Below are 56298 nucleotides of genomic sequence, written 5' to 3' on the forward strand. Positions count from 1 at the left end.
CGGTATTCGTCGACCATGACCTGGCCTTCGCCGGCGGGCAGGGTGCCTTCGGCTTCCAGCCGCGCGGCGTACAGCTCGCGGGTGGTCTTGTGCTTGCGGATCACCTGGTACATCACCGGCTGGGTCGCCGCCGGCTCGTCGGCCTCGTTGTGGCCGTGGCGGCGGTAGCAGACCAGGTCGATGACCACGTCCTTCTTGAAGGTCTGGCGGAATTCGTAGGCCAGGTTGGCGCAGAACACCACCGCCTCGGGGTCGTCGCCGTTGACGTGCAGGATCGGCGCACTGACCATCTTGGCCACGTCGGTGCAGTACAGGGTGGAGCGGGCGTCGTCGCGGGCGCTGGTGGTGAAGCCGATCTGGTTGTTGATGACGATGTGCACGGTGCCGCCGACGGCGAAACCGCGCGCCTGCGACATCTGCAGCAGTTCCATGTTGACGCCCTGGCCGGCGAAGGCGGCGTCGCCGTGGATCAGCACCGGCAGCACCTGCTGGCGTTCGACGTCGCCGCGGCGTTCCTGGCGCGAGCGCACGCTACCGGCGACCACCGGGTTGACGATTTCCAGATGCGAGGGATTGAACGCCAGCGCCAGGTGCACGGCGGTGCCTTCGGTGGCAAGGTCGGCCGAGAAGCCCATGTGGTACTTCACGTCGCCGGTATGGGCACGGTCGTCCTCGGCGTGGTCGAACTTGCCTTCGAATTCGTCGAACAGCTTGCGCGGGTTCTTGCCCAGCGTGTTGACCAGCACGTTGAGGCGGCCGCGATGGGCCATGCCGGCGACGATGTCCTTGATGTGGTCGCGCCCGGCGCGGCGCACCAGCACGTCCATCAGCGGGATCAGCGAATCGCCGCCTTCCAGCGAGAAGCGCTTCTGGCCGACGTACTTGGTGTGCAGGTAGCGCTCCAGGCCCTCGGCAGCGGTGATCCGCTCCAGGGTGCGGCGCTTGGCCGCCGCGTCCAGCCCGTAGTTGCCGCCGGCCAGTTCCAGCCGCTGGTACAGCCAGTGGCGCTGCTCGACCTCGGGGATGTGCATGAACTCGGCGCCGATCGGCCCGGTGTAGGTCGCCTTCAGCAGGGCCAGCAGTTCGCGCAGCTTCATCGCCGGCTTGCCGGCCACGCCGCCGGTGCTGAACTCGCGGTCGAGGTCGGCGTCGGACAGGCTGTGGAAGGACAGGTCCAGGTCGGGCGGGTTGACCGGCGGGGTCAGGTTCAGCGGGTCGAGGTTGGCGCCGAGGTGGCCGCGCGAACGGTAGGCGGTGATCAGCCGGCCGACATTGCGGCCATGTTCGTCACTGCCGACCGGCGCGCTGGCGTAGCCGTTGTTGGCGGCGTGACGGGCGGCCTCGGCCACCTGGGCGATGATCGCCGAATGCGGCACATCGCCGGCCTCGCGGCCCTTGAACGCGTCGAAATAGGTCTTCCACCTGGGGTCTACGCTGTCGGGGGAAACCAGGTACTGCTCGTAGAGGTCCTCGACATAGGAGGCGCTGCCTCCGTTGAGCTGCGAAGACTGCGCAAACTGCTTGAGTAGATTGTCCACGGTGGCGTGATGGCGTCGGTGGGGGTGCCAAATGGCTGATGCGGAAGGAGTTTGTGCAAATTCCGCGCGGGAGGCATGGAGCCGTTGCAAAGCGGGGAAATTATACCTGCATGCGGACGGCGGGGTGCACCCCATTAAGACCAAAGCGGTACCCGGGACGCTGTGTTCACAATCCCAGCGCGCGCAATTCGCTGCACGGACGCGAACGCTCCCAGACCTGGATGAAGCTGTCGCGCAACTGGCGCGCACGGCCCGGATTGTCCAGTTCCGCCTCGCCGTCGTAGTGATGGCCGAGCGGGCGGAAGTAGTAACCGCCGGCGTCGTTGGCCAGATACGCGGAGGCATAGGGCAGGTCGACCGGATCCTGCACTTCGCGGAAGGCGAATACACTGGGCAGGCGCTGGGCCAGCGGCAGCAGCGGCGTCAGTGCCCGCTGCGGGGAGGCGGCATCCTGCAGCAGGATCTGCACTTGTGCGCCGTCCGAGCTGGTGGCGAAGCGGCGCAGCGCCTCCAGCACGGCCGGGGCGTCGAGCAGGCCGGGGTCGAGTTCGCGGCTGTAGATGACCAGCCCGCGTCGGGCCTGTCCGACGATGGCCGCGGTAATGGCGATGGCCGCGTCGCGGCGCGAGATCGCGGTGGCCCCGCGTAGGGCCCTGCGCATGCCCTGGTGCTCGATGCCGGCCTCGATGAAGCGCTCGCCCTCGGGCACGAAGCCGTGGCACGCGTAGAAGGCTTCGGCGCTGACCTGGGCGTGCAGGCTGACCTCGGTCCAGCCGGCATCGCGGGCCTGTTGCAGCAGGGCCAGCAGCAGGGCTTCGCCGACCCCGCGGCCGCGCCATTCGGTCAGCACGGCCATGCGCCCGATCCTGTGTTCCGGGGTCAGCCGGCCGGTGCCGATCGGCCGGCCGGCGTCGTCGTAGGCGACGACATGGTGGCTGAGCGGGTCCAACGCGTCCCACTCCAGTTCCAGCGGCACTTGCTGTTCCTGCACAAACACCGTTTCCCGCACCCGGCGCAGGTCGTCCAGGCGCGTGGCGTAGTCGACGGTCTCGATCCGGAACGGCGCGGTCGCGTTCATCCGACCGGCTCCCCGTCCGGGCCGAGCAACTGGTAGTGGCCGGCCGCCAGCAGTTCGATTAGTGCGTGGCGTCCCGGTTCGCCCAGCGCGGCATAGCCGGCCGCATCGATGCGCTCGGTTGCGGCCAGCCGGCGCGCATCGGCGACCGCTAGCGGAAACTGCAGGCCGCTGCAGAACAGGGTGGCGCCGCGGCGGGCGCGACGCCAGGCCGGCCGGGCGAACGGGTGCCGCTGCAGGGTTACGCCTTGCTGCAGCAGGAACTCGGTTTCCGCGCGGGCGGGCGCCGCCGCGGGTGCGACAATCTCGCCGGCCGCCCGGTAGGTGGTGATGAAGCGGCCGAACCAGTCGCCCAACTGGTCCGGATCGTTCATCCGCAGCGCGTTCAGCGCCTCGACCACGCGGCCCATGGCGGCGGCATCGATCTCCCAGCCGTCGCGTGGCGGCTGCAAGTCGCCGTCGTGGTAGCGGATGCGGTCGTCGGCATCGGCGATCACGGTGTCCAGCCAGTCGCCGATCAGCTCGGCCGCGGACGGCGCGCGCATGCCCAGCGAGAAGGTCAGGCAGGGATTCACCGCGACTCCGTGGTGCGGCACGTTCGGCGGCAGGTACAGCATGTCACCCGGATCCAGCACCCAGTCGTGGGTTGGGGTGAATTCGCGCAGCAGCTTGATTTCTGCGTCGTCGCGGAAGTCGAGCGGCGGATTGGGGCCGGCATCGATCATCCAGCGGCGCTGGCCCTGCGCCTGCAGCAGGAACACGTCGTACTGGTCGACGTGGGCGCCGACCGAACCGCCGGTGGCGGCGAAGCTGATCATGATGTCGTCGATCCGCCAGCGTGGCAGGAACGGGAAGTGCTCGATCAGCGCGGCGACGTCGGCGTCCCACTTGTCCACGTCCTGCACCAGCAGGGTCCAGTCGTGGTCGGGCATGCCGGGGAATTCTTCTTCGGCGAACGGCCCGGTACGCAGGGTCCAGCGGTCGCGCGCTCGGTCGTGGCTGACGATCCGCGACAGTGCGGCTTCCTCGCAGGCCAGGCCGGCCAGGTCTTCCGGTTGCAGCGGGGTGACGAAGCCGGGGAAGGCATTGCGGATCAGCAGCGGCTTCTTCTGCCAGTAGTCGCGCAGGAAGTCGGCGGGCTTCATCCCCAGCGGCAGGTGCTTGCGGGCGTCGATCTCGATCATGGGGTGTCCTGGTGTTGCGCTTCGTCGGCCAACCGCCGTTGCAATCCGTCGCGGCCGCGTTCGGCATAACGACGGCAGGCGCCGGGGTCGACCAGTTCGGCGTGTCCATCCATCCGCGCGAACAGGTTGCTGGCCAGCGGATGCGGGGTGATCAGCACGTCGCAGGGCAGGGTGGCCAGTGCCTCGATGCCGCGCCGGAACGCGTCCAGGTAGCCCGGATGCGCGTCATCGTCGCCATAGCGGTATTCGTCGTCGGAAATCGCGGTCAGGCTGTCGGCGTAGACCATGTCCAGGCAACGTTCGCCCTCGCAGCTGCGCCAGCTCCAGCTGGTGCCGCCGGGCGCGTGGCCGGGGGTGGCGTGCGCGGTCAGCGCCAGTTCGCCGATGCGGACGGTCTCGCCGTCGGCCAGCGGCACGATCCGGGCCACCGGCGGGAACGACGCCAGTGCCCGCATCTGCGGGTCGTCGCGACTGCTGCGGCCACTGCCCAGGGTGGTGATGCCGGGCATGCGCGCCAGCAGCGGCGCGCCGGTGACGGCCTGCAGGTAGGCCAGGCCGGCCACGTGGTCGTGGTGCTCGTGCGAGTCCAGCAGGTATTTCACGTCCTTCGGGTCGAAGCCGAGGGCGCGGATGTTGGCTTCGATCAGCGGGCCCGCCGCCTCGGTCGCGCCGTCGATCAGCACGTGGCCCTGCGGCGAAGTGGCCAGGATCGAGGCCAGTCCGCAGGTGCCGACGTACCAGGTGTTGCCGAAGATCCGTTGCGGCGGCGCACGGTCGTTCCAGCCGTCCATCGCCGAGGCATTGCTCGGGCAGGGTGGAATAGTCCCGATCGGTGCGTCGCGTGTCGCGCCGGGCTTGCCGCAGGCGGCCAGGGCGGCGATGACGAGCGAGGCGATGGCGGGACGCAGTGACATGGGCGGGTTGGCTGGCGAGGGTTCAGATGTCCCGCGCCAGCGTTTCGGCTAGGCCGGTATAGCCGGCCGGGGTCATCTCCAGCAGGCGCTGCTTCGCCTCCGGCGGCAGTTCCAGCGTCGCGATGAAGGCGCGCATCGATTCGGCGGTGATGCCCTGGCCGCGGGTCAGCGCCTTCAGCTGTTCGTAGGGGTTCGGCAGGCCGTGGCGACGCATCACCGTCTGCACCGCTTCGGCCAGCACCTCCCAGGCGGCGTCCAGGTCGGCGTCGATCCGCTGTGGATTGACTTCCAGCTTGCCCAGGCCCTTGGTCAGCGAGTCCAGCGCGACCAGGGTGTGGCCGAAGGCGGTACCGAGCGCGCGCAGCACGGTGGAGTCGGTCAGGTCGCGCTGCCAGCGGCTGATCGGCAGCTTGGCGCTGAAATGCTCGAACAGCGCATTGGCGACGCCGAAGTTGCCTTCCGCGTTCTCGAAGTCGATCGGGTTGACCTTGTGCGGCATGGTCGAGCTGCCGACCTCGCCTTCCTTCAGTTTCTGCCTGAAGTAGCCCAGCGAGATGTAGCCCCAGACGTCGCGTGCCAGATCGATCAATACGGTGTTGGCGCGACGCGCGGCATCGCCGATTTCGGCGACGTTGTCGTGCGGCTCGATCTGGGTGGTGTACGGGTTGAACGTCAGGCCCAGGCCTTCGACGAAACGCCGCGCGAACGCGGGCCAGTCGACGTCGGGATAGCTGGCGAGATGGGCGTTGTAGTTGCCGACCGCGCCGTTGATCTTGCCGCTCAGCTCGACCGCTGCGATCTGCGCGCGCTGGCGCTGCAGGCGGGCGACCACGTTGGCCAGTTCCTTGCCCAGCGTGGTCGGCGAGGCGGTCTGGCCGTGGGTGCGCGACAGCATCGGCTGCGCGGCCTGCGCATGGGCCAGGGTGCGCAGGGTCGCAGTCACGCCGTCCAGCGCCGGCAACAGCACCTCGCGCCGGGCCTGTTCCAGCATCAGGCCATAGGACAGGTTGTTGATGTCCTCGCTGGTGCAGGCGAAGTGGACGAATTCCAGTGCCGGACCCAGTTCCGCATCGTCCTTCAGCCGTTCCTTGATGAAGTACTCGACCGCTTTGACGTCGTGGTTGGTGGTGCGCTCGATGTCCTTGACGCGAGCGGCGTCCTGCACCGAGAAACCGTCGGCCAGTGCGCGCAGCCGGGTTTCGGCGGCGGCGGAGAAGGGCGCCAGTTCGACGATGCCCGGTTCGGTGGACAGCGCCAGCAGCCATTCGATTTCCACCTTCACCCGTGCACGGATCAGCCCGTACTCGGAGAAGATCGGGCGCAGCGCGTCGACCTTGGCGGCGTAGCGGCCATCGAGCGGGGACAGGGCGAGCAGGGCGGATTCGGACATGGGCGGCGGACCCGGCGGCAGGGAGCTTCGCAGTTTACCGCGACGCCGGCGTCGGGTGTCCGGCGTATCCTGTCGTCGGAGCCAGCCGCCGCGCACATACGCCGGTGCGCAAGCCGACCCATCCATTCCGGAGACGGCGATGAGCAGCAGCAAGAACACGCGAGCGGCCGCAGGCGGCGTTCGCATCGAACACGACAGCATGGGCGAACTGCAGGTGCCCGCCGAGGCGCTGTGGGGTGCGCAGACCCAGCGCGCGGTACAGAACTTCCCGATTTCCGGCCGGCCGATGCCGCGTGGCTTCATCCGTGCGCTGGGCTTGGTCAAGGCGGCCGCGGCCGAGGTCAATGCCGGACTGGGGCTGCTGCCCAAGGGCGTGTCGCGGGCGGTGCGCGCTGCGGCGCTGGAGGTGGCCGCAGGCGAGCACGACGCGCATTTCCCGATCGATATCTACCAGACCGGGTCCGGGACTTCATCCAACATGAATGCCAACGAGGTCATTGCCACGTTGAGCAACCGCAGTGGCAAGGCCGGCAAGGCCCGCGTGCATCCCAACGACCACGTCAATCTGGGCCAGAGCTCCAATGATGTGGTGCCGACGGCGATTCGGGTTTCGACGCAGTTGGCGGTGGTCGAAGACCTGCTGCCGGCGCTGAAGTACCTGCGCCGGACTATCGATCGCCGCGGCCGTTCGCTGGGCCGGGTGGTCAAGACCGGGCGTACCCATTTGATGGACGCGATGCCACTGACCTTCGCCCAGGAGTTCTCGGCCTGGTCGGCGCAATTGAAGTCCGCCGAAGAACGCCTCGCCGACAGCCTGAAGCGCCTGCGCCGGTTGCCGCTGGGCGGGACCGCCATCGGCACCGGCATCAATGCAGACCCGCGTTTCGGCGCGCGGGTGGCACGCGAGCTGTCGCGGCTGACGAAGACAAAGTTCGACAGCGCGGGCAACAAGTTCGAAGGCCTGGCCGCGCAGGACGACGCGGTGGAGTTGTCAGGCCAGCTCAATGCGCTGGCGGTGGCGCTGATCAAGATCGCCAACGACTTGCGCTGGATGAATTCCGGTCCGCTGGCGGGACTGGGCGAGATCGAATTGCCGGCGCTGCAGCCGGGCAGCTCGATCATGCCCGGCAAGGTCAACCCGGTGATCCCGGAGGCCGTGGTGATGGTCTGCGCCCAGGTCATCGGCCACCACACTGCGGTGACGGTGGCCGGACAGACCGGCAATTTCCAGTTGAACGTGACCCTGCCGCTGATCGCCGCCAACCTGCTGGAATCGATCCAGTTGCTGGCCAATGTCTCGCGGTTGCTGGCCGACGACGCCATCGCCGGACTGAAGGTGCGGCACGAGCGGGTCAGGGAAGCACTGGAGCGCAATCCGATCCTGGTCACCGCGCTGAACCCGGTGATCGGCTACGAGCAGGGCGCCGCCATCGCCAAGCAGGCCTACCGCGAAGGGCGGCCGGTGCTGGAGGTGGCGATGGAAGTCACCGGGATGGACGCGAAGACATTGAAGCCGTTGCTGGACCCGGCCGCGCTGGCCAGAGGCGGTATCCACGGCTGAGTCGGTCGCCGCCGCATGACGCAGCGGAAGCGTGTCAGTTGCCCGCGGGTGCCTTATCGTCGAGCGCTTCGGTGGCGGCTTCCGTACCGGCCTGCACGCCTTCGCGCACGCCGCTCTGGATCGCTTCTCGGATGTCCTGCTGAAGCTTGGCGCGCTCTTCATCGCTCATCGACGCGTCCGAGTCGTGGATATCGGCCTTGCAGTCGCTGATATCGTCCATCTCCATCGTGGCGTAGGGGACGAAGGCGGGCAGGGCAGCAGCCAGCGCCTGCTGCGAGTCGTACAGCGCCGGCAGCGTGTCGCACAGCACTTCGGCTTCGACTTTGAGTTTCTCGGCCTCGGCCTCGATCTTTTTCTCGATCTCGTCGGTCTTGCCGCTGAATACGCCCTTCAGCGCCAAACCGGCCGCCTTCACGCCGAGGTCGGCGCCCTTGGCGCCTAGGTCCATGCCGGTGGCGGCGACGGCGATCAGGTTCTTGCGGTAGTCCAGCAGCAGCGCGCGCTGGGTGTCGTCGATCGGTACCGCCTGGCCGTCGATCAGCAGATCGCCGTCCGGGGTGATCTGGCCGATCGGTCGCGAGGGGTCGTCGTTGTTGCCGAACTTGACGCCGTTGATATGGAGATTGTTGCCGCCGAGGACAAGATTCTGGGTCTCGAGTTCGGTCTTGGCCTTGTCCAGAGCCTTCTTCACCGTGGCGCCGATCGCGGTCATGCCGTCATCGGCCTTTGCGGCCGTCTGCGCGGGGTCGGGCGATTTGCCGCCGCAGGCAGACAGCCACAGCATCGCGAGCAAGCCGGTCGAAATCAGTCGGGTCGGGGTCATGGGACGAATCTCCGGACGGGAGTGGCGGGGCGGAATGGACGAATGCGGTGTCGGTTGCGAAAGGCTGTCGGAGCGGCTCGATCAGCGCAGGGCCAGCTCGTCGCGGACTTCCTTTTCACAATCGACGGCGTCATCCGGTTCCAGTGTGGCGTAGGGTTCGAATTGCGGCAGGCTGGCGGACAGTCGCTGCTGCGAATCGTATACCTTCGGCAGCTGTCGGCAGATATCGCGCACCATCGGCTCGATTTCCTGCTTGACCGTACGCTCGATCTTGCGCTCCAGGCTGCCGGTCAGACCACCAAAGATCAGGCTGAACAGCGACACGTCGGTGGCTTCCAGCGCGGCGTAGGCCACGCGCTCGCCGGCGTCGATGCCGGACTTGGCGATGTCGATCACCAGTCCGCGGTAGGTCAGCAACTGCCGGCGTTGTGAGGCGGTGATGGCGACGGCCTTGCCGTCGAGCAGGAAATCGCCTTCCGGGGTGATTTCGGCGGTGGGCAGGTCCACGTCCGGGTCGTGGGCGGCATCGTGGCGGCCGAAATGCAGGCCGTTGCCGACATCCAGGTTTTCCGTATCGAGTTCGCGTTTGGCGTTGGCGAGCTCTTCGCGGACTTCCTTGCGCGCATCGGCCATCTCCTGGCGGATCTCGGCGCGGATGCCGGACGGGGTTTCCTGGGCCTGAGCCGTCAGCGGCAACAGGGCGGCAAGGGCGAAGGCGAGGTGCTTGCGATTCATGGATTCACTCCGGAATGGCGGTATTGATCGCGCCGGTGGCGCGGATGGGTACGGGTTTGCGAGAGGAATCAGCGACGTGGCAGGTTGATCGGTCCGGTGACATCGTGCAGGCCGACGTCGCCGCTGCCGATCGAATCGACCGTGACGCCGCCGCGGGAGCCGCTGACGTCCAGGTCGCCGGACCCGATCGAGCGAACATGGACAAGCCCGTCGGCGCCGGAGACCTCCGCATCGCCCGAGCCGATCGAACCGATGTCCACGCTGCCGGCCACCTGTTGCAGGGTCAGGTCGCCGGAACCGATGCTGCCGACTTCGACATTCCCGCGCAGGCTTTTGGCCTCCAGATCGCCGGAACCGATCGACAGCACGTGCAGCGGGCCGACGTCGTCAAGCTCCAGGTCGCCGGAACCGATCTTGGCGGTGACCAGGCCGCGGATGCGGCTGGCCTGCACGTCGCCGGAACCCAGGTCCACGCTCAGCGAGGCCGGGCCACTGACCGAGGCATCGCCGGAGCCGACCTGCAACTGCACCATCAGTTCGCGCGGAACCCCCGCCTGCAGTTGCAGGTAGGCGTAGTTGTTGCGCAGGAACACCCCCGAGGACTTGCCTTCGCGGTGCGCGCTGACGATCAGCTTGTCGCCTTGTCTGCGCTGTTCGACTACCAGTTGATCCAGATACGCCGGATCGGAGGCGTAGGCGCGGCCGCCGACGCGGTTGCCGCCATCGGCCACCAGCTTCAGCTCATGGTTGGCGATTTCGAAGCGGACGGTCTTCACCCCGTCCAGGTCGAGGCGCAGGTCCAGCGGCCGCGAGTGCTGGCACTCGTCGGCCAGCGCGACGCCGGGAAGCAGCAGCAGGGACAGCAGGATCGAACGATGCATGATGAGGTCTCCGGTGAGGCGAAGGCGGGTTCAGCCTTCGTCGCGCCAGCGGCGCAGGTAGATGGCGGCGACGATCAGGGCGATGCCCACGGCCGCGCCGATCCAGATGTCGGCATGGGCGAACACCTCCCAGCTGCGGGTCAGGTCGACCGCCTTGGCCAGTTCGTCCGGGGTGTTGATCTCCACGCTCGGATTCAGCGTGCCGTTGGACAGGGTCGGAACCCAGGTGCCCGGCGCCACGCTCAGCAGGCCGCGATAGGCCACCACGTACCAGATGGTGTCGTGCGGGATGCGCACATTCGGCAGGATGCCCATCATGCTGACGGTGACGCAGCCCAGCAGCGGCACCAGCACTGCCCACAGGAACGGCTTGCTGCGTGCCCAGGCCGAACAGAACATCAGCCAGCCGACGGTCGGCAGCGCCCACAGCACGTAGACCGGCAGGCAGGCCAGCGCGCCGCCGACGATCCGCAACGGGTGCGAGTGGGTGAATACCGCCGTACTCGCGGGCAAACCATTGACGGTCAGGGTCAGCGCGGTCACCACCCACAGCGCCAGGCCGATCAGGATGCCGATGCCGATGGCGATCACCGGCGCCAGCAGCAGCGCCCAGGCCGCCTTGGACAGCACCATGTCGCGGTCGGACAGCGGCAGCGACTTCCAGAACAGGATGCTGCGGTCGCGGCGGTCGTCGTACAGGCTGCCCAGCGCGTAGAAGAACACCACGAAGGCCAGTACCGCGCAGGCCAGCATCACCCCGGCGAGCAGCACGCCATCGCCGAAGCCGCCGATCGCCAGGTTGATCTTGTCCGGCGCATCGTCGATGACGAAGCCGCTGTCGCCGGCGGCGCGGCGGCCGGCGATGCTGCCGATGATCGCCAGCAAAGTGAACAGGGCGGTGATGATGATGCCGGTGATGGCCGGGGCCCACAGGAAGCCGCCGCGGTTCTCCCAGAACTCGCGCTTCAGCAGCCATTTCATCGTTTGCGTCTTGTGCGGAGTGGTGACGGCGTTCATGCGTAGGTTCCTTTCATGATGGCCACGAACAGGTCGGCCAGGCCGGGGGCGCGGGTTTCGCCGAGCGCGGCGAGGCGTTCGCGCGGCACGCCGTCGAACAGCAGCACGGTCTTGCCGAACGGCAGGGCGCGCTCGTCGATCGGCTGCAGGCTGCGCGCCTCGGCGACGGTGTCGGGCGAGACCAGCACTTCGGTGTAGCGGTCGGCGACTTCGTCCATCTGCGCGGTCAGGGCGATCTTGCCGTCGCGGATGAACATCACGTCGGTGAGGATGTGCTCGATCTCCTCGACCTGGTGGGTGGTGACCAGGATGGTCTTGTTCTCGTCGAAGTAGTCCTCCAGCAGGCGCTGGTAGAACTGCTTGCGGTACAGGATGTCCAGGCCCAGGGTCGGTTCGTCCAGCACCAGCAGACGCGCGTCGATGGCCATCACCAGCGCCAGGTGCAGCTGCACGATCATGCCCTTGGACATCTCGCGCACGCGCAGGTTGGGGCCCAGCTGGGTGCCGGCGAGGAAGCGTTCGCACTTGGCGCGGTCGAAACGCGGGTGCACGCCCTCGACGAAGTCGATCGCCTCCTTGACCCGCATCCAGCGCGGCAGCACGGCGACATCGGCGATGAAGCAGACCTGCTCCATCAACTCGTCGCGCTGGCTGCGCGGGTCCAGGCCCAGCACCTTCAGCTCGCCTTCGAACGGGATCAGGCCGAGGATGGCTTTCAGCGCGGTGGTCTTGCCGGCGCCGTTGGGGCCGATCAGGCCGACGATGCGGCCGCTGTCGATGCCGAAGGCGGTATCGTCCAGCGCCAGCTTGTTCTTGTAGTGCTTGCGCAGGCCGCGGGCGGAAACCACCTGCGCGGCGTCTTGATTGGTGACGGCGTTCACTTGTCGTTCCCCTTGATCAGGTCTTCTGCGGAAAGGCCGAGGCGCTGGATGCGTTCGGCCACGGCGGGCCATTCTTCGGTCAGGAAGCGCTCGCGCTCGTTGGCCAGCAGCTTCTTCGAGGCTTCTTCGGTGACGAACATGCCCAAGCCGCGGCGCTTCTCGACCAGGGCCTCGTCGGCCAGTTCCTGGTAGGCGCGCGATACGGTGATCGGGTTGAGCTGGTATTCGGCGGCCACCTGGCGGACCGAAGGCAGGGCGTCGCCCGGCTTCAGCAGACCGTCCAGCATCATCGCGATCACGCGATCCTTCAGCTGGCGGTAGATCGGAGCGCCATCGCTCCACTGGATGGAAGTCAGGGTCATCATGGTCAACCCCTGGGGCGCAGCGACTGCGCGAACGAGAAGTACGGCATGGCCAGCGAGCCGCGACGGTGGCGGCGCGGACGGGCGTCCTTCGGTGCCGGTTCGCCGGCGTCGGCATCCGGAAACTGTATGCCGGACGTCGAGGACCGCGCTTCGACATTCGATCCGTCGATAGCGGCTACCATGCCCAGAACGGTCAGCGCGATGGCCGCGCCGAAGACCGGTAGCCGGTGGAGATATCCTGACTTCTTCATTGGGCTCCCCCCTGAGGGTGAGTGGTGTTGTATTCAACTATAACACCAGAACACATGAAGTCAACACGTCGATGACGGATTCGTGACCCAACTGAAGACATAGATGATCCGGGCCAGACAGGAAGACACATAATAATGTTCAAGTTGTTGAAAACAATCGGGTTTGTTCTGATGGTCGGGGCCGCAACCACGGCGACGGCCGGGGATCTGCTGGACCTGGAGTACCGGCCGCTGGCCGGAAACACCCCGGTCAACCTGAAGCAGGCCTATGCCGGGCAGGTGCTGCTGGTGGTCAACACGGCCAGCAAGTGCGGATACACGCCTCAATACGAGGGGCTGGAGGCACTGCATCAGCACTATGCGCCGCAGGGATTTGCCGTGCTCGGCTTCCCGTCGAACGACTTCAAGGGGCAGGAGCCCGGCAGCGAGGATCAGATCCGCGAATTCTGCACACTGACCTACGGGGTCAAGTTCCCGATGTTCGAGAAGGTGCATGTGACCGGGGCGGAGGCGACTCCGCTGTACCGGGAATTGAAGGCGACCACGGGCGTCGAGCCGGGCTGGAATTTTCACAAGTACCTGATCGGTCGCGACGGCAAGGTGGTGGCCCAGTTCCCGAGCAAGGTCAAACCGGATGCGCCGGAATTGGTGAATGCGATCGAACGCGAGCTGAAAGCCGCGCGGCCGTAGCGTGGCGGTGGCTGCAGGCAGGGGCGTCCATGCGACAATGACGGCTTCGCGCCGGCCCCGGCGCATCAGCAGAGAGACAAGGCAATGAAGCAGTGGGTACGCAGCGCCGCGCTGGCCGCCGTCTGGGCGACGACGCTGGCGGCTACGGGCGCGATGGCGCAGGACAAGATCAGCCTGGACAGCGAGCGCGACCAGGTCAGCTATGCGATGGGCATGGACGTGGCCAATTCGTTCCAGCCGGTCGCGCCGTTCCTGGACCTGGCGGCGTTCGAACGTGGGTTGAAGCAGATCTTCGCCGGCGGCAAACCGACCCTGCCCGAAGCCGAGGTCAAGGCGGTGGATGCCGCCCTGCGCGAGAACATCGCCGCCAGCCAGGGCGTGCCGATGCCCGGCAAGCCGCCCGGCAGCCAGCCCGCGGCGGTCGACAAGACCAAGGTCGGCCTGATGCTGGCCGAACGGGTGGTGGCGCCGTCGTTGGCGCCGCTGAAGGACGACATCGACTTGCCGGTGCTGATCCAGGCCATGCGCAGCAGTTTCGCCAAGCAGCCGATGCTGCTGACCCCGGTGCAGGCGCAAGCCGCGATGGAAGCCTACACGACCCGCAAGCACAGCGAGCTTGGCGCGAAGAATCGCAGCGAGGGCGCGGCCTTCCTGTCCGAGAACAAGAACCGCAAGGGCGTGATCACCACGCCGTCGGGCCTGCAGTACATGGTGCTGCGCCAGGGCAACGGTCCGCGTCCGACCGCCGGCAGCAAGGTGCGGGTCAACTACGAAGGCAAGCTGCTGGACGGAAGCGTGTTCGACAGTTCGTACGCGCGCGGGACGCCGGCCGACTTTCCGCTGAATTCGGTGATCGCCGGCTGGACCGAAGGCCTGCAGTTGATGCCGGTCGGCGCCAAGTACCGCTTCTGGATTCCATCCAGCCTGGCCTATGGCGAGAACGGCAATCCCGGCATCGGTCCCGATGCGATGCTGACCTTCGACGTCGAGCTGATCAACATCCTCTGACCGTCCGCGCCGACGGCTCCGGGCGTCGTCCCGGCCGTCGGGGCCGCTGCCGGTTCCCTTGCAAGACATTCCTTCCGGAGTCCCAGACTTTGAACATCATTCCCCTGCATGCGGCCCGCACCGCGGCGCTTTCCCTCGCGCTGCTGGGCCTGCTGGCCTGCCAGCCCGCTTCCGGCGACAAGTCCGCGGCCGCGCCCGTCACCATCGACGACCTGAAGACCGACAAGGACAAGGCCAGCTACCTGATCGGCCGCGAGATCGGCGAATCACTGAAACTGGCCGGCGACGAGATCGATCTGGATACCGTGTTCCGCGCCGCCCGCGAAAGCGTGGACGGCAAGGAATCCGTCATCGACGAGGCGCAGACTGCACAGGTGATGCAGGCATTCGGCGAGCGTTTGCAGGCCCGGCACCTGGCCGAGGCCGAGGCGACCAAGGGCAAGAACGCCGAGGAAGGCCGTGCCTTCCTGGCCGCCAACGGCAGCAAGCCCGGCGTGGTGACCACGGCTTCGGGCCTGCAGTACCAGGTGCTGAGCGAAGGCAAGGGTGCCAAGCCCAAGGCCGGCGACAACGTGCGCGTGCACTATGCCGGCACCCTGCTGGACGGCAGCACCTTCGACAGTTCGTATGATCGCGGCGCGCCGGTGGAATTCGCCTTGTCGCAGGTCGTGCCGGGTTGGCAGGAAGGCCTGCAACTGATGCCGGTGGGCAGCAAGTACCGCCTGTGGATCCCCGGCGAGCTCGGTTACGGCGAAGAAGGCACGCCGGGCGGCCCGATCGGTCCGAACCAGACCCTGGTGTTCGACGTCGAGCTGCTCGATATCGTGAAGTGATGCAGGAAGCCTGAGGAGAATCGGATGCGCGTTGCGATCTTCGGTACCGGTTATGTGGGACTGGTGACCGGCACCTGCCTGGCCGAGGTCGGCCATGACGTGGTCTGCGTGGACGTGGACCAGGACAAGATCGACGGGCTGAACCGCGGTATTGTCCCGATCTACGAGCCCGGCCTGGAGTCGATGGTCAAGGCCAATCACGCGGCCGGGCGGTTGGCTTTCACTACCGACGCCGCAGCGGCGATCGCGCACGGCGAGGTCGTGTTCATCGCCGTCGGCACGCCGCCGGACGAGGACGGCAGCGCCGACCTGCAGTACGTGCTGGCGGTGGCGCGGACCATCGGCCGGCACCTGACGCGGCCGGCGGTGGTGGTCGACAAGTCCACCGTGCCGGTCGGCACCGCCGACAAGGTCCGCGGGGCGATCGCCGCCGAACTGGCGGCGCGCGGCAGCGACATCGTTTTCGACGTGGTATCCAATCCGGAATTCCTCAAGGAAGGCGCGGCGGTCGAGGACTGCATGCGCCCGGACCGCATCGTCATCGGCACCGACAATGCGGCGTCGGTCGAGAAGCTCAAGCGCCTGTACGCGCCGTTCAACCGCAACCACGACCGCATCGTGGCGATGGACGTGCGTTCGGCGGAACTGACCAAGTACGCCGCCAATGCGATGCTGGCGACCAAGATCAGCTTCATGAACGAGGTCGCCAACATCGCCGAGAAGGTCGGGGCCGACATCGAGAAGGTCCGCCAGGGCATCGGTTCGGACCCGCGCATCGGCTGGCACTTCATCTATCCCGGTGCCGGCTACGGCGGTTCGTGCTTCCCCAAGGACGTACAGGCGCTGGCGCGCACCTCGGCCCAGCACGGCCACTCGCCGCTGCTGCTGCAGGCGGTGGAGCAGGTCAACGAGCGGCAGAAGGGACACCTGTTCGAGCTGATCGAGCGCCACTACGGCGGTGCCGCGGCGCTGCGCGGCAAGACCTTCGCGGTGTGGGGGCTGGCGTTCAAGCCCAATACCGACGACATGCGCGAGGCGTCCAGCCGGCGCCTGCTGGCGCAATTGTGGGAAGCCGGTGCGCGGGTGCGCGCTTACGACCCGGAAGCGCGGCAGGAAGCGGCGCGGATCTTCGGCCAGCGCGATGACCTGCTCCTGTGCGAAAGCGTCGGCGACACCCTGTCCGGCGCCGATGCGCTGGTGGTGGTCACCGAGTGGAAGCAGTTCCGCAGCCCCGATTTCGCGCGTCTGGCCGAAAGCCTGGCGGACAAGGCGATCTTCGACGGGCGCAATCTGTACGAACCGGACGAGGTCGAGGCCGGCGGGCTGGCCTACTACGGCATCGGGCGGGGGCGGTCGATCCATGCAGCATGAAGCGCCCTCGCGCGAGCGCTCGCTGGAACAGCGCCTGATCGAACTGGAAACCCGCCTGGCCTTCCAGGAACAGGCCATGCTTGAACTCAGCGAGGTGCTGGCCGAGGCCCGTGCCGAAAGCGGCCGCAACAGCGAGACGCTGCGGCACCTGCTGGCTGACCTGCGCAAGGTGCGCAGCGAGTTGTACGCTTCGCCGCAGGACGAGCCGCCGCCACCGCATTACTGATCGACGATCCTTCCGTCAGCCATGAGCAACTCGCTTCGCGACCAGTTGATGGGTCTGGGCTTCAAGCCCGCGCCCAAACCCGAGCGGCCCGCCCACGGCAAGGGCAAGCCGGCGCAGACGCGCAAGGCTGGCGACAAGGCATCCGCAAAGGTTTCCGGCAAGAAGGGACCGCCGGCCCGGAAAGGCAGCGAGATCGATCTGGCCAAGGCCTACGCGATCCGCGCGCAGAAGGAAAAGGACGAGCGGATCGAGGCCGAGCGACTGAAGCAGGAAGAGGCGCGGCTGCGCCGCGAAGCGCGGGCGAAGCTGGCCGAGTTGCTTCAGGGCAGGGCGCTGAACGACGAATCTGCCGAAATCGCGCGGCATTTCGAGTACGGCGGCAAGATCAAGCGCATCTATGTCACCGCCGATCAGTTGAAAGCGCTCAATGCCGGCGAACTGGGCGTGGTGCAGCAGAACGGCCGCTACCTGCTGGTCGACGCCGAAGTGCTGATCCAAGCCGAAGAAGTGTTCGCGCCATCGGTGGCGTTGAAGATCGACCCTTCGGCACCGGCCGAAGCGGATCCGTACGCCGACCCGCAATACCAGGTACCCGACGACCTGGTCTGGTAACGCGTTGGTCCGGCCGGACGCGATCCCGTCGAAAACGGCGCGTGAAGCGAGTGCGGAGACGTCTCTCCGCACTCGATCAATCCCGATTCAGGGCTTGTTTACACCTTCCGGAACGGCGGGCTGGGCCTGGGTATCGAGTGCCTCTCTGTTGCGTGCGCGGTTATCGAGGCCGCCCGCCGCCGGCAGTGCCGAGTTCGCGCCGAGCGCACGCAGATCCTTGGGCTTGGGCTTCGGTTCCGGCGGCGGTGGCTTGTCCTTGTCCATCGCCGTTTGCGACACCAGTGACGGTGACGCCAGCACGCCGACGTTCTTCGGAATCGGTTTCGGCTCCGGTTTGTCCGGCTTGTAGTCGGCCATGGCCTCGCCGCGGGACACCGGCAGCGTCGCTGCCTGCATGTCTTTCGGCTTCGGGCCGGGATCCTTGTGCGGCAGCTTCTCGTTGCCGGCAATGTTCTGGGTTGCTGCCTTGACCGGCGGCTTCACGACACTGGTCTGCGCCAGCGCGCAGAACGGCAGGGTCAGCCCCAGCCCCAGTGACAGCACGGCCAGGCGGTGGATCGCGGTTGCGTTCATCGGCTTTCTCCGTAGTCGGTGGCCGAAGCGATGCCCACGGCGCGCTCGCCGCAAGGGTCGCTTCAATCGGGCATTCGAAGGGCGCCGGAAATACGGGCCATCGGGTATCAGCAGCAGTTCAGCGACGGCGGACCAGCCAGTACCAGGCGATCGCCGCCGCTAGCAGGGCGATGCCTCCGGACACTGCAAAAGCCATGCCGCCGCCGAACCGCCACAGTTGCCCGGCCAGCAGGGCCCCGGCCACGCCGCCGACACCCGAAGACAGGCCGTAGAACACGCCCTGGCCGTGGCCGTTCATGCGCCCGGGGAAGTAGCGCGCCAGCAGTTGCATCGCCGCGGCGAAGAAGGCGCCGAAGCTCAGCGCATGGGTGGTCTGCGCCAGCACCATCACCCACACGTTGTCGGGCCAGAGCGCGATCGCCCACCAGCGCAGCGCCGCGCTGAGCAGCGACAGCAGCAACACCTGGTCGGCGCTCCAGCGGGCGAAGATGCGTGCGGCGAAGAAGAACACGCCGATCTCGACCAGTACCCCGGTCGCCCACAGCAAACCCTGCGCGGTTGGCGAATAGCCGTTGCCTTCCAGGTAGATCGAAAAGAAGGTGTAGTAGGGACCGAACGAGACCTGCAGCAGGAAGGCGCAGCCCAGGAAGGCGATCACCTGCGGCCGGCGCAGGCGGGCGCGGAAACCGGCATCGTCGTCCAGCGCGTGGGTTTCCGGCTGCCGTGCATAGCTGTTGGCGAAGGCGAAGCCGACCATCGCGGCGAACAGCGGCAGCATCAGCGCCGGCAGCACGGCCACGCCCAAGTGGTCGATCAGCCGCCCGTACAACACGACCACGACGATGAAGCCGATCGAGCCCCAGACCCGGATCGCGCCGTAGCCTTCGCTACGCGCGCCCAGGTGCGAGAGCGTGATCGATTCGAACTGCGGCATGATCGCGTTGTAGAAGAAGCAGAACGCGACCATGGCGACGAACAGCCCGGCCAGCTGCAGGGGCAGCAAAAAGCCGACGAATGTCGTCAGGGTCAGCACGCTGCCGATCTGCAGCCAGCGGATCGGTTGCGGCGAGCGCGCGGCCAGCGTGGTCCAGGTGCTGGGGGCGACGATCCGGGTGGCATACCACAGGCTCATCAGCACGCTGATCGCGGTGGCGCCCAGCCCCTTGGATTGCAGGTACAGGCTCCAGTACGGAGTGAATGCGCCCAGCGCCGCGTAATAGGTCAGGTAGAAGCCGGCCAGGCGGAAGCGGGGCACGGCGGGCGGGTTCATTCGGGGTCGTAGTCCAGGTTGGAGGCCAGCAGGCGTTCGGCCTGCGCCAGCGTCAGCCCCTTGCGGCGGGCGTAATCGGCGACCTGCTCCTTCGACAACCGGCCGACCACGAAATACTGGCTGCGCGGATGGCTGAAGTAATACCCGCAGACGGCGGCGGTCGGCAACATGGCGAAGCTTTCGGTCAGCGACATGCCGGCGTTGCCCGGCGCATCCAGCAATTCGAACAGCGTGGCCTTCTCGCTGTGTTCCGGGCAGGCCGGGTAGCCAGGGGCGGGGCGGATGCCGCGGTAGCGTTCGGCGATCAGTGCTTCGTTGTCCAGCGCCTCGTCGGTGGCATAGCCCCAGAATTCGGTGCGAACGCGCTGATGCAGGCGCTCGGCCAGCGCCTCGGCGAGGCGGTCGGCCAGCGCCTTCAGCAGAATCGCGTTGTAGTCGTCGTGCGCGGCCTCGAAGCGGGCCACGTGGGCGTCGATGCCGATGCCGGCGGTGACCGCGAAGGCGCCGATCCCGTCCTGCCTGCCGCTTTCCCGCGGAGCGATGAAGTCGGCCAGGCAGAAGTCCGGGCGCTCGACCGGCTTGTCGACCTGCTGGCGCAGGAAGTGCAGGGTGGTTTCGCCGGCACCGGTTTGCAGCACCACGTCGTCGCCAACGCTGTTGGCCGGCCACAGTCCGAACACCGCCTTCGCCGTCAGCCACTTCTCGCGAATGATCGTTTCCAGCATCGCCTGCGCATCGCGGAACAGCTCGCGGGCCTGCGCGCCGACCACCTCGTCGTCGAGGATCGCCGGGTACTTGCCGGCCAGTTCCCAGGCCTGGAAGAACGGGGTCCAGTCGATGCAGCCGACCAGCTCGTCCAGCGGATAGTCGTCGAACACGTGCAGGCCGGGTTGCTTCGGCGCAGGCGGCAGATAGTCGTCCCAGCCGCCGTCGAACTTCTGCGCCCGCGCCTTGTCCAGCGTCACCAGCCGCTTGCCGTCGCCGCGATTGCGGTGGCGCTGGCGGATTTCGGCGTAGTCGGCATCGTTGGCGGCGACGAACTTGCCGCGCAGTTCCGCGCTCAGCAGCGATTGCGCCACGCCGACCGCGCGCGAGGCATCCTTCACCCACACCGTCGGCGCACCGTAGTGCGGATCGATCTTCAGTGCGGTGTGCGCGCGCGAGGTGGTGGCGCCGCCGATCAGCAGCGGAATGGCGAAGTCCTGCCGCTGCATCTCGCGGGCGACGTGGCTCATTTCCTCCAGCGACGGCGTGATCAGCCCGGACAGGCCGACGATATCGGCCTGCACCTCGCGCGCCTTGTCGAGGATGGTCTGCGCCGGCACCATCACGCCCAGGTCGATCACTTCGAAGTTGTTGCAGGCCAGCACCACGCCGACGATGTTCTTGCCGATGTCGTGCACGTCGCCCTTGACCGTGGCCATGACGATGCGGCCGTTGGACCTTGTGGCACTGCCGCTTTCGGCTTTTTCGGCCTCGATGAACGGCAACAGGTAGGCCACCGCCTTCTTCATCACCCGCGCCGACTTCACCACCTGCGGCAGGAACATCTTGCCGGCGCCGAACAGGTCGCCGACCACGTTCATGCCGTCCATCAGCGGACCTTCGATCACTTCCAGCGGACGCGCGGCCTGCTGCCGGGCTTCTTCGGTGTCCTGATCCACGAACGCATCGATGCCGTGCACCAGCGCATGCGCCAGCCGCTCGCGCACCGGCTTCTCGCGCCAGGCCAGGTCCTCGGTCTTCTTTTCGCCCTTCTTGCCCTTGAAGCGCTCGGCGATCTCCAGCAATCGTTCGGTGGCATCGCTGCGGCGGTTGAGCACCACGTCCTCGACCCGTTCGCGCAGGTCCGGCTCCAGATCGTCGTAGATCGGCATGGCGCCGGCGTTGACGATGCCCATGTCCATCCCGGCGGCGATGGCGTGGTACAGGAACACCGAATGGATGGCTTGACGCACCGGTTCGTTGCCGCGGAAGGAAAAACTGACGTTGGACACGCCGCCGGAGACATGGCAGTGCGGCAGCGTGCGACGGATGATGCGGGTCGCCTCGATGAAGTCGACCGCGTAGTTGTCGTGCTCCTCGATGCCGGTGGCGATGGCGAAGATGTTGGGGTCGAAGATGATGTCTTCCGGCGGGAAACCGACGTCCTCGGTCAGTATCCTGTATGCACGAGTGCAGATCTCGACCTTGCGCGCGCAGGTGTCGGCCTGGCCCTGTTCGTCGAATGCCATCACCACTGCGGCAGCGCCGTAGCGCAACACCTTGCGTGCGTGCTCGACGAAGGCCGCTTCGCCTTCCTTCAGCGAGATCGAATTGACCACGCTCTTGCCCTGAAGGCACTTCAACCCGGCTTCGATCACGCTCCACTTCGACGAATCCACCATCACCGGAATGCGGGCGATGTCCGGTTCGGCGGCGATCAGGTTGAGGAAGCGGGTCATCGCCCGCTCGGAGTCGATCAGGCCCTCGTCCATGTTGACGTCGAGGATCTGCGCGCCACTGTCGACTTGCTGGCGCGCCACCTCGACCGCCTCGGCGTAGCGCTCTTCCTTGACCAGTTTGCGGAATTTCGCGCTGCCGGTGACGTTGGTGCGCTCGCCGATGTTGACGAACAGCAGATCCGGAGTGATGACCAGCGGCTCCAGCCCGGACAGGCGGGTGTGGCGGGGAAGAGTGGATGGAGCGGTTGTCATCGTGGGTTCCCGGGGTCGAGAAGCGAGTGGAGAGTGGAGAGGAATGAGAAGTGAGTGAAAGCAAGAGCTCACTCCTCACTGCTGACTACTCGCTACTCGTTTCTCTCTACTCGTTCCTCGCTTCTCCGTGGCGGCAGGCCGCGCACGGCGTCGGCGATGGCGCGGATGTGGTCCGGACTGGTGCCGCAACAGCCGCCGACCAGGTTGAGCAGGCCGGCGCTGGCGAATTCCTTCAGCACGGTGGCCATGTCTTCCGGGGTTTCGTCATAGCCGCCGAAGGCGTTGGGCAGTCCGGCGTTCGGGTGCGCGCTGATGTAGCAGTCGGCCACTTGCGCCAGCGTCTCCACGTGCGGGCGCAGATCGCGTGCGCCGAGCGCGCAGTTCAGGCCGACCGACAGCGGACGCACGTGGGCGATCGAGGCATGGAACGCTTCGGCGGTCTGTCCGGACAGGGTGCGCCCGGACGCGTCGGTGATGGTGCCGGAAATCATCACCGGCACACGCCCGCCACGGGCGTCGAACACTTCCTCGATGGCGTACAGCGCGGCCTTGGCGTTCAGGGTGTCGAACACGGTTTCCACCATCAGGGTGTCGGCGCCGCCTTCGATCAGCGCGTCGGCGGCTTCGAAGTACAGCATGCGCAGCGCGTCGAAGCTGGTGTTGCGATAGCCGGGATCGTTGACGTCGGGGCTGATCGAGGCGGTACGGCTGGTCGGGCCCAGCACACCGATCACGAAGCGTGGCTTGTCCGGTGTCTGCGCCTCGACCGCGTCGCAGCAGGCGCGTGCCAGCCGTGCGCCTTCCAGGTTCAGCTCGGCGGCCAGATGGCTGAGACCGTAGTCAGATTGGCTGGCGCTGTTGGCATTGAAGGTATTGGTTTCGACCAGGTCGGCGCCGGCCTGCAGATATTCGGTGTGGATGCCGCCGATGATGTCCGGCCGGGTCAGGGTCAGCAGGTCGTTGTTGCCCTTCAGGTCGTGCGGCACCTGTGCGTCTGGCCCGGCCTGCGTGTCGAAGCCGTCGGCGAAGCGCGTGCCGCGGAAGTCGGCTTCCTCCAGCGCATGGCGCTGGATCATCGTGCCCATGGCGCCGTCGATGATCAGGATGCGCTCGCGCAGCGCCTGTTGCAGCAAGGCGACGCGTTGCGGGTGCAGCCAGGGCAGGGTGGGGGCGCTCATGGTTTCCTTGCGATCATCGAGATGACTTCGAAATGCGGCGGGCGCTTCTCGCGGGTCACGGTTTCGGCATTGGTCAGTTCCAGCCCGGCCTTGCCGACGAAGCGGCGCAGTTCCTTCTCGCTGAAGCCCAGGTTGGTGTGGCCGTAGGCTTCGACCACCGCCTGGTGGCCGTGGCTGGCCAGGCTGGACAGCAGCAGGCGGCCGCCGGGGCGCAGCACCCGCGCCGCTTCGGCTACCGCCTGCGCGGGCTTGCCGGCGTAGGTCAGCGCATGCATCAGCACCACCAGATCGAAGCTGGCTTCGGCGAACGGCAGCGCGTGCATGTCGCCTTCCCGTACTTCGACGTTGCGGAAGCGGCGCAGGCGCTCGCTGGCGGCGGCGACCACCCGCTTGCTGGCGTCCACGCAGACGTAGCGGTGCGAATGCGGGGCCAGCAGCTCGGCCAGCACGCCGTCGCCGGAGGCGATGTCCAGCACGTCGCCGGGTGCCAGCAGCGGCAGGGCGCTGCGCGCCATCGCTTCCCAGGTGCGGCCGGGCGAATAGTGGCGCTCCATGTCGCCGGCGACGCTGTCGGCCCAGTTCTGGTCGGCGGCGCGGGTAGCCAGCACGCTGGCCACGCGCTCGGCGTCCTGACGCAGCAGCGGATCGTCGCTGCCGGTGCTCAGCGCCTGCCACAGCACGCGCTGGGCCGGGTCCAGGGCATCGGCATCGAAGCGGTAATAGGCCGAGACGCCGGCGCGGCGGTCGCGGACCAGGCCGGCTTCCTTCAGCTTGGCCAGATGGGTCGATACCCGCGGCTGCGCCAGCCGGGTGATCGCGGACAACTCGGCCACGGTCAATTCCTCGCCTTCCAGCAGGGCGAGCAGGCGCACGCGGGTGGGGTCGGCCAGCACCTTCAACCGGCTGGACCAGGCTTCCAGATCCATGGCGTCCTCCGTTATATCTTGATATCGCGATGAAGAGATATTTTCCGTTGCCGGCCGGGTCGAGGTCAAGCGCGGCGTAGAGACGCGACCGGCGGCCGATACAATGCGCGCTTCCGCATCGAGGGGATTGCCGTGGATTTCGCCTTTACCGAAGAACAGTTGATGATCCAGGACGCGGCGCGCCGGATCGCACGCGAGAAGATCGCGCCCAGCGCCGCCCACCACGACCACACGGGCGAGTTCCCGCGCGAGAACATGCGCCTGCTGGGCGAAAGCGGGTTGATGGGGGTCGAGGTGCCGGTCGAATACGGCGGTGCCGGCATGGATCCGATCGCCTACGTGCTGGCGATGATCGAGGTCGCTGCCGCCGACGCGGCGCACGCCACCATCATGTCGGTCAACAACTCGCTGTTCTGCAACGCGATCCTGCAGCACGGCGGCGAGGCGCAGAAGCAGACCCAGTTGCGCGCCATCGCCGAAGGCCACGAGATCGGCGCCTTTGCCCTGACCGAGCCGCAGTCGGGCTCGGATGCCACCGCGATGCGGTGCCGGGCGGTGCAGCAGGCCGATGGCGGCTACGTCATCAACGGCAAGAAGAGCTGGATCACCTCCGGTCCGGTGGCGCGTCACGTGCTGCTGTTCGCGCTGACCGAACCCGAGCAAGGCGCGCGCGGGGTGACCGCCTTCCTGATCGATGCCGAACGCGAAGGCTACCGCCGCGGCAAGGCCGAGCCGAAGCTGGGCATCCGCGCCTCGGCCACCTGCGAGATCGAATTCGACGGCTACCACGCCCGCGCCGACGAGGTGCTCGGCGAGCCGGGCCAGGGCTTCCGCATCGCGATGGGGGTACTGGATGCGGGCCGGATCGGCATCGCCTCGCAGGCGGTCGGCATCGCCCGCGCCGCCTACGAAGCCAGCGTCGATTACGTCAAGGAACGCAAGGCTTTCGGCCAGGCCATCGGCAGCTTCCAGATGATCCAGGCCAAGATCGCCGACATGAAGTGCCGGCTGGACGCGGTGCAACTGCTGACCCTGCGCGCGGCCTGGCAGAAGGGGCAGGGCGCGCGTTTCACCACCGAGGCCTCGGTGGCCAAGCTGAGTGCGTCGGAGGCGGCGATGTGGATCGCCCACCAGGCAGTGCAGATCCACGCCGGGATGGGTTATTCGAAGGAAATGCCGGTCGAGCGCTACTTCCGCGACGCCAAGATCACCGAGATCTACGAAGGTACCAGCGAAATCCAGCGGCTGGTGATCGCCCGTCAGGAAACCGGCCTGCGCTGAGCAAGCGCCCGCATCCCCCGGCTTTGGTCACGGGACGCGCACGCGGCCATCGGCTAGAGTGCGGCTTTCGTCCCGACCCGAATCCGCAGGAGAACCCGAATGCGCAAGACCCTGATCGTCGCGGCGATTGCCGCCGCCCTGTCCCTGTCCGCCTGCGATCGCGGCGCGGCGCCCGACGCCGGCAGCGGCCCGCAGGCAGTGGCGTCGGCGGCCGACATCGCCGCCGAGAGCGAGCGCCTGAATGAATGGTTCGAGAAGAAATACGAGGAGCAACTGCAGTTCAGCCCGATGCAGCTGACCTTTCAGGGGCGCAAGGACCTGTACGACCAGATCGACGACCTGTCCGAGCAGGCGCAACGCGACCAGGTCGCCTGGCAGAAGGCCAGCGTCGAGGAGATGGAACGCGACTTCGACTACGCCAAACTCAGCGACGAGGGCAAGTTCTCGTACGACCTGTGGAAGCTGCAATACGAGAACGCCCGCGACGGCCTGCCGTTCATGGCCGATGGTTACGCCTTCGACCAGATGAACGGCGCACAGAGCTTCCTGCCGACGTTCCTGATCAGCTTTCACAAGGTCGACGAGGAGTCCGACTACACCGCCTACGTCGCCAGGCTGAAGGAGACCGGCCGCGCGTTCGACCAGCTGCTCGAGCGCGCGCGGGCGTCGGCCGGGCAGGGCATCCGCCCGCCGAAGTTCGCCTACGAGGGCGTGATCGACCAGTCGCGCAAGGTGATCGACGGTGCGCCGTTCTCGGCCGGCAAGGATACGGCGATCTGGGCCGACGCCCAGGCCAAGGCCGATGCCCTGGTCGAGGCCGGCAAGATCGACGCCGCGCGTGCCGCGAAACTGAAGGCGCAGGCGCGTCAGGCCCTGCTGGAGCAGTTCGAGCCGGCCTACGACCGCGTCATCGCCTGGTGCGAGGAAGACCTGCCGAACGCGGCCGAGAACGCCAGCGGCGTCGGCAGCACGCATCCGAACGGCAAGGCCTATTACGAGTATCAGCTGCGGCAGATGACCACCACCGACATGAGCGCCGACGAGATCCATGAGCTGGGTCTGAAAGAGGTCGAGCGGATCAAGGGCGAGATGCTGGCGCTGAAGGACAAGGTCGGTTTCGACGGCGATCTGGAAGCGTTCTTCCACTTCATCGATACCGACCCGCAGTTCAAGTTTCCGAATACCGACGCCGGCCGCCAGGCCTACATCGACGAGGCGACCCAGGTGATCGGCAACATCAAGCAGCACCTGCCGGAATACTTCGGCCTGCTGCCGAAGGCCGACCTGGTGGTCAAGCGGGTGGAAGCGTTCCGCGAACAGGATGGCGCTGCCCAGCATTACTTCCCCGGCACCCCGGATGGTTCGCGTCCGGGCGTGTACTATGCCCATCTGTCCGACATGAACGCGATGCCGAAGCCGGAGCTGGAAGTCATCGCCTATCACGAGGGTCTGCCCGGTCATCACATGCAGATCTCGATTGCGCAGGAGTTGACCGGGGTGCCGACCTTCCGCACCCAGGCCGGCTTCACCGCCTATGCCGAGGGCTGGGGCCTGTATGCCGAATGGCTGGCCAAGGAAATGCCCGGCACCTACCAGGATCCGTATTCGGAATTCGGCCGGTTGAGCTCGGAAATGTGGCGCGCGATCCGTCTGGTGGTGGATACCGGCCTGCACGCCAAGGGCTGGACCGAGCAGCAGGCGGTCGAGTATTTCGACGCCAACAGTGCGGTGCCGCTGACCGCGATCAAGTCGGAAGTGCAGCGCTATCTGATCATGCCGGGGCAGGCCACCGCCTACAAGATCGGCATGATCCGGATCCAGGAACTGCGCCGGAAGGCCGAGGCCGAGCTGGGCGAGAAGTTCGACATCAAGGGCTTCCACGACACCGTGCTCGGCGGCGGCGCGTTGCCGCTGACCCTGCTGGAGAAGCGCGTCGACCAGTGGATCGCCAGCGAGAAGACCAAACAGGGCTGAGCCGGCCCGAAGTCGGAAGCAGACAATCGTTGACGCAAAAGAAACCCCGGCACTGCCGGGGTTTTCTTTCCGATGTGAACAGGGATCAGACGGCGCGTTGCTGCTGTTCCAGGTATTCCTTCGACGGCTCGTCCATCTTGTCGCCGAGCATGCGCCGGACCACGATGAAGAACACCGGGATCATCAGCAGGCCAAGGAAGGTGGCGAACAGCATGCCACCGACCACGCCGGTGCCGATCGCATGGCGGGCGTTGGCGCCGGCGCCGGACGACAGCGCCATCGGCATCACGCCCATGATGAACGCGAACGAGGTCATCAGGATCGGGCGGAAGCGCAGGCGCGCGGCTTCCAGGGTCGATTCGCGCAGGGTCTTGCCGTGGCGACGCTGCTCGACTGCGAACTCCACGATCAGGATCGCGTTCTTCGCGGCCAAGCCGATGATGGTGATCAGACCGATCTGGAAGAAGATGTCGTTGGACAGGCCGCGCAGCATGCTCAGCACGACTGCGCCCAGTGCGCCCAGCGGCACCACCAGCAGCACCGCGACCGGGATCGACCAGCTCTCGTACAGCGCTGCCAGGCACAGGAACACCACCACGATCGACAGCGCCAGCAGCAGGGTCGCGGTGTTGCCGGCCAGGATTTCCTGGTAGGACATGCCACTCCAGTCATAGCCGAAGCCCTGTGGGAGGTCGTTGTTGACGATGTTCTCCATCGTCTGCATGGCCTGTCCGGAACTGGTGCCCGGTGCCGGAGAACCGTTGATGTTCACCGCCGAATAGCCGTTGTAGCGGGTCAGCGATGGCGAAGCGGTGGTCCATTCGGAATGCACCACGTTGCTCAGCGGAATCATCGAACGCTGACCGTCGGCGTCGGTGGTTGCGGCGCTGGGTGTGTAGAAGCGCGACAGCGCCTCCGGACCGCTGCGGTATGGCGCATCGGCACGGACGTTGACGCGCTTGATGCGGCCTTCCGAAAAATAGTCGTTGGCGTACACCGGCGCCAGCATCAGCTGCACCGACGTGTAGATATCGCTCAGCGACAGCCCCATCGACTGCGCCTGCACCCGGTCCACGGTCAAGGACAGCTGCGGCGCGTTTTCCAGCGTGTTGGGACGCACACCGAACAGGGTCGGGTCCTGCGCCGCCTTGCCCAGCAGCATGTTGCGCGCCTGTTCCAGCGCCTCGTGGCCGGCGCCGGTGCGGTCCTGCAGGTACATGTCGAAGCCGCCGAACTGGCCCAGGCCCTGCACCGTCGGCAGGTTGACCACGAAGATCTGCGCTTCCTTGATCCCGAACAGGGCCATGTTGGCCTGCTGGATGAATTCCGGCGCGGTGTTCTTGCGATCCTTCCAGTCCTTCAGGCGGATGAACGCCATGCCGACGTTCTCGCCCTGGCCGACGAAGCTGAAGCCTGAAACTTCCATGATGCCTTCGAAACCTTCGATCGAAGATAGTCTCTGCCGTATTTGCTCGAATACCGCCTGGGTACGATTGATCGAGGCGCCCGGCGGCAATTGCACGATGGCCATCGCGTAGCCCTGGTCCTCTTCCGGCAGGAAGCTGCGCGGCATGCGGGTGAACAGGAAGCCGCACAGCACGGTCAGCAGCGCGAACACGATCATCCAGCGCGGCGCGTGGCGGATGGCGCTGGTGATGTGGCCAACGTAGGTCCCGGCAACCCGGTCGTAGTACTTGTTGAACAGTCGGAACACGAAGTTCTCGCGCTTGGGCGTATCCGGCGAATGCTGCTTCAGGAAGGTGCCGCACAGGGCCGGAGTGAAGCCAAGCGCCAGGAACGCCGAGAACGCCATCGAGATGGCGATGGTCAGGGCGAACTGCTTGTAGATCTCGCCCGAGGCGCCGCCTTGCAGCGCGCTGGGGATGAACACCGCCGCCAGCACCACGGTGATGGCGATCACCGCGCCGGTGATCTGGCCCATCGCCTTTTCGGTCGCTTCGCGTGGCGGCAGATGCTCCTCGGCCATGATCCGTTCGACGTTCTCGATCACCACGATGGCGTCGTCGACCACGATGCCGATCGCCAGCACCATCGCGAACATGGTGAGCTGGTTGATGGTGAAGCCGATCACGCTCATGCCGACGAAGGTGCCGAGCAGGGCGACCGGGATGACCAGGGTCGGGATGATGGTGGCGCGCACGTTCTGCAGGAACAGCAGCATCACCAGGAACACCAGGATGATGGCTTCGACCAGGGTCTTGACCACTTCCTCGATCGAGATCTTGACGAAGGTGGTGCTGTCGTACGGACTGAACCAGCTCACCCCGGACGGGAAGCTTCCCTGAAGCTCGTCCATCTTGGCGCGCACCGCCTCGGCCACGTTCAGCGCGTTGGCGCCGGGCAGCAGCTGCACGGCGAAGGCGCCGACCGGGGTGCCGCTGTACTGGGTGTCGAAGCCGTAGCCCTGCGGCCCGATCTCGATCCGAGCCACGTCTTTCATCCGTACGATGCTGCCGTTGCTGTCGGCGCGCAGGATGATGTTCTCGAACTGCTCGGGCGAGGTGAAACGGCCTTCGGCGGATACGGTGGCGGTGAAGGCCTGGCCCTCGGGCGCGGGGTCACTTCCGAGCGAGCCGGCGGCGAACTGCACGTTCTGCGCGCGCAGCGCGGCCAGCACTTCGCTGGCGGACAGGTGATAGCCCTGCAGTTTTTCCGGATTCAGCCACACGTTCATCGCGTACTCGGCGCCGAAGTGCTGAGTGCTGCCGACGCCCGGTACGCGCGAGATCTGGTCCAGCACGCGCGAAGCGATGATGTCGTTGAGCTGGTTGCGGTCGACGTCCGGATTGTCGGTGCGCAAGGCCGCGATCATCAGGAAGCCGGCATTGGCCTTGGCCACCACCACGCCCTGCTGGGTCACTTCGGACGGCAGCCGCGGGGTGGCCAGCGAGACCTTGTTCTGCACCTGAACCTGGGCGATGTCGGGGTCGGTGCCGGTCTGGAACGACAGGGTGATGGTGATCCGTCCGGACGAACTGGACGAGGAGCTGAAGTAGAGCAGGTTGTCGATGCCGGTCAGCTGCTGTTCGATGACCTGGGTCACCGAGCGTTCGGCGGTAGCGGCACTGGCGCCTGGGTATGTCGCCGTAACGGTGACCTGTGGCGGTGCGATGTTGGGATACGACTCGACGCCGAGGCCGAGGATGGCGATCACCCCGGCGAGCGAGATCAGGATCGCCGTGACCCAGGCGAAGACCGGGTGGTTGATGAAAAACTTGGGCATGTCGCGGCTTCCTTATTCGGCCTTCGACCCGGTCTCGGCGTTTGCGGCCTTGTCCGGGGCGCCGTCTTCGGCACCGGCGTCGGGTTGCGGCGGGCCGGGCTGGGCACCGGGCGCGGCCGGCGGCTGCCAGGGGGTCGGCTTGGCGACGGCGCCGTCCTGTACCTTCTGCACGCCGGAGACGATCACCTGGTCGCCGGCGGACAGGCCACTGGTAACCAGCCAGGTATCGCCCTTGGCGCCTTCCAGTTGCAGGTTGCGGCGGGCGACCTTGCCTTCATTGTCGATCACGTAGGCATAGGCGCTGGCGGCATCGCGCAGCACTCCGGTCTGCGGCACCTCGAACACGTTGTTGCGCTCGCCCAGGGTCGCCTTCAGGGTGACGAAGTTGCCGGGCAGCAGGGCATGGTCGGGATTGGGCAGCCTGGCGCGCATCGAGATCGCGCCGGTGGCGGGATCGACCACGGTGTCGGAGAAGTCCAGCGAACCCGGGTGCGCGTACAAGCGGCCATCGCCCAGAACCACGTCGACGGTGGCTTCGCCCTTGCCGGCCAGCGCCACGTTGCTGGCGTCGCGGAGCTGCTCGTACTCGTTGGCGGCCATCGAGAAGTTCACGTACAGCGGATCGAGCTGGTCGACCGTGGTCAGCAGGGTGGCTTCGCCCTGGCCGACCAGGGCACCTTCGGTGACCTGCTGTTTGCCGGCGCGGCCGGCGATCGGCGATGCGACCAAGGCATAGCCGAGGTTGATGCGGGCGCTGGTGACGCTGGCCTGGGCCTGCTGCACGGCAGCGGCGGCACTGCGCTCGGCGGCTTCGGCGTTGTCCAGGTCGGCCTTGGAGACGAAGCTCTGCGGCGCCAGCTGGCGCGCGCGCTGGGCGGCGACATGGGCATTGGTGTAGCTGGCCTGGGCCGAGGCCAGCGCCGCCTGGGCCGCGCTGAGCGAGGCCTGCAGCGGGGCGGGGTCGATCTGGAACATCGGTTGCCCTTCGCGGACGTCGCTGCCCTCGGTGTACAGGCGCTTGAGCAGCACGCCGGAGACGCGGGCGCGCACGTCCGAGCTGCGGAACGGCGCCAGTCGGCCGACCAGGTCGCGCTGCAGCGGAATGGTCTTCGGGGCGACCTTGACCACGCCCACTTCCGGCGGCGGAGGGGCAGGCTGTTCCTGCGGCTTGCAGGCGGCCAGCGCCAGTGCGGCGACGCAACCCAGGGCAATCGTGCGGACAGGGGCATTCATTCGGGGAAGCTCCATTCGTATTTTCTTGGTATTCGGTGTCGGCGGCCGGTCACCGTCGCCGGGGGTAGGGCATTGCGAGCGGCATTCGGGCCGAAGGTAGGCAAGTGGCGGGATGCGGGCTGCCGTGCTGACCATCATGTCGCGCCGCCGCGGAAGTGCCGCGTGCGAATCGTCATGCCGGGGGAGGCTATGGTGCCACATCGTTGCTGGCCCGGCTTACGCATTAACTGGCGTCGGCTGGATGGGATGGGGGCGTACTATACCGTCCAGTTCAGTATTTGAATACCCCCGCATGGCGGCAGGGCTGCGAGTCGTTCCGGCGCCCGCTCGAAGCCGGGTCCCGTGCACGTCCGTACGGTTGCGGGGTGCCGCAACGAGGATGCGATTTTGCCGCCGCGCAACAAGGCTGTCATGCCTGTCGGGCTTACAATGGGACACTGAATTTCACCCTTGAGCCTCGTGCGTCGATGAACTCTTCCCGCAGTAGCAAGAAACCCGCCAAGAACAGCTCCAAACCCTCCACCAAGGCTGCTGCGCGCACGCAGTCAAGCAAGCCGGCCCGTACTGCCGGCAATGCCAATCCCGGCTTCTCCCTCGACCCCATCTTCGACGCCGTCTGCAAGCGCCTGCCAGCGCCGCAGCAGGCCGACGGAAGGCAGTTCGCCGAAGGCTTCTACAAGCGGATGGAAGCAGACGAATATCCGCATCATTCGCCCGAGGTGTGGGCGGCGCTGGCCTGCGACGTGTACCAATTCGCGCAGCGGCGCAAACCGGGCAAGCATGGCGTGCGGGCGTTCAACCCGACGCTGAAGCAGCACGGCTGGGAATCGCCGCACTCGGTGATCGAGATCGTCAACGACGACATGCCGTTCCTGGTCGATTCGGTCAGCATGGCGCTGGCCGAACTCGGCGTGGGCGTGCATGTGCTCGGCCACCCGGTGCTGCGGGTCAGCCGCGACAAGGCCGGCAAGCTGACCGAGGTGGGCGAAGGCAAGACCGAGTCGTTCATGCTGCTGGAGATCGATCGCCAGCCGGCCGCGCAACTGCCGGTCATCCAGGCGCGCCTGGACGAGGTGCTGGTCGACGTGCGCGCCATCGTCCAGGACTGGAGCGCGATGCGCGAGAAGATGCTGTCGCTGTCGGACGATCTGGCCACACGCCGGATGCCGGCCAGCGACGAGGGCCGGCGCGAGGCGCAGGAGTTCCTGCGCTGGGCCGCCACCGATCACTTCATCTATTTCGGCTACCGCGAATACCGGGTCGACAAGGTTAGCGGCATCCTGGCCGCGGTCGAAGACAGCGGACTGGGCCTGCTGCGTCGTGGCGACACCACCGCGCCGCGCAACGTCAAAGCGCTGGCGGTGCAGGCCGGCAGCACCGAGGCGCTGATCCTGACCAAGACCAACCGCCGCTCCAGCGTGCATCGGCCCGGCAACATGGATTACATCGGCGTGCTGGAGTTCGACGCCAAGGGCAATCCGGTCGGCGAGCAGCGCTTCCTCGGCCTGTACACCTCCAGCGCCTACACCCGCCGTCCGTGGGAGATCCCGCTGGTGCGCGAGCGCCACGACCACGTGATGCAGCAGTCCGGACTGTCGCCGAACAGCCACAGCGGCAAGAGCCTGCGCCACATCCTGGAGACGCTGCCGCGCGAGGAACTGTTCCAGTCCAGCAAGGAGGAACTGGCGCGCACCGCGATGGGCGTGCTCGGCATGCAGGAGCGCGTGCGCAGCCGCCTGTTCCTGCGCCGCGACCGTTACGGCCGCTTCTATTCGGCGCTGGTCTACATTCCGCGCGATCGCTTCGATACCGACGTGCGGCACCGGGTCGAAGCGATGCTGCGGCAGGCGCTGCACGGCGAATATGTCGATTCCAGCGTGCAGATGGGCGAATCGCCGCTGGCACAGGTGCACCTGATCGTGCGCCCGCATCCGGGCGAACAGGTCGAGGTCGACATGGCCGCGCTGGAGGCGAAACTGGCCCACCTGCTGCGCAACTGGCAGGACGACCTGCGCGAGTTGCTGATCGCGCGGCATGGCGAAGAGAAGGGCCTGCGGCTGTTCGCCGATCACGGCCGCTCGCTGTCGGCCGGCTACATCGAGACGGTGACGCCGGAGGTGGCGGCGGCTGATGTCGCCAGGCTCTCCGCGCTGCGCGGCCCCGACGACCTGAACCTGCGTTTGTACCGTTCGCAGCGCCCGCGCGAGGCCTCCGGACACCTGCGTCTGAACCTGTACCGGCAGAACCAGGACATCCCGTTGTCCGATGCCTTGCCGATGATGGAGAACATGGGTCTGCGGGTGATCTCCGAGCACCCGTTCCGGCTCGAGAACGAGGACAAGGTCGCCTACATCCAGGAATTCGAGGTCGAATCGGTTGGCGGCGACTTCGACGTGGTCGCGCGCGGCGGAGATTTCGAACAGGCCTTCTTCCGTATCTGGAACGGCGACGCCGAAAACGACGGCTTCAACCGACTGGTGCTGCTGGCCGGGCTGGACTGGCGCCAGGTCGCCGTATTGCGCGGCTACTGCAAATACCTGCTGCAGACCGGCATGCCGTTCTCGCAGCGCTACGTGGTGGCGGCGGTATCGCGCTATCCGCTGCTGACGCGCCTGCTGCTGGAATTGTTCGAGGCGCGTTTCGATCCGGATGCGGGTCGCTCGGGCAAGAGCGGACGCCAGCCGGCGCAGCAGGCCTTCCTCGACCAGTTGCGCGCGTTGTCTGCCGGCGACAGTTCGCTGGATGGCCTGCTGGAATCACTGGCCGAGGCGCATGTCGGCACCCGCGAGGCGCGTGCGCAGGCCGTGCACGCGGCGGTAGTGAAGCTGCTCGACGGCGTGTCCAGCCTGGACGACGACCGCATCCTGCGCAGTTTCATGGGCGTGATCGAAGCCACCCTGCGCACCAGCTTCTACCAGACCGGTGCGCAGGGCGAACCGGCGCACACGATCAGCTTCAAGTTCGATTCGGCGGCGGTGCCCGACCTGCCCAAGCCGCGTCCGTACCGCGAGATCTTCGTCTATGGTCCGCGCGTCGAAGGCGTGCACCTGCGCTTCGGTCCGGTGGCGCGCGGCGGCCTGCGCTGGTCCGATCGCCGCGAGGATTTCCGCACTGAGGTGCTGGGACTGGTCAAGGCGCAGATGGTCAAGAACACGGTAATCGTGCCGGTCGGCGCCAAGGGCGGCTTCTACGTCAAGCGTCCGCCGGTCGGCGGCGATCGCGAGGCGCTGATGGCCGAAGGCATCGCCTGCTACACGCTGTTCATTCAGGGGCTGCTGGACATCACCGACAACATCGTCGATGGCCGGATCGTGCCGCCGGTCAAGGTGGTCCGCCACGATCCGGACGATCCCTACCTGGTCGTCGCCGCCGACAAGGGCACGGCGACCTTTTCCGACATCGCCAACGGCCTGGCCATCGCGCACGGGTTCTGGCTGGGCGATGCTTTCGCTTCCGGTGGCTCGGTCGGCTACGACCACAAGGGCATGGGCATCACCGCGCGCGGCGCCTGGGAGTCGGTCAAGCGGCATTTTCGTGCGCTTGGCCACGACAGCCAGAGCCAGGACTTCACCTGCGCCGGCGTCGGCGACATGTCCGGCGACGTGTTCGGCAACGGCATGCTGCTGTCGAAGCATATCCGTTTGCTGGCCGCGTTCGACCATCGCCATATCTTCCTGGACCCGAATCCGGATGCGGCGGTGTCGTACAAGGAGCGTGCGCGGATGTTCAAGCTGCCGCGCTCCAGCTGGGCCGACTACAACGCCGGGCTGATTTCCAAGGGCGGTGGCGTGCATCCGCGCAGCGCCAAGTCGATCGAGATCACCCCGGAAGTCCGCCAGGCGCTGGGCATCGCCGACGGGGTCAAGGTGCTGGCGCCGAACGAACTGCTCAGCGCCATTCTGAAGGCGCCGGTCGACCTGCTGTGGAACGGCGGCATCGGCACCTACGTCAAGGCGTCGTCGGAATCGCACGCCGATGTCGGCGACCGCGCCAACAACGGCCTGCGCGTCAACGGCGGCGACTTGCGCTGCAAGGTGGTGGGCGAGGGCGGCAACCTGGGCCTGACCCAGCTGGGCCGGATCGAGGCGGCCCAGCACGGTGTGCTGCTCAACACGGACTTCATCGACAACTCGGCCGGCGTGGATACCTCCGACCACGAGGTCAACATCAAGATCCTGCTCGATGGCGCGGTGCAGTCCGGCAAGCTGGCCGTGGCCGCGCGCAACAAGCTGTTGGCCGAAATGACCGACGAGGTCGCCGAACTGGTCCTGTGGGACAACTACCGGCAGAACCAGGCGCTGAGCCTGATGGAGCGGATGAGCGTGTCGCGGCTGGGCTCCAAGCAGCACTTCATCCAGACGCTGGAGTCGAAGGGGCTGCTGGATCGGCAGATCGAATACCTGCCTTCGGACGCCGAACTGGCCGAACGCAAGGCGCGCGGGCAGGGCATGACCCGGCCGGAACTGTCGGTGCTGCTGTCCTACGCCAAGCTGGTCGCGTTCCAGCAGTTGCTGGAATCGGACATCCCCGAGGACCCGTACCTGTCCAAGGAGTTGCAGCGCTACTTCCCCGGTCCGTTGCAGAAGAAGTACGCCGCGCTGATGGAGCAACACAGGCTGAAGCGCGAGATCATTGCGACTGCAGTGACCAACACCACCATCAACCGGATGGGCGCCACCTTCCTGTTGCGGATGCAGGAGGACACCGGGCGCAGCACCGCCGAGGTGGCCAAGGCTTTCACCATCACCCGCGAGACGCTGGACATCCGCGCCCTGTGGGCGCAGATCGACGCGCTGGACGGCAAGGTGCCGGAAAGCGTGCAGGTCGATGCCTTGCAGGTGATCTGGAAGCTGCAGCGCTCGTTCACCCGCTGGCTGCTGAATCGCCAGGGCGCCATTCCCGACATCACCACGGCGGTGGAGCGCTATCACGACGGCTTCCGCGACATCCGCGCCGCCGACGGCGTGCTGCCGGCGGCGCTGCGCCCGCCCTACGAGGCCAGCCTGGCCGATTGGAAGGGCAAGGGTGTGCCGGCGGAACTGGCCGGGCAACTGGCAGCGCTGCCGTACCTGGAGCCGTCGCCGGACATCATCGAGGTCGCACGGGCGCGCAAGCTCAATGCAGTGGACGTGTCCAAGGTCCATTACCGCTTGGGCGAGGCCCTGCACCTGCCGTGGCTGCTGCAGCAGATCGACGCGCTGCAGGTGGACGGGCGCTGGCACGCGGTCGCGCGCGGCGTGCTGCGCGACGAGCTGGCGACCCAGCAGCGGGCGTTGACGATGCAGGCGCTGTCGATGCCGGGCAATGGCGCCGACGCCAAGGTCCAGCACTGGCTGCAGCGCGATCATGCCGGCCTGCGCTTCACCCTGAGCATGCTCAACGAGCTGGCGGCGCAGAAGACGCTGGACTACCCGACCGCCTCGGTCGCCGTGCAGCGGTTGTCGCAGCTGGCGGCGCTGGCCTGATCCGCGGATCAGGCCGGGGCGCGGCCGGGCCATGTCTGCCGCAAGCGTCTATGCTTGCGGCAGACCCGGGAGCCTGCAGATGAACCAGTCGTCACGCATCGCCTTTCTCGCCAGCCCCGCGCTGGAGGCGCAGCGTGCCCTGGCGGAGCTGCAGCGCGAGCATGGCGCGCACGCGCCGGAGCAGGCCGATATCCTGTGCCCGCTCGGCGGCGACGGGTTCATGCTGCAGACCCTGCATCGCTACGGCGGACTCGGCAAGCCGGTGTTCGGGATGAAGCTGGGTACGGTCGGCTTCCTGATGAACCATCACCGCAGCGAAGACTTGCTGGCGCGGATCGCGGCGGCCGAGCCGGCCAAGCTGCGCCCGCTGGAGATGCGGGTCACCAGTCGCAGCGGTGCGGTCGAGCAGTCGCTGGCCTACAACGAAGTTTCGCTGCTGCGTCAGACCCACCAGGCCGCGCACATCCGCATCGACCTCAACGGCCAGACCCGTCTGGACGAACTGGTCTGCGACGGGGTGATGGTGGCCACGCCGGCCGGCAGCACCGCCTACAACTATTCCGCGCACGGGCCGATCCTGCCGCTGGGCTCGCATACCATCGCCCTGACCCCGCTCGCCCCGTTCCGTCCGCGTCGCTGGCGCGGCGCCATCCTCAAGGCCGATACCGAAGTGCGCTTCCAGGTGCTGGACCAGGACAAACGTCCGGTCAGCGTGACCGCCGACTCGCACGAGGTCCGGGATGTGCTGGAAGTGACGATCCGGGAGTCGTCCGAACGCATGGTGACCCTGCTGTTCGACCCCGAGCACAACCTGGAAGAACGCATCCTCAGCGAGCAGTTCGTGGCCTGAGCCGCGGCGGAAGCCGGTCTCGCACGATGCGACGGCGATGGCGGATAATCCCGCCATGGCAGACAACACTCCCCGCCTGTTGACCGTCGCGGTCACCTCGCGCGCCCTGTTCGACCTCGAGGAAAGCCACGCCCTGTACGAGCGCGAGGGCGTGCAGGTCTACAGCGATTACCAGCGCAGCCGCGAGGACGATGTGCTGGCGCCCGGGATCGCCTTCCCGGTGGTGCGCAAGCTGCTGGCGCTGAATGCCGGCGCGCCGGCCGAGGCGCCGCGGGTCGAGGTGATCCTGCTGTCGCGCAATTCGGCCGATACCGGCCTGCGCATCTTCAACTCGATCCAGCACCACGACCTGGGTATCGTCCGTGCGGTGTTCACCTCCGGAGAGCCGACCTGGCCGTACATCCGGCCGTTCGCGGCCAACCTGTTCCTGTCCGCCAATCCGGAGTCGGTGCGGCAGGCGCTGGAGCAGGGCATCGCCGCGGCGACGATCATTCCCGAAGCGGCGCAGGCCCCGCAGCAGCGTAGCGACCAGCTGCGGATCGCCTTCGACGGCGATGCGGTGATTTTCGGCGACGAGGGCGAACGCATCTCCCGCGAACAGGGAGTCGAGGCTTTCAGTCGCCATGAGCGCGATCGTGCGCGCGAACCGTTGTCCGGCGGTCCGTTTCGCGGCTTCCTGTCGGCGCTGCACGAACTGCAAGCGGCCTTCCCGGCCGGCGACGACGCGCCGATCCGCACCGCGCTGGTGACTGCGCGCTCCGCGCCGGCGCACGAGCGGGTGATCCGCACCCTGCGCGAATGGGGCGTGCGCCTGGACGAGGCGCTGTTCCTAGGCGGGCGCCACAAGGGCCCGTTCCTGGAAGCCTTCGGTGCCGACATTTTCTTCGACGATTCGCAGCACAACATCGACAGCGCCCGCCAGCACGTGGCTGCCGGACACGTGCCGCACGGCGTGGCCAATACGCGATGAGTCGCAGCCGCCGCCGCCAGCCCGGCGGAGCGTATGTCAGCCGCAGCTGGCGCCATACCGCGCTGCAGTTCAAGGGCGAGGTGACCCAGAGCCGGATGCTGACCTGGTTCCCCGACTGGTTGCAGGTCGGGTACACGCGCAGCATGCTGGCAGCGTGGCTGCTGGCGCCGCAGACGAGACGGATCGGCATCGTCGGTCTCGGCGGCGGCTCGCAGGCAAAGTTCTGCCATCGCTACCTTCCGTGGACGGATATCGAAGCGATCGAGAGCGATGCCGGCGTGCTGGCGTTGCGCGACGAATTCCGCATTCCGCCCGACGGCGAGCGCTTCCGCGTGGTGCACGCCGATGCCGCACGCCTGCTGCGCCAGCGTCATGCCGCCTACGACCTGCTGCTGCTGGATGCCTACGATGAGCACGGCATTCCCGTAGCGTTGTCGACCCGTGACTTCTATCGCGACTGCCATGCCAGCCTGACGGAAGGCGGAGCGATGGCCTGCAATCTGTACGCCAGCGACACGGCGGCGCATCTGGCGCACTTGCGCCACTGCTTCGACGGTCGGGTACTGGCGCTGGACGAGCCGGGCATGTCGAATACGGTTGCCTTTGCCTGGCGCGGCGAAGTCGGCGACACCGACCCGCAACCGTTGCTGCAACGCTTGCCGTGGCTCGCCCGACGCCAGCTGCGTCCCGGCATGCTGCGCCTGCAGACGGCGTTGCGCCGATAGGCACGCCGCTGGCAAGGCTGCATCCGCATCGCGGCGATGGCAGAATGGAGTTGCATCGCCAGCCGCCAAGTCGTGGCAAGCCGCTTTCGCCCACGCATCCATGCTCCCCCGATTCAGGAGGCACGCCATGATTCGCCGAATTTCCCTTTTCCGCCTGGTTCCCGCCATCGTGCTGTCGTCCTTGCTGGTCGCTTGTTCAGGAAGTGGAAGCGATGCGGCGTCCGCTCCGGCTACCGAAGCCGACGCCACGGTCGCCGCCGGCGACTGGAGCCTGGTTCCGGAGGCTTCCAGGCTCAGCTTCGTGTCGCTGAAGAACGACAGCATTGCTGAGGTGCATGCATTCGGCACACTGTCCGGCAACTTCTCCACCGCCGGCGACGGCACGTTGACCATCGCGCTGGCATCGGCACAGACCGGGATTCCCCTGCGCGACGAGCGCATGCAGTCGATGTTGTTCGATGTCGTCAAATATCCCCAGGCGACCGCCACTTTGAAAGTGGACCGCGGCGAGATCGATGCATTGGCCGTGGGCGAGCACGCTATCGTGCAGACCGAGGTGACGCTGGATCTGCACGGGACGAGTGCGGTGTTGCCGGCCACGCTGCGGGTGACCCGTACTGCGCCGAAGGCCTGGCTTGTGGTCAGCGAACAGCCAATCGTCGTCGATGCCGGCGCCTTCGGGCTGCTCGACGGCATCGAGGCCCTGCGCGAGGTCGCAGGGCTGAAGGCCATCGGCGGCGGCGTGCCGGTCTCGCTGGTACTGAGTTTCCGCCAGGACTCCTGAGTCCGTCGCCGCCGCTACAACAGCGGCAGGCGGATGTCGGTCAGTTTCCAGCGCAGGCCGCTGCGGGTGAACACGATCAGGACCGGGTCGCCGTCCTCGTCGTGCAGGGTGGCGGTGAAGCGTGAAAGCGATTCGTAGCGGGTATCGGCGTCCTTCAGCGGATCGGCCGGCGTTGGCGCGCTCCAGGAATCGCCGTCGACGGTCTGCCGGGTTGCCTGCTTCCACATCGACCGCCCCTGCAGTACGGCGGCGATTCCGGTCGGCGTGACCAGGGTGTCGACGCCGACGCCGGCGGCCTCGCCGGCCAGGAACAGCAGCACGTTGCCGATCGGATTGGCGCGCAAGCCGGGATCGGTTCGGCGCGCCAGATAATCCTCGGCCTGCGCACGCAGGCTGACCCGCAGGGCGGCGAAATCGACGTGGCGTTCCAGCTTGCCGACGTTCTGTTCGGCCAGCGCCTGGCGGATGCCATGCATGGCCAGATACGGCCCGGCGACGACGTAGCTGCCTAGCGCGAGAACCAGCAACAGCAGGGTGAGGGCGATCCACTTCTTCACGGCGCGGTCCTCGTGCTCAGAATTCCAGGTCGAGTGCGGCGCACAGGTAATCCACGAACGGCCCCAACGCCACGAGGTCGGTGGCGAGAGTGGTGCGCAGGCGCGGACCGGTCATCACCGTGTCGTCGAGGTCGCGCCAGAACACGAAGTTCTTGTGCTTCAGGTCGTCGATGAACTCGAAATCCGCCGGAAATCCGCGAGGCGGTCGCGTCAGCACCTCGTCCGCCTCGAAGTCGAAGCGGCGGCGGAACTTGGCATCGTGCGCGGCCGCCTTCCAGCTGCCCGGATTGTCGAAGATGAACTGCCGCACTCGGCGCTGGGTATCCGGTTCGGGATGCCACAGGCCGGCGCCGACGAAGCAATGGCCCGGTTGCAGGTGCAGGTAGAACGAAGGCGCGGGTACCTGCTTGCGCCGTTCGTGGAACAGGCGCGCGCCCTGCCACGGCTTGTATGGCGATTTATCGCTGGAGAAGCGCGCATCGCGGTAAATGCGGAACAGCGATCCGCCCACGGCGCGGGTGTCGGCCTGGAAATGCGGACTGACCGCGGCCAGATCCGGTTGCAGGTCGGTCAGCAGGCGCAGGAACGGCTGGCGGACGTATTCTTCGTATTCGTGCTTGTGTGCGGCGAACCAGGCCTTGTCGTTATGGCGGGCCAGACCGCGCAGGAACTTGAAGCTGTCTTTGCTGAAGTAGGTGCCCATGGTCAGTGATTGTAGGCCGGTATGCCGTGCAGGGTTGCCGCAGACTGCGCCATTTGCGGCAGCTCGGGCAGAATACTGCACGTATCGGCTGGTTGCGGGTACCGTGGTGCCTGTTCCCGCAGGCCCGTAAACTTCGGCCGGGTCGGGGGAGATGTGCACCCCGGGCATGCGAGGGAAAAGGTGACGGATTACCGACAGCAGGGCAGGGCAAGGCGGGTCGCCGCGGGGTCCCGCGTCGCGCGGACTGAAACGCGCAAGGGCGTACCGGTGGTGCTGAAGCTGCTCGGCGCTGCGGTGTGTCTGCTGGTTCTGGCCGCCTATATCGGGGGCCGCAAGTCGTCCGTTGGCACATCTGCATCCGAGCCGCTGCCGGCGTCGGCTTCCAGCACCGGAGCGGCTGTGCCATCGGGTCCGGTCATCCTGAAACCACAGGGGGCGGACGGTTCCGCTTCCGTCCGTGTCGGTGATGCGAAATTTTCGGTCAGCCCGGATGGACGCACGCTGTTCGTCGAAGGCGGTATCGGCAGGCGTTTTTCAGCTGACCTCGAGCAGGCGCTGGCAGCCAATGCCTTCCTGCAACGGATCGTCATCACCAGTGGAGGCGGTTACGCCGGATCGGGACTCGATGCCGCCGGGTCGATCCGCCGTCGCAATCTCACGGTCAGGGTCAGATCGCATTGCGCGAGCATGTGCGTCGGGTTGTGGGCGTCTGCAGCCGCCAGGGAAATGGAGCCGGATGCGGTCATCGGGTTGCACCAGTGGCGGGTTGCCTGCGATGTCCTGGCGGATGCGGAACAGCGTCGCGAGTGCGAATACAGCGCGCAGTTCTGGACGGCGCACGAGAAATCCTACGAAGGCTGGCTGCGCAGTGCCGGATTCAACGACCGCTTGCTGCAGCTGCAAAAGCAGACCCCGGCCGACCAAGTGGCATTGCTCAACGTGCCCGCATTGCGGGAGAACGGGGTCGACTTCCGAGTGGTCGATCCCGATGGACATTATCTGAACCGCGAGCAGACGCGCCGTTTCCTGCTGAACAAATACGGCAGGCGCGGCGCGGACTGACCGCGATATCGGTTGTCTCTACAGTCCAGCCTGAAGTCCATGCCCCCAGGCCGCGAGCTGGTCGAGCAGCACCTGCTTGCCGCCATCGTCGGCATATTGTCCGCGCAACTGCTGCAGGCGGGCCTGGAACTGTTCTATCGTCAGTTCGGACAGGCTGGAGTCCTCCAGCAGGCGATGACGACGGTACTCATCCCAGCGCTGGCGCTCGGTGTCGGACAGCGTGTCCGGCCAGTTGCGGGCGCGATAGCGGAACAGTAGTTCCGGCAGACGCAGGTCGCGGAAACCGAAATCGCGCTGTCCCAGCTGCGCCGGCGGGGTGATCCGCACTTCGCGCAGGCGCTGGCGGTCGGCGTCGCCGAGGAAGCCGGCGTACAGCGAGGCATCGGCGTCGGGTGTCCCGTAGTCGCGCTCTTCGGCATAGATCCGGCGCACTTTTTCCGCGATCCGGGCCGAATCGGCGCGCAGCAGAGCAGCATTGGCTTCGATCTGTGCCAGATCGATGCCCAGTCGGTGGAAATCGTCCTCGCGCAGGTGCGACCACTCGACCAGGGCAGGGCAGCGGTTCAGATGCACTTCCTTCAGCGCCAGTCGCTGCACGCCTTCGGGCAGGTCGGCGTTTGGCGTGTACAGGCGATCGGCCAGTTCGTCCGCGTCCAGTTCCAGCAGCGGTTGCGCGTCCTGTGCGAGGTCGAACACTACGACGCGGTTGTCGATCCGCGGGTGCCGCGCCAGCGGCAGCACCGGCGCTGCGCACAGCCGGCTGGCAGGATAGCGTTGCGATATGTGCAGCAGGGGCAGTTGCGCGCCGAGATCGATCAGGGTGGCGACATGGCGCTTGTCGCGCAGGCGCAGGGCATAGTCCCACAGCCGTGGCTGCGAGGCGCGCATCAGTCGCGCCATCGACACGGTCGCGCGCACGTCCGACAGCGCCTCGTGGGCGTCGCCTTCGCGCAGGTCGTTGGCCTCGGCCAGATGCTCCAGCCGGAACGAAGTCCCCTTGCCGTCCTCGCGCTGTGGCCAGACGATGCCGTCCGGACGCAGGGCATGGAACAACCTGGCCACGTCCAGCAGGTCCCAGCGGCTGTTGCCGCCGCGCCATTCGCGTTCGTAAGGATCGTGGAAATTGCGGAACAGTCCATGACGGACGAATTCGTCGTCGAAGCGCAACGTGTTCCAGCCCAGCGTGCAGGTCTGCGGTTGCGACATTTCCTCGGCGATGCGGGCGAAGGCCTCGGCTTCGGCCACGCCGTCGTGCAAGGCCTGCTGCGGCGGCACGCCGGTGATCAGCACCGCATCCGGCGAGGGCAGCAGGTCGTCGGCCGGCTTGACGAAGAAGCTGATCGGCTCGTCCACCGGATTCAGTGCGGCATCGGTGCGGATCGCGGCGAATTGCGCGATCCGGGTGCGGCGCGGGTCGGTGCCGAAGGTTTCCAGGTCGTAGAAGAAGAAGCTTTCGCCCATGTTCCTGCCTCCTGACGGCTCAGCCGGCGCCTTCCAGCGGCGGCAGGCGTTCGTGCACGACGCGCTCCAGTGCCTGCCAGTCGAGGCCGTCAAGCGTGCTGCGCCCGGCGGTGGCCTCGACCAGGATTTCACGCTGCACCTCGCTGCGCTGCAGGGCGGTGGCGTACGGAGTCAGCATGAAGGTGACCATGGTGTAGTGCGGCACGAAGCGGGTCGGGTGGCGCTGCTGCAATTCCCGCTCCAGCTGCCGTTGCAGCAAGAAGTCGGGGTCGTCGACGCGATCGCGCATCTCGATGTAGTTCTCCAGCGCCATCTGCTGGATCGCCAGCGCGTCGGGCTTGCGCTCGGCCTCGAAGGCGGCGAAGGCGTCGGCCAGGTCGTCGTGCTTCTGCATCAGCCGCGCCAGCGCCACGCTGTCCTCGAACGCGCAGTTCATGCCCTGGCCGTGGAACGGCACCATCGCGTGCGCGGCGTCGCCGAGCAGCACCGCACGTCGGCTCAGGTGCCAGCGTTCCAGGTACAGGGTGCCGAGCAGGCCGGGTGGGTGTTCTTCCCAATCCTGTTTCAATCGCGGGATCAGCGGCAGCGCGTCGGGGAAGTCGCGCGCGAACAGCGCGTGCGCGTCCTTGCCGCTGTTGATGCTGGCGAAGCTGGGGGTGCCGTCGTCGCTGCTGTTGGGCAGGAACAGGGTGACGGTGAAGGTACCTTCGTCGTTCGGCAGGGCGATGCACATGTAGCGACCGCGCGGCCAGATGTGCAGTGCATTCGGTTCGATCAGGAAGCCGCCGCCGGCTGCCGGCGGGATTTCCAGTTCCTTGTACGAATGATCGAGGAACTCGCTGGTCTCGCCGAACGGCGCGCGCCGCTGCATCGCCGCGCGCAGCGCCGAGCCAGCGCCATCGGCGCCGATCAGGCTGGAGAAGCGGATATCGTGCGGCTGGTCGTCGCGGTCGTCGATGAATCGCGCGTAGCCGGCATCGAAATCGACCGTATGCAGACGGCGGTAGAAATGGATCGCGGCGCCGGCGCGTTCGGCCAGGTCGAGCAGGATGATGTTGAGATCGGCGCGATGCACCGACCAGATCACCTCGCTGTCGTCGCGGCCATAGCGCTGCAGTTCCCGGCTGCCGTCGAGGGCATGGATCATCCGCCCACGCATCATCACCGCCTTGGCCATCACCGCCGCTTCGGCATCGGCCGCGCGCAGTGCATTGCGCCCGCGTTCGGCCAGGGCCAGATTGATCGAGCGCCCGCGCTCGTAGCCCTTGATGCGTGGGTCGCCGCGACGTTCGTACAGGGTGACCTGCCAACCCTGACGCGACAGCAGGATCGCCAGCAGCGCGCCGGCCAGGCCGGCACCGACGATGGTGACCTGCCTGCGGTCCCGCTCAGAAACCACGCCAGGCCTCGACTTCCTCGATGAAGTGATAGACATCCATGTAGCGGTTGTAGAGCGGGCAGGGCGAGATGCGGATCACGTCGGGTTCGCGCCAGTCGCCGATGGTACCGACCGAAACCAGGTAATCGAACAGTTCGCGCCCACGCTCGCGGCCGCCGACTACCTGCAGCGACAACTGGCAACCGCGTTGGTCGGGATCGGCGGGGGTGACGATTTCCAGTACGTCGGCCAGGCGCTTTTCGATCAGCGCCTCCAGGAAGCCGGTCAACTGCAGCGACTTGCGGCGCAACGCCGGCAGGGTGGCACGGTCGAACAGCTCCAGCGAGGCGCGCAGCGGCGCCAGACCGAGGATCGGCGGATTGCTCAGCTGCCAGCCTTCCGCGCCCGGACTCGGCACGAACTGCGGCCCCATCCGGAAGCGACTGTGCTTGTCGTGCCCCCACCAGCCGGCGAAGCGCGGCAGATCGCTGCTGGCGTGGCGCTCGTGCACGAAGCAGCCGGCGACCGCCCCAGGACCGGCGTTGAGGTACTTGTAGTGGCACCACACCGCGAAGTCGGCGCCGCTATCGTGCAGATTCAACTCCAGGTTGCCGACCGCGTGGGCCAGGTCGAAACCGACCACCGCACCCTGCGCATGGCCGAGCCGGGCGATTTCGGCGAGGTCGAAGGCCTGGCCGGTGCGGTACTGGATGCCGGGCCACAGCACCAGCGCCAGCCGCGGACCATGTTCGGCGATGGCGCGCTCGATCGCTTCCGGCGAGATCGTGCCTTCCGGTTCGTCGGGTTCCAGTTCGATCAGATCGGTGGCCGGATCGAAGCCGTGGAAGCGGATCTGCGACTCCAGCGCGTAGCGGTCGGACGGGAAGGCACCGGCCTCGGTCAGGATCACGCTGCGGCCGGGCACGGGACGGTAGAAGCTGACCATCATCAGGTGCAGGTTGGCGGTCAACGTGTTCATCGCGACCACTTCGTCCGGCTGCGCGCCGACCACGCGGGCCAGCGGGTCGCGGACCAGTTCGTGATAGGTCATCCACTGGTCCGCGCCGGTGAAATGGCCCTCGACGGCTTGCTGCGCCCATTTGTCCAGCGTTTCCTGCACGTACTTGCGTGCGCCGCGCGGCTGCAGGCCGAGCGAGTTGCCGCAGAAGTACAGCTGGTCGTTGCTGCCGTGCTTCGGGAACAGGAACTCGTTGCGGAAGCTGCGCAGCGGGTCTGCCGCGTCGAGGGTGACGGCGTGGTTGCGGGAAAGCGGTTCGGTCATCGTGCGGTGGAGCCCGTTTCGGAAGTCTGGATCAGGTGTCGAGGAAACCGTAGCGCTCCGGCGCCGGGTTCAGGTGCCCGCACTGGCAGCAGGTCCGGTGCTCGCGCGAAGCATAGAAACGGTCGAACACCGGTGGAAAGTCGGTTTCGATGTTCCTTAGCTGGAAATATTCCTCGTACAGCAGGTGGTTGCAGCGTTCGCAATACCATTGCAGCCCGTCCTGCTCGTACGGAAGCCGCTTGCGTTCGATCACCAGACCGACCGAATCGGGCATGCGCTGCGGCGAATGCGGTACCCGCGGCGGCAGCAGGAAGATTTCGCCGGCGCGGATCGGAATGTCGCGCACCGCGCCGTCTTCCTGCACTTTCAGCACCATTTCGCCTTCGAGCTGGAAGAACCACTCCGGGCCCTCGTCGTAGTGGTAGTCGGTGCGCGCGTTCGGACCGCCGACGACCATGATGATGAAATCGTCCTGCTGGATGCACTTGTTGCCGACTGGCGGCTTGAGCAGATGGCGGTGTTCCTCGATCCAGGCCATCAGGTTGATCGGCATCGGCAGCATGCGGGCTTCTCCTGCGTTCAGCGCGGCGGACCGGGCGGGGTGGCGCGGATGCGGGCCAGCGCCTCGCTCACGCAGGGCGCCAGTTCGTTGCCGGCGGACACGTCCATGCCCAGTTCGGTGACCAGACCGTTGCGCAGGCTGTAGACCCAGCCATGCACGCTCAGCGCCTGTCCGCGCGCCCAGGCGTCGCGGACGATGGTGGTCTGGCACACGTTCTGCACCTGTTCGACCACGTTCAGTTCGCACAAACGGTCGTCGGGCACGTGCGCATGCTGCAGGCATTCGCCGTGGCGGTCGGCGACGTCGGCGACGTGACGCAGCCAGTTGTCGGCCAGGCCGACGCGCTGGCCATGCAACGCGGCTTGCACGCCGCCGCAGCCGTAGTGGCCGACCACCAGGATGCGGCGGACCTGCAGTACGTCGACCGCGAACTGGATTACCGACAGGCAGTTCAGGTCGGTATGGACGACGACGTTGGCGATGTTGCGATGGACGAACACTTCGCCCGGCGCCATGTCGACAATCTGGTTGGCTGGCACGCGCGAGTCGGAGCAGCCGATCCACAGGTATTCGGGCCGCTGCTGCCGCGACAGCCGGGCGAAGAATTCCGGGTCTTCACGATGGATGCGCTCGGACCAGGCCTGGTTGTTGCGCAGCAGTTGCTTGTAGTCGCTCATCGTGTGGATCGGAACGCGGCGTGGCGGAACAGGGGGCGAGTGTGCATGAAGCAGGCGGCGGCGTCACGGATCGCGTTCAGGCATTCGCACCGAGCGTCTGGATCATGCGCGCGCGCAGGGACTCGTCGTCCTTGCCCTGCGGTGAGGAAACCTCGCCCAGCGAAAAGCCGCGTTCCAGCGCGTCAGCTTCGTCGAGACCATCGAAGGCGACGAATTCGGCATCGAGCAGGGCGGCGCGTGCGCTGTCCTCGCTTTCGAACGGCTGGGTGCGGCCGTCGCTGTCCAGCACCTCGGCGGTGCCTGCCTCCAGCACCCGCAGCCGCGCCCAGATCAGGGTGCGGCCCAGGCTGGCCAGCCACCAGTGTTCGGATGCGGTTTGCGCGGTATCGGTCATGGTGTTCTCCGGAGTTCTGCGGCTAGCCGCCGAGGGCGGGGACCAGCGAACCCAGCCACAGCAGGCCAGCCATCAGCAGGCCGACGAAGATCGTCATCAGCGATAGCCAGGCCGGAGTGGCCAGGCCGGTCAGCGAAGGGTCGCCGGTCTCGCGGTAGCGGCGACTCAGCAGCCAGCCGAGCGCGTCCGGACTCATCCAGGCGCCGGCGCCGAAGCGCTCGGACAGCGCGGGATGACGGTCGCGCACATGCACCAAGGTCAGCGGCCAGAAGATCAGCAGGGCGCAGAATCCGGCCACGGCGATGGCCACGAACAGCAGTGCGAAGAACAGGATCATGACAACTCAGAACTCCGCGTTGCCCGGTGCGCGCGGGTAGGGGATGGCGTCGCGGATGTTGCTCAGGCCGCAGACGTAGACCACCAGGCGCTCGAAGCCGAGGCCGAAGCCGGCGTGCGGCACGGTGCCGTAGCGGCGGAAGTCGCGGTACCAGCCGTAGTGGGCCGGGTCCAGGCCGAACTGGGCCATGCGTGCGTCCAGCACGTCCAGGCGCTCTTCGCGCTGGCTGCCGCCGATGATCTCGCCGATGCCCGGCGCCAGCACGTCCATCGCGGCCACGGTCTTGCCGTCGTCGTTCAGGCGCATGTAGAAGGCCTTGATGTGCTCGGGGTAGTTGGTTACCACCACCGGGCGGCCGACGTGCTGTTCGGTCAGCCAGCGCTCGTGCTCGGTCTGCAGGTCCAGGCCCCATTCGACCGGGAATTCGAACTTGTGCCCGGATTTCTGCAGCAGCGAGATCGCATCGGTGTAGTCGATGCGTTCGAACGGCGCATCGATGAAGGCCTGCAGGCGCTCAATGGCGTCCTTCTGCACGCGCTCGGCGATGAAGGCCATGTCGTCGCCGCGTTCCTCCAGCACCGCGCGGAACAGGTACTTCAGGAACTCCTCGGCCACCCGCGCGTCCTCGGCCAGGTCGGCGAAGGCGATCTCCGGTTCGATCATCCAGAACTCGGCCAGGTGGCGGGTGGTGTTGCTGTTCTCGGCGCGGAAGGTCGGGCCGAAGGTGTAGACCTTGCTCAGGCTCAGGCAGTAGGCCTCGACATTGAGCTGGCCGGACACGGTCAGGAAGGTTTCCCTGCCGAAGAAGTCGCGGTCGAAATCCACTTCGCCCTTGTCGTCGCGCGGCAGGTTGGCCAGGTCCAGGGTGGAGACGCGGAACATCTGCCCGGCGCCTTCGGCGTCGGAGGTGGTGATGATCGGGGTGCTGATCCAGCAGTAACCATTCTGGTGGAAATAGCGGTGCACCGCCTGCGCCAGGCAGTTGCGGATGCGGGTAACCGCGCCGAACAGGTTGGTGCGCGGGCGCAGGTGGGCGACTTCGCGCAGGAATTCCAGCGAATGCGGTTTGGGTTGGATCGGGTAGGTTTCCGGATCCTCGACCCAGCCGACCACTTCCAGCGCGCTGGCCTGGATCTCGAAGCTCTGGCCCTGGCCCTGCGAGGGCACCAGGGTGCCGCTGGCGATCACCGCGCAGCCGGCGCTGAGGTGCTTCACCTCGGACTCGTAGTTGGGCAGGGTGCTGGGCGCCACCACCTGGATCGGGGCGAAGCAGGAGCCGTCGCTGACATTGACGAAGGACAGGCCGGCCTTGGAGTCGCGCCGGGTGCGGACCCAGCCGCGGACCGTGACTTCGCTGCCGGCGGCGATATCGCCCGCCAGCGCCTGCTGGATGCTTGCCAACGCCATTGCCTTGATTCCTTGCCTTGCCGACGCCACTGTGGAACGCGAAGTTTACCGTAGCGGCGGGACGAACCGGCGTGTTCCGGGGCTGGAACGCCGGCCGTTCACCGGCGCCGGCTATAATCGGCCCCGAGGAGTTTTGCCATGAGCGTTTCCCTGACCCCCGCCGCCCTGCAACGCGTGCGCCATTTCGTCGAGGCGTCGTCCGGCGTGCTCGGCCTGCGTTTCGGCGTCGCCAGGACCGGCTGCTCGGGCTGGGGCTACGTCACCGACCTGGCCCGCGAACAGCGCGAAGGCGATACCGTGTTCGAGCAGGACGGGGTGCGGATCTTCGTCGATGCCGACAGCCTGCCGATGGTGGAAGGCACCGAGATCGATTTCGGCAAGCAGGGGCTGTCCGAGATATTCAGCTTCCGCAACCCCAACGCTACTGCCGAATGCGGCTGCGGCGAAAGCTTCACCACCCGCGCCGACGCAGCCTGATTCCAGTCGATTTGCCGCCAATTTGCAGTCTGACCCGCGGCCATCCGCGGCTGGCGTGAACGTTTTTCTACGGCGCCTGTGCGATGCTGGCGGCTCAGTCATAACGTAGGAAGCCTGGTGGCCACAGCCAACAAGAACAAGTCCTCCAAGTCGTTTTCCGGCGCCAAGGGCGGCAAGTCCGGCCCGACGGTCACCTCGGAACGGATCGAGCAGGACATCGCCGAGTTCGAGAAATCCGGCGGCAAGATCGAGAAACTGGGCAATACCAATACCTTCAAGAAGCTTCGCTGAGCCCGCGCGAACACGGCGTCACGGGCGGGCGGCAGCAATCTGCGACAATCTGCGGCCCCGAACTGCCCGCAGCCCCCGCCACGTGGCCCGCCATCGCGCTCCCCGCATCGACCGCACCCCTTTCGAAGCCGACATCCTCGACCTGAGCCACGACGGACGTGGCGTCGCCCGCCGCGAAGGCGAGGGCGGCAAGGTCACCTTCGTCTCCGGCGCCCTGCCCGGGGAGCGCGTGCTGGCCGAGCAGACGGCCAAAAGCCGGCATTTCGACCAGGCTAGGACGCTGCAAGTACTGCAGGCCTCGCCCGACCGGGTCGAGCCGCGTTGCGCACATTTCGGCACCTGCGGCGGCTGCGTGCTGCAGCACCTGGCCGAGGACCGCCAGATCGCCGCCAAGCAGCGCGTGCTGCTGGAGAATTTCGAGCGCATCGGCCATGTCGCCACGGAAACGGTGCTGCCGCCGCTGACCGCCGACAGCTGGGGCTACCGGCGCAAGGGCCGGTTCTCGGTGCGCCGGGTCGAGAAGAAGGGCAAGACCCTGGTTGGTTTCCGCGAGCAGGACCCGCGATTCGTCGCCGAACTGTCGGTCTGCCATACGGTGATCCCGCAGATCGGCGAGCGCATCGGCGAGCTGGCGGCGCTGGTCGATGGCCTGCAGGCGCGCGCGGATATCCCGCAGATCGAATTCATCGCCGGCGATCCGGATGCCGAGTTCGACGGCGTGGCGCTGGTGTTCCGCCACTTGCAGCCCTTGTCCGACGACGACCGGGCCGCGCTGACCGCGTTCGCGCAGGCGCATCGCTGGGCGATCTTCCTGCAGCCCGGCGGCATCGACAGCGTGCATCCGTTGTGGCCGCAGGCGCCGCAACTGGCGTTCCGGCTGACGCCGTGGGAGGTCGAACTGGTGTTCCGGCCACTGGATTTCATCCAGGTCAATGCGCGGCTCAACGAGAAGATGATCGCGCGTGCCTTCGAACTGCTGAACCCGCAGCCAAGTGACCGCATCCTCGACCTGTTCTGCGGGCTGGGCAATTTCACCCTGCCGCTGGCGCGGCGGGTGGCCGAGGCGGTCGGGGTGGAAGGCGATGCCAGGTTGGTGGCGCGGGCGCGCGAGAACGCGCAGCGTAACGGGCTGGGCAACGCCAGCTTCCATGCCGCCGACCTGACCCAGGACCAGCGCGGGACGCCGTGGATGCGTCAGGGCTTCGACAAGCTGCTGCTGGACCCGCCGCGTTCGGGCGCGATCGAGGTGCTGCAGCAGCTGCCGCTGAAGCAGTTCGGCCGCATCGTTTACGTCAGCTGCCATCCGGGCTCGCTGGCGCGCGATGCCGGCTATCTGGTCAACGAATGCGGCTTCCGCCTGCGCCAGGCCGGGGTCATGGACATGTTTCCGCATACCGCGCACGTGGAATCGATTGCATTGTTCGAACGGTGATCCTGGTGTTTTTGCGGCACCCTCGACATCGTCATCCCGGTTTTCGCCGGGATGACGATCAAAAACAGAAGCGGAAATCATGGGTATCGAGATCGAACGCAAGTTTCTGGTTGCCGGCGATGGCTGGCGCGCCGCAGCGCACGAGATGCGGCCGATGGCGCAGGGCTATCTGAACGACCTGTCGATGGTCGAGGGCGGGCAGCAGAAGGCCTCGGTGCGGGTGCGGATCGAAGGCGATGCCGCTTTCCTCAACCTGAAGTCGCGCCAGCCGGGCACTACCCGACAGGAATTCGAATACCCGGTCCCGGTCGTCGATGCGCAGGCCTTGCTGCAGTTGTGCGTCGGCGGGCGGATCGAGAAGCGCCGCCACTACGTCGAGCACGCCGGCCATCTGTGGGAGGTGGACGAATTCCTCGGCGACAATGCCGGGCTGGTGGTCGCCGAGATCGAACTGGATTCCGCCGACGAGGCCTTCGCGCTGCCGGACTGGGCCGGGCGGCAGGTGACCGACGTGCTGCGCTATTACAATCTGGCCCTGGCCTCGCGCCCGTACTCGCAATGGAGCGAGGACGAGCGCCTTGCTACCGACATTCCCTGAACCCTTAGGATTTCCCCATGCTCGTGATCGGCGTCTCCGGACTGGAACTGACTGCGCAGGAGCGCGACTGGCTGCAACACGATGCGGTGGCCGGGGTGATCCTGTTCACCCGCAACTTCGCTTCGCGCCAGCAGGTGGCCGAACTGTCCGCCGCCATCCGCGAGGCCGCGCCGCGTCCGCAGCTGATCTGTGTCGACCAGGAAGGTGGCCGCGTGCAACGCTTCCGCGAAGGCTACAGCGCGCTGCCGCCGTTGCAGCAGTTCGAGGCGCAGTACGCGCAGGACCCGCAGCAGGCGCTGGCGATGGCCGAAGAGCACGCCTGGCTGATGGCCAGCGAGATTCGCGCCAGCGGCGTGGACCTGAGTTTCGCCCCGGTGGTGGATCTGGCGCGCGGCAATCGCGCCATCGGCGACCGCGCCTTTGCCGCCGACCCGCAGGTGGTGGCCGAATTCACCCGCGCCTACGTGCGCGGCATGCATTCGGCGGAAATGGCGGCCACGCTGAAGCACTTCCCCGGCCACGGCAGCGTGCTGGAAGACACCCATTTCGACGATGCCGTCGATCCGCGCCCGCTGGAGGCGTTGCGCGCCGAGGATCTGGTGCCGTTCGTGGCCGGGATCGACGCCGGCGCCGATGCGATGATGATGGCGCACGTGGTCTATCCGGCCGTGGCGCCGGAACCGGCCGGGTATTCCCGGCGCTGGATCGAGGAGATCCTGCGCGGCGAGATGGGTTTCCGCGGCGTGGTGTTCTCCGACGACATCGGCATGGCGGCGGCGTTCTCTGCCGGCGGGGTCAAGGCGCGCATCGACGACCACCTGGATGCCGGCTGCGACGTGGTGCTGGTGTGCGCGCCGAAGCTGGTCGAGGAATCGCTGCGCGCGGTCGAAGGTCGCATGCTCAACACTGCCGCGCTGCTGGGCCTGATCGGTCGCGGCGCGCTGGGTTGGGACGGGCTGCTGGCCGACGCCCGCTACGATGCGGCGCAATCGCGGCTGCCGGCCACGTCCGGGACGGTGGCCTGATGAGCACGGCGCCGAAACTGGCCGACGCGCTGGCCCAGGCCGAAGTGGTGGTGCCGCGCGCGCGGATCGACGCGGCCATCGCCGACATGGCCGAGGTCATCGCCCGCGACTACGCCGGCGAGGTGCCGGTGTACCTGAGCATCATGCACGGCGCGCTGCCGTTCGCCGGCCAGCTGGCGCTGGAGCTGGGCGCGCGCGGCATCGACCTGACCTTCGATTACCTGCATGCCACCCGCTATCGCGGCGCGACCAGCGGCGGCGACCTGGTGTGGAAGCACCGGCCGGCCACCGCGCTGTACGGCCGCCGTGTGCTGCTGGTCGACGACATCCTCGACGAAGGCTATACGCTGGCGGCAGTCAGGCAGTGGTGTCTGGAGCAGGGCGCGACCGACGTGCGGATCGCGGCAATGACGGTCAAGGCGCACGACCGCGTGGTCGATGGCGTCAGCGCCGATTACGTCGGGCTGGAAGTGCCGGACCGCTATGTGTTCGGTTTCGGCATGGACTTTCACGAGCAGGGCCGCAGCCTGCCCGACATCTACGCGCTGAAGGACGACGCGTGAGCCGGATCGCGCTGGCGGTGATCGGCGGCACCGGGGTGTACCGGCTAGCCGAACTGCAGGACGTCGACAGTCGCGAGTTCGACACGCCCTATGGCAAGCCTTCCGGCCCGGTCCGCATCGGTAGCCTGCTCGGCCAGCGCGTGGCCTTCCTGGCTCGCCACGGCGAAGGCCACTCGGTGCCGCCGCACCAGGTAAACTACCGTGCCAATCTCGCCGCGCTGAAGCAGGCCGGTGCGCAGCGGGTGCTGGCGCTGAACACCGTCGGCGGCATCGGCGAGGCCTACGGTCCGCGCGTGCTGGCCTGTCCGGACCAGCTGATCGACTACACCTGGGGCCGGGTCTCGACCCTGTGCGAGGAACCGGGCAGTGAGGTGCTGCACGTGGATTTCGGCGAGCCCTACACCCAGCAGCTGCGGCTCAAGCTGCTGGCGGCGGCGCGGGTGACCGGGGCCGCGGTGGTGGACGGCGGTTGCTACGGCGTTACCCAGGGGCCGCGACTGGAAACCCGTGCCGAGATCGCCCGCTTGCGCCGCGACGGCTGCGATCTGGTCGGCATGACCGGGATGCCGGAAGCCGGGCTGGCGCGCGAACTGGGGCTGGAATACGCCTGCCTGGCGATCGTCGCCAACTGGGCCGCTGGCTGCGGTGTCGGCGAGGAAATCACCCTGGCCGAGGTGCTGGCCAACGTCGAGGCGGCTTCGGCCGGCCTGCCCGAGTTGGTGGCGGAGCTGGCCAGGGGCTGAGCCGCACCGATTGTCAAGCCGGTGGCGAATTTGCATACTCCGCCAGCATGCCTGTCTTTCCGACAGGTCTGCGTACCCCAAATCCACCCAGGAACATCAGTGCTATGCCGTACGGTACCGTTAAATGGTTCAACGACGCGAAGGGCTTCGGCTTCATCACCCCGGAAGATGGCAGCGCGGACGTGTTTGCGCATTTTTCCGCGATCAACTCCAAGGGCTTCCGTTCGCTGCAGGAAGGCCAACGCGTCAGCTATGAAGTGACGCAAGGTCCGAAGGGCGCGCAGGCGTCCAACATCACTCCGGTGGAGTGAGCATTCGCTCCGGAATTTTCCGAACCCCGCTTCGGCGGGGTTTTTTGTGGGCGACGGCGGGGCGGCTTGCATGAATACGGTCATGGATATCGCCATCGTCGGCTACGGCACGGCGGGCCAGGCCGCGGCGGTGCTGCTGTCGCGCGATGGCCATCGCGTCCGGGTATTCGAACAGGCGCCACAGCCGGGCCCGGTCGGCGCCGGTTTCCTGCTGCAGCCCAGCGGCTTGCAGGTGCTGTGGCGGATGGGCCTGCTGGACGCGGTGCTGGCGCACGGTGCGCCGATCGCGCGTCTGTACGGGGAAACGCCGAAGGGTCGGTCGGTCATGGACATGCGCTACGCGGCGCTGGATGCGCGGCTGTTTGGCTTGGGCATGCAGCGCGGAGCCTTGTTTTCGCTGCTGGATGAAGCCTGGCGGGACCGCGCCGGCCTGCATGCCGGCTGCAGGATCGAAGCGGTCGATGCCGAGCATGGCCGCCTGCGCGACGGCGAGGGCCGCTGGCACGGGCCGTTC

General features: G+C 67.0%; 53 protein-coding genes (2 of these 53 cut by a window edge). 24 read left to right on the forward strand and 29 right to left on the reverse strand.

Annotated elements, in window-relative coordinates:
* The 5 genes from CSC70_RS07925 to purB form a co-directional block, all read right to left on the reverse strand.
* A protein-coding gene (locus CSC70_RS07925) for a 2-oxoglutarate dehydrogenase E1 component (RefSeq protein ID WP_162456123.1) crosses the window boundary here: on the reverse strand, positions 1-1538 show its 5' portion. It extends 1309 nt beyond the left edge of the window; the window shows 1538 of its 2847 coding nt (coding positions 1-1538); the start codon lies at positions 1536-1538; its stop codon lies off the left edge, out of view.
* A 166-nt stretch (positions 1539-1704) separates the two neighbouring features.
* The gene (locus CSC70_RS07930; protein WP_162456124.1) at positions 1705-2616 is read right to left on the reverse strand and encodes a GNAT family N-acetyltransferase; all 912 of its coding nucleotides are present in this window, start codon (positions 2614-2616) and stop codon (positions 1705-1707) included.
* The gene (locus CSC70_RS07935) at positions 2613-3797 is read right to left on the reverse strand and encodes a cupin domain-containing protein (RefSeq protein WP_162456125.1); all 1185 of its coding nucleotides are present in this window, start codon (positions 3795-3797) and stop codon (positions 2613-2615) included. The genes CSC70_RS07930 and CSC70_RS07935 overlap by 4 nt, the downstream gene beginning before the upstream one ends.
* Positions 3794-4711 carry a subclass B3 metallo-beta-lactamase gene (gene bla / locus CSC70_RS07940; protein WP_162456126.1) on the reverse strand — a complete coding sequence of 306 codons (918 nt, stop codon included), beginning with the start codon at positions 4709-4711 and terminating at the stop codon, positions 3794-3796. The genes CSC70_RS07935 and bla overlap by 4 nt, the downstream gene beginning before the upstream one ends.
* Before the next feature lie 22 nt (positions 4712-4733).
* Positions 4734-6101 (reverse strand): adenylosuccinate lyase, encoded by a 1368-nt coding sequence (gene purB, locus CSC70_RS07945; RefSeq protein WP_162456127.1) that lies wholly within the window; start codon positions 6099-6101, stop codon positions 4734-4736.
* A gap of 139 nt (positions 6102-6240) precedes the next feature.
* On the opposite strand from purB, the gene CSC70_RS07950 reads away from it, so the two are divergent.
* Complete coding sequence (locus CSC70_RS07950; protein WP_162456128.1) at positions 6241-7662, forward strand: class II fumarate hydratase; 1422 nt, start codon at positions 6241-6243, stop codon at positions 7660-7662.
* Positions 7663-7696: 34 nt separating this feature from the next.
* Here the strand turns inward: CSC70_RS07950 and CSC70_RS07955 are convergent, their stop codons facing one another.
* From CSC70_RS07955 to CSC70_RS07985, 7 genes are all read right to left on the reverse strand, one after another.
* Positions 7697-8485, reverse strand: coding sequence for a YggN family protein (locus CSC70_RS07955; protein WP_211369450.1), 789 nt, complete (start codon positions 8483-8485; stop codon positions 7697-7699).
* Between the two features lie 81 nt (positions 8486-8566).
* The gene (locus CSC70_RS07960; RefSeq protein WP_162456129.1) at positions 8567-9220 is read right to left on the reverse strand and encodes a hypothetical protein; all 654 of its coding nucleotides are present in this window, start codon (positions 9218-9220) and stop codon (positions 8567-8569) included.
* Between the two features lie 68 nt (positions 9221-9288).
* Positions 9289-10101: a DUF4097 family beta strand repeat-containing protein gene (locus CSC70_RS07965; RefSeq protein ID WP_162456130.1), complete on the reverse strand. Its 813-nt coding sequence runs from the start codon at positions 10099-10101 to the stop codon at positions 9289-9291.
* Between the two features lie 30 nt (positions 10102-10131).
* Positions 10132-11118 (reverse strand): ABC transporter permease, encoded by a 987-nt coding sequence (locus CSC70_RS07970; RefSeq protein ID WP_162456131.1) that lies wholly within the window; start codon positions 11116-11118, stop codon positions 10132-10134.
* Positions 11115-11966 (reverse strand): ABC transporter ATP-binding protein, encoded by an 852-nt coding sequence (locus tag CSC70_RS07975; protein WP_425501546.1) that lies wholly within the window; start codon positions 11964-11966, stop codon positions 11115-11117. The genes CSC70_RS07970 and CSC70_RS07975 overlap by 4 nt, the downstream gene beginning before the upstream one ends.
* Before the next feature lie 29 nt (positions 11967-11995).
* The gene (locus CSC70_RS07980; RefSeq protein WP_162456261.1) at positions 11996-12355 is read right to left on the reverse strand and encodes a GntR family transcriptional regulator; all 360 of its coding nucleotides are present in this window, start codon (positions 12353-12355) and stop codon (positions 11996-11998) included.
* An 11-nt stretch (positions 12356-12366) separates the two neighbouring features.
* A complete protein-coding gene (locus CSC70_RS07985; RefSeq protein WP_162456133.1) occupies positions 12367-12615 on the reverse strand; it encodes a hypothetical protein in 249 nt (82 codons plus the stop codon).
* 171 nt (positions 12616-12786) lie between these two features.
* On the opposite strand from CSC70_RS07985, the gene CSC70_RS07990 reads away from it, so the two are divergent.
* From CSC70_RS07990 to CSC70_RS08015, 6 genes are all read left to right on the forward strand, one after another.
* Positions 12787-13305, forward strand: coding sequence for a glutathione peroxidase (locus tag CSC70_RS07990; RefSeq protein ID WP_246189356.1), 519 nt, complete (start codon positions 12787-12789; stop codon positions 13303-13305).
* Positions 13306-13389: 84 nt separating this feature from the next.
* Positions 13390-14313 (forward strand): FKBP-type peptidyl-prolyl cis-trans isomerase N-terminal domain-containing protein, encoded by a 924-nt coding sequence (locus CSC70_RS07995; RefSeq protein WP_162456135.1) that lies wholly within the window; start codon positions 13390-13392, stop codon positions 14311-14313.
* 89 nt (positions 14314-14402) lie between these two features.
* Positions 14403-15146 (forward strand): BamJ family beta-barrel-assembly machinery protein, encoded by a 744-nt coding sequence (bamJ, locus tag CSC70_RS08000; RefSeq protein WP_211369451.1) that lies wholly within the window; start codon positions 14403-14405, stop codon positions 15144-15146.
* 24 nt (positions 15147-15170) lie between these two features.
* A complete protein-coding gene (locus CSC70_RS08005; protein ID WP_162456136.1) occupies positions 15171-16517 on the forward strand; it encodes a UDP-glucose dehydrogenase family protein in 1347 nt (448 codons plus the stop codon).
* A complete protein-coding gene (locus CSC70_RS08010; RefSeq protein WP_162456137.1) occupies positions 16507-16743 on the forward strand; it encodes a SlyX family protein in 237 nt (78 codons plus the stop codon). Before CSC70_RS08005 ends, CSC70_RS08010 begins: the two co-directional genes overlap by 11 nt.
* Positions 16744-16764: 21 nt before the next feature.
* Complete coding sequence (locus tag CSC70_RS08015) at positions 16765-17355, forward strand: DUF2058 domain-containing protein (protein ID WP_162456138.1); 591 nt, start codon at positions 16765-16767, stop codon at positions 17353-17355.
* Positions 17356-17442: 87 nt separating this feature from the next.
* On the opposite strand, the gene CSC70_RS08020 is transcribed toward CSC70_RS08015, so the two are convergent.
* The 5 genes from CSC70_RS08020 to CSC70_RS08040 all read right to left on the reverse strand — a co-directional run bounded on the left by CSC70_RS08020 (position 17443) and on the right by CSC70_RS08040 (position 23998).
* Entirely contained in the window at positions 17443-17928 is a 486-nt protein-coding gene (locus CSC70_RS08020) for a hypothetical protein (RefSeq protein WP_162456139.1), read from the reverse strand.
* 118 nt (positions 17929-18046) lie between these two features.
* A complete protein-coding gene (locus CSC70_RS08025; RefSeq protein ID WP_162456140.1) occupies positions 18047-19198 on the reverse strand; it encodes an MFS transporter in 1152 nt (383 codons plus the stop codon).
* A complete protein-coding gene (gene metH, locus CSC70_RS08030; RefSeq protein WP_162456141.1) occupies positions 19195-21894 on the reverse strand; it encodes a methionine synthase in 2700 nt (899 codons plus the stop codon). Before metH ends, CSC70_RS08025 begins: the two co-directional genes overlap by 4 nt.
* A gap of 92 nt (positions 21895-21986) precedes the next feature.
* On the reverse strand, positions 21987-23072 hold the full coding sequence (locus CSC70_RS08035; protein ID WP_162456142.1) for a homocysteine S-methyltransferase family protein: 1086 nt from the start codon (positions 23070-23072) through the stop codon (positions 21987-21989).
* Complete coding sequence (locus tag CSC70_RS08040) at positions 23069-23998, reverse strand: ArsR/SmtB family transcription factor (protein WP_162456143.1); 930 nt, start codon at positions 23996-23998, stop codon at positions 23069-23071. Before CSC70_RS08040 ends, CSC70_RS08035 begins: the two co-directional genes overlap by 4 nt.
* A 117-nt stretch (positions 23999-24115) precedes the next feature.
* Here CSC70_RS08040 and CSC70_RS08045 point away from each other — a divergent pair, with 117 nt between their 5' ends.
* Positions 24116-25279, forward strand: coding sequence for an acyl-CoA dehydrogenase family protein (locus tag CSC70_RS08045; protein WP_343038778.1), 1164 nt, complete (start codon positions 24116-24118; stop codon positions 25277-25279).
* A gap of 99 nt (positions 25280-25378) precedes the next feature.
* On the forward strand, positions 25379-27253 hold the full coding sequence (locus CSC70_RS08050) for a DUF885 domain-containing protein (RefSeq protein WP_162456145.1): 1875 nt from the start codon (positions 25379-25381) through the stop codon (positions 27251-27253).
* An 85-nt stretch (positions 27254-27338) separates the two neighbouring features.
* Here CSC70_RS08050 and CSC70_RS08055 read toward each other — a convergent pair whose 3' ends face one another.
* Both CSC70_RS08055 and CSC70_RS08060 read right to left on the reverse strand, forming a co-directional pair.
* Positions 27339-30497, reverse strand: coding sequence for a multidrug efflux RND transporter permease subunit (locus tag CSC70_RS08055; protein WP_162456146.1), 3159 nt, complete (start codon positions 30495-30497; stop codon positions 27339-27341).
* Between the two features lie 12 nt (positions 30498-30509).
* Positions 30510-31730 carry an efflux RND transporter periplasmic adaptor subunit gene (locus tag CSC70_RS08060; RefSeq protein ID WP_162456147.1) on the reverse strand — a complete coding sequence of 407 codons (1221 nt, stop codon included), beginning with the start codon at positions 31728-31730 and terminating at the stop codon, positions 30510-30512.
* A gap of 467 nt (positions 31731-32197) precedes the next feature.
* On the opposite strand from CSC70_RS08060, the gene CSC70_RS08065 reads away from it, so the two are divergent.
* The 5 genes from CSC70_RS08065 to CSC70_RS08085 all read left to right on the forward strand — a co-directional run bounded on the left by CSC70_RS08065 (position 32198) and on the right by CSC70_RS08085 (position 40524).
* Entirely contained in the window at positions 32198-37195 is a 4998-nt protein-coding gene (locus tag CSC70_RS08065) for an NAD-glutamate dehydrogenase (protein ID WP_162456148.1), read from the forward strand.
* 79 nt (positions 37196-37274) lie between these two features.
* On the forward strand, positions 37275-38045 hold the full coding sequence (locus tag CSC70_RS08070) for an NAD kinase (RefSeq protein WP_162456149.1): 771 nt from the start codon (positions 37275-37277) through the stop codon (positions 38043-38045).
* A gap of 55 nt (positions 38046-38100) precedes the next feature.
* A complete protein-coding gene (locus CSC70_RS08075) occupies positions 38101-39015 on the forward strand; it encodes a 5'-nucleotidase (RefSeq protein WP_162456150.1) in 915 nt (304 codons plus the stop codon).
* Positions 39012-39740, forward strand: a complete 729-nt coding sequence (locus CSC70_RS08080; protein WP_162456151.1) for a fused MFS/spermidine synthase — start codon at positions 39012-39014, stop codon at positions 39738-39740. Before CSC70_RS08075 ends, CSC70_RS08080 begins: the two co-directional genes overlap by 4 nt.
* 127 nt (positions 39741-39867) lie before the next feature.
* Complete coding sequence (locus tag CSC70_RS08085; protein ID WP_162456152.1) at positions 39868-40524, forward strand: YceI family protein; 657 nt, start codon at positions 39868-39870, stop codon at positions 40522-40524.
* Between the two features lie 14 nt (positions 40525-40538).
* Here the strand turns inward: CSC70_RS08085 and CSC70_RS08090 are convergent, their stop codons facing one another.
* Together CSC70_RS08090 and CSC70_RS08095 are read right to left on the reverse strand one after the other, a co-directional pair.
* Positions 40539-41081, reverse strand: coding sequence for a DUF2939 domain-containing protein (locus tag CSC70_RS08090; RefSeq protein ID WP_162456153.1), 543 nt, complete (start codon positions 41079-41081; stop codon positions 40539-40541).
* 16 nt (positions 41082-41097) lie between these two features.
* Positions 41098-41784, reverse strand: a complete 687-nt coding sequence (locus CSC70_RS08095; protein ID WP_162456154.1) for a DUF2461 domain-containing protein — start codon at positions 41782-41784, stop codon at positions 41098-41100.
* A gap of 267 nt (positions 41785-42051) precedes the next feature.
* On the opposite strand from CSC70_RS08095, the gene CSC70_RS08100 reads away from it, so the two are divergent.
* A complete protein-coding gene (locus tag CSC70_RS08100; protein WP_162456155.1) occupies positions 42052-42846 on the forward strand; it encodes a hypothetical protein in 795 nt (264 codons plus the stop codon).
* An 18-nt stretch (positions 42847-42864) separates the two neighbouring features.
* Here CSC70_RS08100 and sbcB read toward each other — a convergent pair whose 3' ends face one another.
* The 8 genes from sbcB to asnS all read right to left on the reverse strand — a co-directional run bounded on the left by sbcB (position 42865) and on the right by asnS (position 50344).
* Complete coding sequence (gene sbcB / locus CSC70_RS08105) at positions 42865-44307, reverse strand: exodeoxyribonuclease I (protein WP_162456156.1); 1443 nt, start codon at positions 44305-44307, stop codon at positions 42865-42867.
* A 19-nt stretch (positions 44308-44326) separates the two neighbouring features.
* The gene (locus CSC70_RS08110) at positions 44327-45706 is read right to left on the reverse strand and encodes an FAD-dependent oxidoreductase (protein ID WP_246189357.1); all 1380 of its coding nucleotides are present in this window, start codon (positions 45704-45706) and stop codon (positions 44327-44329) included.
* Positions 45696-46967: a kynureninase gene (gene kynU, locus CSC70_RS08115; protein ID WP_162456158.1), complete on the reverse strand. Its 1272-nt coding sequence runs from the start codon at positions 46965-46967 to the stop codon at positions 45696-45698. Before kynU ends, CSC70_RS08110 begins: the two co-directional genes overlap by 11 nt.
* A 31-nt stretch (positions 46968-46998) precedes the next feature.
* Positions 46999-47529: a 3-hydroxyanthranilate 3,4-dioxygenase gene (locus CSC70_RS08120; RefSeq protein ID WP_162456159.1), complete on the reverse strand. Its 531-nt coding sequence runs from the start codon at positions 47527-47529 to the stop codon at positions 46999-47001.
* Between the two features lie 17 nt (positions 47530-47546).
* Complete coding sequence (can, locus tag CSC70_RS08125; RefSeq protein ID WP_162456160.1) at positions 47547-48206, reverse strand: carbonate dehydratase; 660 nt, start codon at positions 48204-48206, stop codon at positions 47547-47549.
* A gap of 76 nt (positions 48207-48282) precedes the next feature.
* Positions 48283-48600 (reverse strand): hypothetical protein, encoded by a 318-nt coding sequence (locus CSC70_RS08130; RefSeq protein ID WP_162456161.1) that lies wholly within the window; start codon positions 48598-48600, stop codon positions 48283-48285.
* A gap of 22 nt (positions 48601-48622) precedes the next feature.
* Positions 48623-48937: a hypothetical protein gene (locus CSC70_RS08135; RefSeq protein ID WP_162456162.1), complete on the reverse strand. Its 315-nt coding sequence runs from the start codon at positions 48935-48937 to the stop codon at positions 48623-48625.
* Between the two features lie 6 nt (positions 48938-48943).
* Positions 48944-50344 (reverse strand): asparagine--tRNA ligase, encoded by a 1401-nt coding sequence (gene asnS, locus CSC70_RS08140; RefSeq protein WP_162456163.1) that lies wholly within the window; start codon positions 50342-50344, stop codon positions 48944-48946.
* A gap of 138 nt (positions 50345-50482) precedes the next feature.
* On the opposite strand from asnS, the gene CSC70_RS08145 reads away from it, so the two are divergent.
* From CSC70_RS08145 to CSC70_RS08185, 9 genes are all read left to right on the forward strand, one after another.
* Positions 50483-50821, forward strand: a complete 339-nt coding sequence (locus CSC70_RS08145; RefSeq protein ID WP_162456164.1) for a HesB/IscA family protein — start codon at positions 50483-50485, stop codon at positions 50819-50821.
* 117 nt (positions 50822-50938) lie between these two features.
* Positions 50939-51112, forward strand: a complete 174-nt coding sequence (locus tag CSC70_RS08150) for a hypothetical protein (protein WP_162456165.1) — start codon at positions 50939-50941, stop codon at positions 51110-51112.
* 82 nt (positions 51113-51194) lie between these two features.
* Complete coding sequence (gene rlmD / locus CSC70_RS08155) at positions 51195-52544, forward strand: 23S rRNA (uracil(1939)-C(5))-methyltransferase RlmD (protein ID WP_162456166.1); 1350 nt, start codon at positions 51195-51197, stop codon at positions 52542-52544.
* A gap of 79 nt (positions 52545-52623) precedes the next feature.
* Positions 52624-53142 (forward strand): CYTH domain-containing protein, encoded by a 519-nt coding sequence (locus CSC70_RS08160; RefSeq protein WP_162456167.1) that lies wholly within the window; start codon positions 52624-52626, stop codon positions 53140-53142.
* 17 nt (positions 53143-53159) lie between these two features.
* Complete coding sequence (nagZ, locus tag CSC70_RS08165; RefSeq protein WP_162456168.1) at positions 53160-54167, forward strand: beta-N-acetylhexosaminidase; 1008 nt, start codon at positions 53160-53162, stop codon at positions 54165-54167.
* Positions 54167-54730, forward strand: coding sequence for a hypoxanthine-guanine phosphoribosyltransferase (locus CSC70_RS08170; RefSeq protein ID WP_162456169.1), 564 nt, complete (start codon positions 54167-54169; stop codon positions 54728-54730). Before nagZ ends, CSC70_RS08170 begins: the two co-directional genes overlap by 1 nt.
* Complete coding sequence (locus CSC70_RS08175) at positions 54727-55473, forward strand: S-methyl-5'-thioinosine phosphorylase (protein WP_162456170.1); 747 nt, start codon at positions 54727-54729, stop codon at positions 55471-55473. Before CSC70_RS08170 ends, CSC70_RS08175 begins: the two co-directional genes overlap by 4 nt.
* A 104-nt stretch (positions 55474-55577) precedes the next feature.
* A complete protein-coding gene (gene cspE / locus CSC70_RS08180; RefSeq protein WP_162456171.1) occupies positions 55578-55784 on the forward strand; it encodes a transcription antiterminator/RNA stability regulator CspE in 207 nt (68 codons plus the stop codon).
* 70 nt (positions 55785-55854) lie between these two features.
* Positions 55855-56298, forward strand: the beginning of a protein-coding gene (locus tag CSC70_RS08185; RefSeq protein WP_246189358.1) for an FAD-dependent oxidoreductase. Its footprint extends 807 nt past the window's final position; only the first 444 of its 1251 coding nucleotides appear in the window; it begins with the start codon at positions 55855-55857; its stop codon lies off the right edge, out of view.

The sequence above is a fragment of the Pseudoxanthomonas kalamensis DSM 18571 genome, from assembly GCF_010211745.1.
GTDB classification, from domain to species: Bacteria; Pseudomonadota; Gammaproteobacteria; order Xanthomonadales; family Xanthomonadaceae; genus Pseudoxanthomonas_A; species Pseudoxanthomonas_A kalamensis.

What these genes read in the sequence shown, in the direction of transcription:
- CSC70_RS07930 (WP_162456124.1), bottom strand. Translation starts at nt 2,616, where the DNA reads ATGAACGCGACCGCGCCGTTCCGGATCGAGACCGTCGACTACGCCACG.
- CSC70_RS07935 (WP_162456125.1), bottom strand. Translation starts at nt 3,797, where the DNA reads ATGATCGAGATCGACGCCCGCAAGCACCTGCCGCTGGGGATGAAGCCC.
- bla (WP_162456126.1), bottom strand. Translation starts at nt 4,711, where the DNA reads ATGTCACTGCGTCCCGCCATCGCCTCGCTCGTCATCGCCGCCCTGGCC.
- purB (WP_162456127.1), bottom strand. Translation starts at nt 6,101, where the DNA reads ATGTCCGAATCCGCCCTGCTCGCCCTGTCCCCGCTCGATGGCCGCTAC.
- CSC70_RS07950 (WP_162456128.1), top strand. Translation starts at nt 6,241, where the DNA reads ATGAGCAGCAGCAAGAACACGCGAGCGGCCGCAGGCGGCGTTCGCATC.
- CSC70_RS07955 (WP_211369450.1), bottom strand. Translation starts at nt 8,485, where the DNA reads ATGACCCCGACCCGACTGATTTCGACCGGCTTGCTCGCGATGCTGTGG.
- CSC70_RS07960 (WP_162456129.1), bottom strand. Translation starts at nt 9,220, where the DNA reads ATGAATCGCAAGCACCTCGCCTTCGCCCTTGCCGCCCTGTTGCCGCTG.
- CSC70_RS07965 (WP_162456130.1), bottom strand. Translation starts at nt 10,101, where the DNA reads ATGCATCGTTCGATCCTGCTGTCCCTGCTGCTGCTTCCCGGCGTCGCG.
- CSC70_RS07970 (WP_162456131.1), bottom strand. Translation starts at nt 11,118, where the DNA reads ATGAACGCCGTCACCACTCCGCACAAGACGCAAACGATGAAATGGCTG.
- CSC70_RS07985 (WP_162456133.1), bottom strand. Translation starts at nt 12,615, where the DNA reads ATGAAGAAGTCAGGATATCTCCACCGGCTACCGGTCTTCGGCGCGGCC.
- CSC70_RS07990 (WP_246189356.1), top strand. Translation starts at nt 12,787, where the DNA reads ATGGTCGGGGCCGCAACCACGGCGACGGCCGGGGATCTGCTGGACCTG.
- CSC70_RS07995 (WP_162456135.1), top strand. Translation starts at nt 13,390, where the DNA reads ATGAAGCAGTGGGTACGCAGCGCCGCGCTGGCCGCCGTCTGGGCGACG.
- CSC70_RS08005 (WP_162456136.1), top strand. Translation starts at nt 15,171, where the DNA reads ATGCGCGTTGCGATCTTCGGTACCGGTTATGTGGGACTGGTGACCGGC.
- CSC70_RS08010 (WP_162456137.1), top strand. Translation starts at nt 16,507, where the DNA reads ATGCAGCATGAAGCGCCCTCGCGCGAGCGCTCGCTGGAACAGCGCCTG.
- CSC70_RS08015 (WP_162456138.1), top strand. Translation starts at nt 16,765, where the DNA reads ATGAGCAACTCGCTTCGCGACCAGTTGATGGGTCTGGGCTTCAAGCCC.
- CSC70_RS08020 (WP_162456139.1), bottom strand. Translation starts at nt 17,928, where the DNA reads ATGAACGCAACCGCGATCCACCGCCTGGCCGTGCTGTCACTGGGGCTG.
- CSC70_RS08025 (WP_162456140.1), bottom strand. Translation starts at nt 19,198, where the DNA reads ATGAACCCGCCCGCCGTGCCCCGCTTCCGCCTGGCCGGCTTCTACCTG.
- metH (WP_162456141.1), bottom strand. Translation starts at nt 21,894, where the DNA reads ATGACAACCGCTCCATCCACTCTTCCCCGCCACACCCGCCTGTCCGGG.
- CSC70_RS08035 (WP_162456142.1), bottom strand. Translation starts at nt 23,072, where the DNA reads ATGAGCGCCCCCACCCTGCCCTGGCTGCACCCGCAACGCGTCGCCTTG.
- CSC70_RS08040 (WP_162456143.1), bottom strand. Translation starts at nt 23,998, where the DNA reads ATGGATCTGGAAGCCTGGTCCAGCCGGTTGAAGGTGCTGGCCGACCCC.
- CSC70_RS08050 (WP_162456145.1), top strand. Translation starts at nt 25,379, where the DNA reads ATGCGCAAGACCCTGATCGTCGCGGCGATTGCCGCCGCCCTGTCCCTG.
- CSC70_RS08055 (WP_162456146.1), bottom strand. Translation starts at nt 30,497, where the DNA reads ATGCCCAAGTTTTTCATCAACCACCCGGTCTTCGCCTGGGTCACGGCG.
- CSC70_RS08060 (WP_162456147.1), bottom strand. Translation starts at nt 31,730, where the DNA reads ATGAATGCCCCTGTCCGCACGATTGCCCTGGGTTGCGTCGCCGCACTG.
- CSC70_RS08065 (WP_162456148.1), top strand. Translation starts at nt 32,198, where the DNA reads ATGAACTCTTCCCGCAGTAGCAAGAAACCCGCCAAGAACAGCTCCAAA.
- CSC70_RS08070 (WP_162456149.1), top strand. Translation starts at nt 37,275, where the DNA reads ATGAACCAGTCGTCACGCATCGCCTTTCTCGCCAGCCCCGCGCTGGAG.
- CSC70_RS08075 (WP_162456150.1), top strand. Translation starts at nt 38,101, where the DNA reads ATGGCAGACAACACTCCCCGCCTGTTGACCGTCGCGGTCACCTCGCGC.
- CSC70_RS08080 (WP_162456151.1), top strand. Translation starts at nt 39,012, where the DNA reads ATGAGTCGCAGCCGCCGCCGCCAGCCCGGCGGAGCGTATGTCAGCCGC.
- CSC70_RS08085 (WP_162456152.1), top strand. Translation starts at nt 39,868, where the DNA reads ATGATTCGCCGAATTTCCCTTTTCCGCCTGGTTCCCGCCATCGTGCTG.
- CSC70_RS08095 (WP_162456154.1), bottom strand. Translation starts at nt 41,784, where the DNA reads ATGGGCACCTACTTCAGCAAAGACAGCTTCAAGTTCCTGCGCGGTCTG.
- sbcB (WP_162456156.1), bottom strand. Translation starts at nt 44,307, where the DNA reads ATGGGCGAAAGCTTCTTCTTCTACGACCTGGAAACCTTCGGCACCGAC.
- kynU (WP_162456158.1), bottom strand. Translation starts at nt 46,967, where the DNA reads ATGACCGAACCGCTTTCCCGCAACCACGCCGTCACCCTCGACGCGGCA.
- CSC70_RS08120 (WP_162456159.1), bottom strand. Translation starts at nt 47,529, where the DNA reads ATGCTGCCGATGCCGATCAACCTGATGGCCTGGATCGAGGAACACCGC.
- can (WP_162456160.1), bottom strand. Translation starts at nt 48,206, where the DNA reads ATGAGCGACTACAAGCAACTGCTGCGCAACAACCAGGCCTGGTCCGAG.
- CSC70_RS08130 (WP_162456161.1), bottom strand. Translation starts at nt 48,600, where the DNA reads ATGACCGATACCGCGCAAACCGCATCCGAACACTGGTGGCTGGCCAGC.
- CSC70_RS08135 (WP_162456162.1), bottom strand. Translation starts at nt 48,937, where the DNA reads ATGATCCTGTTCTTCGCACTGCTGTTCGTGGCCATCGCCGTGGCCGGA.
- asnS (WP_162456163.1), bottom strand. Translation starts at nt 50,344, where the DNA reads ATGGCGTTGGCAAGCATCCAGCAGGCGCTGGCGGGCGATATCGCCGCC.
- CSC70_RS08145 (WP_162456164.1), top strand. Translation starts at nt 50,483, where the DNA reads ATGAGCGTTTCCCTGACCCCCGCCGCCCTGCAACGCGTGCGCCATTTC.
- CSC70_RS08160 (WP_162456167.1), top strand. Translation starts at nt 52,624, where the DNA reads ATGGGTATCGAGATCGAACGCAAGTTTCTGGTTGCCGGCGATGGCTGG.
- nagZ (WP_162456168.1), top strand. Translation starts at nt 53,160, where the DNA reads ATGCTCGTGATCGGCGTCTCCGGACTGGAACTGACTGCGCAGGAGCGC.
- CSC70_RS08170 (WP_162456169.1), top strand. Translation starts at nt 54,167, where the DNA reads ATGAGCACGGCGCCGAAACTGGCCGACGCGCTGGCCCAGGCCGAAGTG.
- cspE (WP_162456171.1), top strand. Translation starts at nt 55,578, where the DNA reads ATGCCGTACGGTACCGTTAAATGGTTCAACGACGCGAAGGGCTTCGGC.